The organism is Streptomyces sp. B3I8 (assembly GCF_030816915.1).
GTDB lineage: Bacteria > Actinomycetota > Actinomycetes > Streptomycetales > Streptomycetaceae > Streptomyces.
Genome location: NZ_JAUSYN010000002.1, coordinates 1082843 through 1139350, shown reverse-complemented (window position 1 = coordinate 1139350; position 56508 = coordinate 1082843). Strand labels below are relative to the sequence as shown.

At 72.7% G+C, this 56508-nt stretch carries 50 protein-coding genes, 7 tRNA genes and 3 pseudogenes (2 of these 60 only partly in view); 42 read left to right on the top strand and 18 right to left on the bottom strand.

Going from position 1 to position 56508, the window contains the following annotated elements; genetic code table 11:
• Positions 1-616, top strand: partial view of an argininosuccinate lyase gene (gene argH, locus QFZ64_RS07340; RefSeq protein ID WP_307063537.1) — the final stretch only. 821 nt of this gene lie to the left of the window's left edge; 616 of the gene's 1437 nt are visible here — the last part of the coding sequence; the start codon falls outside the window, past its left edge; it ends in the stop codon at positions 614-616.
• 78 nt (positions 617-694) lie between these two features.
• Positions 695-1666, top strand: a complete 972-nt coding sequence (locus QFZ64_RS07335; RefSeq protein ID WP_307063535.1) for an aldo/keto reductase — start codon at positions 695-697, stop codon at positions 1664-1666.
• A 133-nt stretch (positions 1667-1799) separates the two neighbouring features.
• On the opposite strand, the pseudogene QFZ64_RS07330 reads toward QFZ64_RS07335, so the two are convergent.
• Positions 1800-2535 (bottom strand): annotated as a pseudogene (locus QFZ64_RS07330) (lysophospholipid acyltransferase family protein).
• Between the two features lie 314 nt (positions 2536-2849).
• Between QFZ64_RS07330 and QFZ64_RS07325 the strand changes: the two are divergent.
• From QFZ64_RS07325 to QFZ64_RS07315, 3 genes are all read left to right on the top strand, one after another.
• Positions 2850-4112: a glycerophosphodiester phosphodiesterase gene (locus QFZ64_RS07325; protein WP_307063533.1), complete on the top strand. Its 1263-nt coding sequence runs from the start codon at positions 2850-2852 to the stop codon at positions 4110-4112.
• A 178-nt stretch (positions 4113-4290) separates the two neighbouring features.
• Positions 4291-4806 carry an RNA polymerase sigma factor gene (locus tag QFZ64_RS07320; protein WP_307063531.1) on the top strand — a complete coding sequence of 172 codons (516 nt, stop codon included), beginning with the start codon at positions 4291-4293 and terminating at the stop codon, positions 4804-4806.
• Positions 4807-4851: 45 nt separating this feature from the next.
• The gene (locus QFZ64_RS07315) at positions 4852-5355 is read left to right on the top strand and encodes a GNAT family N-acetyltransferase (RefSeq protein ID WP_307063529.1); all 504 of its coding nucleotides are present in this window, start codon (positions 4852-4854) and stop codon (positions 5353-5355) included.
• Between the two features lie 73 nt (positions 5356-5428).
• Here the strand turns inward: QFZ64_RS07315 and QFZ64_RS07310 are convergent, their stop codons facing one another.
• Both QFZ64_RS07310 and QFZ64_RS07305 read right to left on the bottom strand, forming a co-directional pair.
• Entirely contained in the window at positions 5429-5890 is a 462-nt protein-coding gene (locus tag QFZ64_RS07310; protein WP_307063526.1) for a hypothetical protein, read from the bottom strand.
• Between the two features lies 1 nt (position 5891).
• Positions 5892-6251, bottom strand: coding sequence for a hypothetical protein (locus tag QFZ64_RS07305; protein ID WP_307063524.1), 360 nt, complete (start codon positions 6249-6251; stop codon positions 5892-5894).
• Between the two features lie 661 nt (positions 6252-6912).
• Here QFZ64_RS07305 and QFZ64_RS07300 point away from each other — a divergent pair.
• From QFZ64_RS07300 to QFZ64_RS07265, 8 genes are all read left to right on the top strand, one after another.
• Positions 6913-8028 (top strand): methionine ABC transporter ATP-binding protein, encoded by a 1116-nt coding sequence (locus QFZ64_RS07300; protein WP_307063522.1) that lies wholly within the window; start codon positions 6913-6915, stop codon positions 8026-8028.
• Positions 8025-8780: a methionine ABC transporter permease gene (locus QFZ64_RS07295; RefSeq protein ID WP_307063521.1), complete on the top strand. Its 756-nt coding sequence runs from the start codon at positions 8025-8027 to the stop codon at positions 8778-8780. Before QFZ64_RS07300 ends, QFZ64_RS07295 begins: the two co-directional genes overlap by 4 nt.
• A 99-nt stretch (positions 8781-8879) precedes the next feature.
• The gene (locus QFZ64_RS07290; protein ID WP_307063519.1) at positions 8880-9719 is read left to right on the top strand and encodes a MetQ/NlpA family ABC transporter substrate-binding protein; all 840 of its coding nucleotides are present in this window, start codon (positions 8880-8882) and stop codon (positions 9717-9719) included.
• 190 nt (positions 9720-9909) lie between these two features.
• Positions 9910-10548 (top strand): GNAT family N-acetyltransferase, encoded by a 639-nt coding sequence (locus tag QFZ64_RS07285; RefSeq protein ID WP_307063517.1) that lies wholly within the window; start codon positions 9910-9912, stop codon positions 10546-10548.
• A gap of 182 nt (positions 10549-10730) precedes the next feature.
• A complete protein-coding gene (gene cbiE / locus QFZ64_RS07280) occupies positions 10731-11948 on the top strand; it encodes a precorrin-6y C5,15-methyltransferase (decarboxylating) subunit CbiE (RefSeq protein ID WP_307071606.1) in 1218 nt (405 codons plus the stop codon).
• Between the two features lie 394 nt (positions 11949-12342).
• Positions 12343-16290 (top strand): nicotinate-nucleotide--dimethylbenzimidazole phosphoribosyltransferase, encoded by a 3948-nt coding sequence (gene cobT / locus QFZ64_RS07275; RefSeq protein ID WP_307063515.1) that lies wholly within the window; start codon positions 12343-12345, stop codon positions 16288-16290.
• A gap of 408 nt (positions 16291-16698) precedes the next feature.
• Positions 16699-17931, top strand: a complete 1233-nt coding sequence (cobA, locus tag QFZ64_RS07270) for a uroporphyrinogen-III C-methyltransferase (protein ID WP_307063513.1) — start codon at positions 16699-16701, stop codon at positions 17929-17931.
• Between the two features lie 4 nt (positions 17932-17935).
• On the top strand, positions 17936-18754 hold the full coding sequence (locus QFZ64_RS07265; RefSeq protein WP_307063512.1) for an RNA methyltransferase: 819 nt from the start codon (positions 17936-17938) through the stop codon (positions 18752-18754).
• 89 nt (positions 18755-18843) lie between these two features.
• On the opposite strand, the gene QFZ64_RS07260 is transcribed toward QFZ64_RS07265, so the two are convergent.
• Positions 18844-20289, bottom strand: a complete 1446-nt coding sequence (locus tag QFZ64_RS07260; RefSeq protein ID WP_307063510.1) for a serine/threonine-protein kinase — start codon at positions 20287-20289, stop codon at positions 18844-18846.
• Between the two features lie 646 nt (positions 20290-20935).
• On the opposite strand from QFZ64_RS07260, the gene QFZ64_RS07255 reads away from it, so the two are divergent.
• The 3 genes from QFZ64_RS07255 (at position 20936) to QFZ64_RS07245 (ending at position 22755) form a co-directional block, all read left to right on the top strand.
• Positions 20936-21145 carry a hypothetical protein gene (locus tag QFZ64_RS07255; protein ID WP_307063508.1) on the top strand — a complete coding sequence of 70 codons (210 nt, stop codon included), beginning with the start codon at positions 20936-20938 and terminating at the stop codon, positions 21143-21145.
• 276 nt (positions 21146-21421) lie between these two features.
• Positions 21422-22396 carry a phosphotransferase gene (locus QFZ64_RS07250; protein ID WP_307063506.1) on the top strand — a complete coding sequence of 325 codons (975 nt, stop codon included), beginning with the start codon at positions 21422-21424 and terminating at the stop codon, positions 22394-22396.
• Between the two features lie 74 nt (positions 22397-22470).
• The gene (locus QFZ64_RS07245) at positions 22471-22755 is read left to right on the top strand and encodes a zf-TFIIB domain-containing protein (RefSeq protein WP_307063505.1); all 285 of its coding nucleotides are present in this window, start codon (positions 22471-22473) and stop codon (positions 22753-22755) included.
• A gap of 61 nt (positions 22756-22816) precedes the next feature.
• Here QFZ64_RS07245 and QFZ64_RS07240 read toward each other — a convergent pair.
• The 5 genes from QFZ64_RS07240 to QFZ64_RS07220 form a co-directional block, all read right to left on the bottom strand.
• Positions 22817-22888, bottom strand: a tRNA-Val gene (locus QFZ64_RS07240).
• A 68-nt stretch (positions 22889-22956) separates the two neighbouring features.
• Positions 22957-23028: transfer RNA gene (locus QFZ64_RS07235), tRNA-Val, on the bottom strand.
• 36 nt (positions 23029-23064) lie between these two features.
• A tRNA-Val gene (locus tag QFZ64_RS07230) sits at positions 23065-23136 on the bottom strand.
• Position 23137: 1 nt separating this feature from the next.
• Positions 23138-23211: transfer RNA gene (locus QFZ64_RS07225), tRNA-Cys, on the bottom strand.
• Positions 23212-23252: 41 nt separating this feature from the next.
• Positions 23253-23325: transfer RNA gene (locus QFZ64_RS07220), tRNA-Gly, on the bottom strand.
• 155 nt (positions 23326-23480) lie between these two features.
• Here QFZ64_RS07220 and QFZ64_RS07215 point away from each other — a divergent pair.
• The 3 genes from QFZ64_RS07215 to QFZ64_RS07205 all read left to right on the top strand — a co-directional run bounded on the left by QFZ64_RS07215 (position 23481) and on the right by QFZ64_RS07205 (position 26307).
• Entirely contained in the window at positions 23481-24554 is a 1074-nt protein-coding gene (locus QFZ64_RS07215) for a chorismate-binding protein (RefSeq protein ID WP_307063503.1), read from the top strand.
• Positions 24551-25372: an aminotransferase class IV gene (locus tag QFZ64_RS07210; protein ID WP_307063501.1), complete on the top strand. Its 822-nt coding sequence runs from the start codon at positions 24551-24553 to the stop codon at positions 25370-25372. Before QFZ64_RS07215 ends, QFZ64_RS07210 begins: the two co-directional genes overlap by 4 nt.
• A 110-nt stretch (positions 25373-25482) precedes the next feature.
• Positions 25483-26307, top strand: a complete 825-nt coding sequence (locus tag QFZ64_RS07205; protein WP_307063499.1) for a GNAT family N-acetyltransferase — start codon at positions 25483-25485, stop codon at positions 26305-26307.
• A gap of 114 nt (positions 26308-26421) precedes the next feature.
• On the opposite strand, the gene QFZ64_RS07200 is transcribed toward QFZ64_RS07205, so the two are convergent.
• Positions 26422-26949: a DsbA family protein gene (locus QFZ64_RS07200; protein WP_307063497.1), complete on the bottom strand. Its 528-nt coding sequence runs from the start codon at positions 26947-26949 to the stop codon at positions 26422-26424.
• A gap of 327 nt (positions 26950-27276) precedes the next feature.
• On the opposite strand from QFZ64_RS07200, the gene QFZ64_RS07195 reads away from it, so the two are divergent.
• Both QFZ64_RS07195 and QFZ64_RS07190 read left to right on the top strand, forming a co-directional pair.
• The gene (locus QFZ64_RS07195; protein WP_307063495.1) at positions 27277-27726 is read left to right on the top strand and encodes a hypothetical protein; all 450 of its coding nucleotides are present in this window, start codon (positions 27277-27279) and stop codon (positions 27724-27726) included.
• A 158-nt stretch (positions 27727-27884) separates the two neighbouring features.
• On the top strand, positions 27885-28037 hold the full coding sequence (locus QFZ64_RS07190) for a hypothetical protein (RefSeq protein ID WP_307063494.1): 153 nt from the start codon (positions 27885-27887) through the stop codon (positions 28035-28037).
• A 101-nt stretch (positions 28038-28138) separates the two neighbouring features.
• On the opposite strand, the gene QFZ64_RS07185 is transcribed toward QFZ64_RS07190, so the two are convergent.
• Together QFZ64_RS07185 and QFZ64_RS07180 are read right to left on the bottom strand one after the other, a co-directional pair.
• Positions 28139-28699, bottom strand: a complete 561-nt coding sequence (locus QFZ64_RS07185; RefSeq protein WP_307063491.1) for a CGNR zinc finger domain-containing protein — start codon at positions 28697-28699, stop codon at positions 28139-28141.
• Positions 28700-28982: 283 nt separating this feature from the next.
• Complete coding sequence (locus tag QFZ64_RS07180) at positions 28983-29396, bottom strand: SsgA family sporulation/cell division regulator (protein WP_004002642.1); 414 nt, start codon at positions 29394-29396, stop codon at positions 28983-28985.
• Positions 29397-29587: 191 nt separating this feature from the next.
• Here QFZ64_RS07180 and QFZ64_RS07175 point away from each other — a divergent pair, with 191 nt between their 5' ends.
• The 4 genes from QFZ64_RS07175 (at position 29588) to QFZ64_RS07160 (ending at position 31191) form a co-directional block, all read left to right on the top strand.
• Entirely contained in the window at positions 29588-30022 is a 435-nt protein-coding gene (locus QFZ64_RS07175) for a TIGR02611 family protein (protein ID WP_307063489.1), read from the top strand.
• A 94-nt stretch (positions 30023-30116) separates the two neighbouring features.
• A tRNA-Val gene (locus tag QFZ64_RS07170) sits at positions 30117-30188 on the top strand.
• 421 nt (positions 30189-30609) lie between these two features.
• Entirely contained in the window at positions 30610-31080 is a 471-nt protein-coding gene (locus QFZ64_RS07165) for an SRPBCC family protein (protein ID WP_307063488.1), read from the top strand.
• A 39-nt stretch (positions 31081-31119) separates the two neighbouring features.
• A tRNA-Val gene (locus tag QFZ64_RS07160) sits at positions 31120-31191 on the top strand.
• A gap of 105 nt (positions 31192-31296) precedes the next feature.
• Here QFZ64_RS07160 and QFZ64_RS07155 read toward each other — a convergent pair.
• The gene (locus tag QFZ64_RS07155) at positions 31297-32025 is read right to left on the bottom strand and encodes an exonuclease domain-containing protein (protein ID WP_307071605.1); all 729 of its coding nucleotides are present in this window, start codon (positions 32023-32025) and stop codon (positions 31297-31299) included.
• A gap of 467 nt (positions 32026-32492) precedes the next feature.
• A pseudogene (locus tag QFZ64_RS35310) lies at positions 32493-32573 on the bottom strand (two pore domain potassium channel family protein); the annotation flags it as partial.
• Positions 32574-32711: 138 nt separating this feature from the next.
• Here QFZ64_RS35310 and QFZ64_RS07150 point away from each other — a divergent pair.
• A complete protein-coding gene (locus tag QFZ64_RS07150) occupies positions 32712-33272 on the top strand; it encodes an HIT domain-containing protein (protein ID WP_307063487.1) in 561 nt (186 codons plus the stop codon).
• 105 nt (positions 33273-33377) lie between these two features.
• On the opposite strand, the gene QFZ64_RS07145 is transcribed toward QFZ64_RS07150, so the two are convergent.
• Complete coding sequence (locus QFZ64_RS07145; protein WP_307063485.1) at positions 33378-35033, bottom strand: hypothetical protein; 1656 nt, start codon at positions 35031-35033, stop codon at positions 33378-33380.
• Between the two features lie 167 nt (positions 35034-35200).
• The gene (locus QFZ64_RS07140) at positions 35201-37399 is read right to left on the bottom strand and encodes an elongation factor G-like protein EF-G2 (protein ID WP_307063483.1); all 2199 of its coding nucleotides are present in this window, start codon (positions 37397-37399) and stop codon (positions 35201-35203) included.
• 403 nt (positions 37400-37802) lie between these two features.
• Here QFZ64_RS07140 and pgsA point away from each other — a divergent pair, with 403 nt between their 5' ends.
• The 15 genes and pseudogenes from pgsA to QFZ64_RS07065 all read left to right on the top strand — a co-directional run bounded on the left by pgsA (position 37803) and on the right by QFZ64_RS07065 (position 53518).
• Complete coding sequence (pgsA, locus tag QFZ64_RS07135; RefSeq protein ID WP_373430563.1) at positions 37803-38489, top strand: phosphatidylinositol phosphate synthase; 687 nt, start codon at positions 37803-37805, stop codon at positions 38487-38489.
• Positions 38486-39559 (top strand): phosphatidylinositol mannoside acyltransferase, encoded by a 1074-nt coding sequence (locus QFZ64_RS07130; protein WP_307063481.1) that lies wholly within the window; start codon positions 38486-38488, stop codon positions 39557-39559. The genes pgsA and QFZ64_RS07130 overlap by 4 nt, the downstream gene beginning before the upstream one ends.
• Positions 39556-40725 (top strand): glycosyltransferase family 4 protein, encoded by a 1170-nt coding sequence (locus tag QFZ64_RS07125; protein ID WP_307063479.1) that lies wholly within the window; start codon positions 39556-39558, stop codon positions 40723-40725. The genes QFZ64_RS07130 and QFZ64_RS07125 overlap by 4 nt, the downstream gene beginning before the upstream one ends.
• A gap of 88 nt (positions 40726-40813) precedes the next feature.
• On the top strand, positions 40814-41359 hold the full coding sequence (locus tag QFZ64_RS07120) for a hypothetical protein (RefSeq protein WP_307071604.1): 546 nt from the start codon (positions 40814-40816) through the stop codon (positions 41357-41359).
• Positions 41360-41553: 194 nt separating this feature from the next.
• On the top strand, positions 41554-42462 hold the full coding sequence (gene pdxS / locus QFZ64_RS07115) for a pyridoxal 5'-phosphate synthase lyase subunit PdxS (protein WP_307063477.1): 909 nt from the start codon (positions 41554-41556) through the stop codon (positions 42460-42462).
• A gap of 12 nt (positions 42463-42474) precedes the next feature.
• Positions 42475-43084: pseudogene (gene pdxT / locus QFZ64_RS07110) on the top strand (pyridoxal 5'-phosphate synthase glutaminase subunit PdxT).
• Between the two features lie 49 nt (positions 43085-43133).
• Positions 43134-43886, top strand: coding sequence for a YebC/PmpR family DNA-binding transcriptional regulator (locus QFZ64_RS07105; RefSeq protein WP_307063474.1), 753 nt, complete (start codon positions 43134-43136; stop codon positions 43884-43886).
• Positions 43887-44069: 183 nt separating this feature from the next.
• The gene (gene ruvC, locus QFZ64_RS07100) at positions 44070-44645 is read left to right on the top strand and encodes a crossover junction endodeoxyribonuclease RuvC (protein ID WP_307063472.1); all 576 of its coding nucleotides are present in this window, start codon (positions 44070-44072) and stop codon (positions 44643-44645) included.
• On the top strand, positions 44642-45247 hold the full coding sequence (ruvA, locus tag QFZ64_RS07095; protein WP_307063470.1) for a Holliday junction branch migration protein RuvA: 606 nt from the start codon (positions 44642-44644) through the stop codon (positions 45245-45247). Before ruvC ends, ruvA begins: the two co-directional genes overlap by 4 nt.
• Before the next feature lie 95 nt (positions 45248-45342).
• On the top strand, positions 45343-46416 hold the full coding sequence (gene ruvB, locus QFZ64_RS07090) for a Holliday junction branch migration DNA helicase RuvB (RefSeq protein WP_307063468.1): 1074 nt from the start codon (positions 45343-45345) through the stop codon (positions 46414-46416).
• Positions 46417-46681: 265 nt separating this feature from the next.
• Complete coding sequence (gene yajC, locus QFZ64_RS07085) at positions 46682-47200, top strand: preprotein translocase subunit YajC (protein WP_307063466.1); 519 nt, start codon at positions 46682-46684, stop codon at positions 47198-47200.
• Between the two features lie 136 nt (positions 47201-47336).
• Positions 47337-49115 (top strand): protein translocase subunit SecD, encoded by a 1779-nt coding sequence (secD, locus tag QFZ64_RS07080; RefSeq protein WP_307063464.1) that lies wholly within the window; start codon positions 47337-47339, stop codon positions 49113-49115.
• Positions 49116-49118: 3 nt separating this feature from the next.
• On the top strand, positions 49119-50261 hold the full coding sequence (gene secF, locus QFZ64_RS07075; protein ID WP_307063463.1) for a protein translocase subunit SecF: 1143 nt from the start codon (positions 49119-49121) through the stop codon (positions 50259-50261).
• Positions 50258-50806, top strand: a complete 549-nt coding sequence (locus QFZ64_RS07070) for an adenine phosphoribosyltransferase (protein ID WP_307063461.1) — start codon at positions 50258-50260, stop codon at positions 50804-50806. Before secF ends, QFZ64_RS07070 begins: the two co-directional genes overlap by 4 nt.
• Before the next feature lie 180 nt (positions 50807-50986).
• Complete coding sequence (locus QFZ64_RS07065; RefSeq protein WP_307063460.1) at positions 50987-53518, top strand: bifunctional (p)ppGpp synthetase/guanosine-3',5'-bis(diphosphate) 3'-pyrophosphohydrolase; 2532 nt, start codon at positions 50987-50989, stop codon at positions 53516-53518.
• A gap of 59 nt (positions 53519-53577) precedes the next feature.
• Here the strand turns inward: QFZ64_RS07065 and QFZ64_RS07060 are convergent, their stop codons facing one another.
• Together QFZ64_RS07060 and QFZ64_RS07055 are read right to left on the bottom strand one after the other, a co-directional pair.
• A complete protein-coding gene (locus QFZ64_RS07060; protein ID WP_307063459.1) occupies positions 53578-54807 on the bottom strand; it encodes a DUF349 domain-containing protein in 1230 nt (409 codons plus the stop codon).
• A gap of 135 nt (positions 54808-54942) precedes the next feature.
• Entirely contained in the window at positions 54943-55764 is an 822-nt protein-coding gene (locus QFZ64_RS07055) for a peptidylprolyl isomerase (protein ID WP_307063457.1), read from the bottom strand.
• A gap of 222 nt (positions 55765-55986) precedes the next feature.
• On the opposite strand from QFZ64_RS07055, the gene QFZ64_RS07050 reads away from it, so the two are divergent.
• Positions 55987-56508 carry the 5' portion of an MBL fold metallo-hydrolase gene (locus tag QFZ64_RS07050; RefSeq protein ID WP_307063455.1) on the top strand. 195 nt of this gene lie beyond the right edge of the window, so the window shows 522 of its 717 coding nt (coding positions 1-522); it begins with the start codon at positions 55987-55989; its stop codon lies beyond the right edge, outside the window.

The window sequence follows — 56508 nt, the reverse complement described above, 5'->3', positions numbered from 1 at the left end:
CGTGACCCTGCACGACGCCTTCTCGACCGGCTCGTCGATCATGCCGCAGAAGAAGAACCCCGACATCGCCGAGCTGGCCCGCGGCAAGTCCGGCCGGCTCATCGGCAACCTCACCGGCCTGATGGCCACGCTCAAGGCCCTCCCGCTCGCGTACAACCGCGACCTCCAGGAGGACAAGGAGCCGGTCTTCGACTCCATCGACCAGCTCGAGGTCCTGCTCCCCGCCTTCACCGGCATGATGGCCACGCTCACCGTGCACCGCGAGCGGATGGCGGAGCTGGCCCCGGCCGGGTTCTCCCTCGCCACCGACATCGCCGAGTGGCTGGTCAAGCAGGGCGTCCCGTTCCGCGTCGCGCACGAGGTGGCCGGTGAGTGCGTCAAGGCCGCCGAGGCGGAGGGCAAGGAGCTGGACGAGCTCACCGACGAGCAGTTCGCGAAGATCTCCGCCCACCTCACCCCCGAGGTCCGCTCGGTGCTCAACGTCTCCGGCGCCCTCGCCTCCCGCAACGGCCGCGGCGGCACCGCACCGGAGGCGGTCGCCGTCCAGCTCGTCGAGGTCAAGGAGAACGTGGCCGCGCAGCACGCCTGGGCCGACGCGGGCGGTCCCGGGAAGTAGCAGGTCGCCGGGGGGAGCGACGGCATCGCGGGATACCTTGGTCGGCGACCGGACGGAGCCGACGAAACGGAGCCCGCGGTGCCCTTCGCGCGCCTTGCCGCAGCCACCACGCCCACCAGCCACCTCGGCCTCGGGCTCGCCGCCGTGGGCCGCCCCGGCTACATCAACCTCGGCCGCGACCGGGACCTCCCGGCCGAGCGCACCGTCGACGCGCTGCGCGCCCGCACCCACGAACTCCTCGACGCCGCCTACGCGCAGGGCGTGCGCTACGTCGACGCCGCCCGCTCCTACGGCCGCTCCGAGGAGTTCCTCGCCGACTGGCTGCGGGCCCGCCCGGACGCCGTCGACGTCGTCGTCGGCAGCAAGTGGGGCTACACCTACACCGCCGACTGGACCACCGACGCGGACGAGCACGAGGTCAAGGACCACGGCACGGCCACCTACGAGCGCCAGCGCGCCGAGACCGGCGAACTGCTCGGCGAACGGCTCGACCTCTACCAGATCCACTCGGTGACGCCCGACAGCCCCGCGCTGACCGACCGCGCACTGCACACCCGGCTCGCCGAGGCGGCCGCCCAGGGCCTCACGATCGGCTTCTCGACCAGCGGCCCCGCCCAGGCCGACGCGATCCGCGCCGCCCTCGCCGTGACGGTCGACGGCGCCCCCCTCTTCCGCACCGTCCAGTCCACGTTCAACGTCCTGGAGACCTCGGCCGGGCCCGCCCTCGCCGAGGCGCACGACGCCGGGCTCGCGGTGCTCGTCAAGGAGGGCATGGCCAACGGCCGTCTGGCGGCCCCGGACGCCCCGGCGCCGCTCCGGGCGGTCGCCGAGGAGACGGGCGCGGGCCCCGACGCGGTCGCCCTTGCCTTCGTCCTGCGACAGCCCTGGGCGGACGTGGTCCTCTCGGGCGCGGCCACCACGGCCCAGCTCACGTCGAACCTGAGGGCCACCTCCGTCGACCTCACGGAGGAGCACGCGGCCCGCCTGACCGCGCTGACGGAGGAGCCGGCCGCCTACTGGAGCCACAGGTCGCGGCTGCCCTGGCACTGAGCCCCGGGAACACCGGAGCCCGACCGGGCGCATGTCACGGGCGAAGGCGCGGTGACGAGTGAAGGTCCAGCCACGCACGAAGGCGCCGTCACGGCCGACGGCGCCTTGGTGTGCGGGTGCCCGGTGCCCGGGCTCAGGCCGCCTTCGCCTTGGTCGCGTACACGTCCACGTACTCCTGGCCGGACAGCTCCATGACCTCGGTCATCACGGAGTCCGTCACCGCGCGCAGCACGTACCGGTCGCGGTCCATGCCCTCGTAGCGGGAGAACTCCATCGGCTCGCCGAAGCGGACCGTGACCTTCCCCGGCTTGGGCAGGCCCGAGCCGCCCGGCTGGAGCTTGTCGGTGCCGATCATGGCGAACGGGACGACCGGCGCCCCGGTCATCAGGGTGAGCCGGGCGATGCCCGTGCGCCCCCGGTACAGACGCCCGTCGGGCGAACGCGTGCCCTCCGGGTAGATGCCGAAGACGCGGCCGTCCTCCAGCACCCGGCGGCCGGTCATCAGCGCGGCCACACCGCCCCGCCCGCCGTCGCGGTCGACCGGGATCATGCCGACGCCGGTGAAGAACCAGGCCATCAGGCGGCCCTTGAGGCTCTTGCCGGTGACGTACTCGTCCTTGCCGATGAAGAACACCTGGCGGTCACAGACCAGCGGAAGGATCATCGAGTCGATGAAGGTGAGGTGGTTGCCGGCCAGGATGACCGGGCCGTCGGCCGGGATGCGCTCCGCGCCCTCCACCTGGAGGCGGAACATCAGACGCATGATCGGTCCGAGCACTGCCTTGATGAGTGCGAAGCGGGACAACGGGCCCTCCGGTGTCGGGGAACGTCCATGGATGCGGTATGAAGTTCGTGCAGGTGAGGACGATACTCGCGCCCCACCGCCGTGCGCACCTCGGGTGCGGACAGCACACACCCTATTGACGCACGTTCACCTGCGACAGTGTGTGACGCGCGGCCCGTGCCCGCGCGGAAACGGTGTGAGGTACGCCGCTCCCGTTCGGGCGGCCGTTACGACGACATCCGCATTCCTCGCGGGCACGACGGTCCGTCATCTTCCGTACCCCGTACGACATCCGGTCTCACCCGCCTGTTCCCCCCTGTGTCTCCCCACCGTCACCTCCCGCCACCTACGATCGTCCCGCGTTGGCAGGTGCAGGCCATCACGGCAGGAGGAGTGCTCATGGAGTCTGGACAGACGGGCCGGCCGGTGGATCCGCGGGAGCCGGCAGGTCCGCGGGAGCCGGGCGAGCCGGGGGAGTCGTACGGGCCGGGCCGGGGGACCGGGCGGCGGGCGCTCCTCGGCGCCGCGGTGCTCGGCGCGGGCGGCGCCGTCCTCGGACTGTCCGGCACGGCGTCAGCCGCCGACGCCCGAAGGACCGCCGGGGCCGCCGGGGTGAAGGGCGCCGCACACGGCGGCGGACTCAAGGACCTGCCCGTGCCGACGATCATCGGGCACCGCGGGGCCGCCGGCTACCGGCCGGAGCACACCTTCGGCTCCTACGAACTGGCCCTGGACCTCGGCGCCGACATCGTCGAGGCCGGCGACCTCGTCCCCACCAAGGACGGCCACCTCGTCTGCCGGCACGAGCCGGAGATCGGCGGCACCACCGACGTCGCCGACCACCCCGAGTTCGCCGGCCGCCGCACCACCAAGGTGCTGGACGGGGTCTCCACCACCGGCTGGTTCACCGAGGACTTCACCCTCGCCGAGCTGAAGACCCTGCGCGCGGTGGAGCGGATCCCCGCCAACCGCCCGCACAACACCCTCTACAACGGGCGCTTCGAGATCCCCACCTTCGAAGAGGTCCTCGCCTGGCAGGACGAGCAGACCCGCCGACGCGGCAAGCAGGTCTGGATCTACCCCGAGCTCAAGCACCCCACCTACTTCCGCAAGCTCGGCCTCGGCACCGAGGAACGGCTGGCCCGGCTGCTGCGCCGGCACGGCAAGCACCGGCGGACCTCGCCCGTCCTCATCCAGTCCTTCGAGCCCACCAGCATCCAGCGGATGAACAAGCTCGTCGACAACCCGCTCGCCGTGCTGCTCTCCGGCGCCGACTCCCGCCCCTGGGACTTCGTCGAGACCGGCGACCCGCGCACGGTGGCCGACCTCGTCACCCCTGAGGGCCTCAAGGAGATCGCCGGCTACGCCCAGGGCATCGGCCCCACCCTGGACCTGATCATCCCCAAGGACTCCGCCGGCCGGCTCACCCGCCCCACCACCCTGGTCGCCGACGCGCACCGGGCGGGCCTGATCCTGCACCCGTACACCATGCGTAACGAGAACCCCTTCCTGCCCGCCGAGTTCCGCAAGGGCACCGACGCGGACGGCTACGGCGACGCCTTCGGCGCGTTCAAGGCCTACTTCGCCACCGGCATCGACGGCGTCTTCACCGACAACGCGGACACCGGCGTCCTCGCCCGCGAGGACTTCTGGAACGACTAGAGGACTTCCGGAACGACCAGGGGCATGGGGCGACGACGACTTCTGAAACGACCAGGACCGTCCTGAACCTTCCTGAACCGTCCCCCTCGGCCTGACGGTCCGTCACCGTCGGGCCCTCGATCGGGTGACGTGCGGCCGCTCCGGCAACCACTGCCGGGGCGGCCGCGTCACGCCGCACATGACCCACGACTTGTTGACCTCCCTCCGCCCCCTGCTCGCCGCGGAGGCCTCCGCGGAAGGCCGCGCCTGCGGCGCCGAACCGGGCGATCTGGAGCAGGCGGTCTGGCTGCGCCTCCTGGAACGGCTGGAGTCGGACGCCCCGCCCGCCGACCCGCCCGACTGGCTGCGCCGGGCCGTCCGCTCCGAGGCGCGCCGCAGCCGCCGTACCGCCCGGCGTGAGAGCCCCTACGCGACGGGCGCCGGCGAACCGGCCGACGACCGTCGGCCCGGCCCCGAACAGCGGGCCGTCACCGCCGCCCGCCGCCGCGCGCTGCACGCGGCCGTACGCCGGCTGCCCGGACGCTGCCCCCGGCTGATGGCCGCCCTGCTGTCCCCCGAAGACCTGACCTACCGGGAGATCGCGGGGAAGTTGGGTATCTCACAGGGCAGTCTCGGACCGGAACGTTCCAGATGTCTGGCTTGTCTGCGCCGATTGCTGACGGCGGAGGTTGCGGGCCACGAAGGGCGGGGATAGGAGTGGGGGACTACCGGTGATCAGGTGAGCGGGAGGCGTGCGCACATGGGCATGAGCGTGACCATCTCGGTGGCGTCCGACCAGGATGTCGAGCAGATCTTCAGATTGCAGTACCTCTGCTTCCAGAGCGAAGCGGCGCTGTACGGGAACTACCGACTGCCCCCGCTGGTCCAGCCGCTGGACTCGGTGCGCGAGGAGGTCGGCGCCGACTGCGTCTTCGTCGCGCGCCTCGGCGACGAGGTCGTGGGCTCGGTGCACGGCACGGTGACGGAGGACGGTGCCGCCGCCATCGGCAAGCTGTGCGTCCACCCCCGGCTCCAGGGCCACGGCATCGGCGCCCGGCTGCTGGGCGCGGCCGAGGCGGCGCTGGTCCGGGAGCGGGGAGCGAAGCGGTTCCGCCTCAGCACCGGTCACCGCAGCGAGAACAACCTGCGGCTGTACCGAAAGGTGGGGTACGAGAAGGTCGGCACCGCCGAGGGGCCTGACGGGGTCCGCATGATCGTCCTGGAGAAGCCGGCACCGGAGGCTTCGTACGCGGCGACGGCGTAACCCGCCACCCGCCACCCGCCGCGGCGTCGCGACAGCGGCGGGGGATCGGGCGCGACCGGCACCGGGACCGGGACTACGCCGCGGAGGTGCCGGGGCCGGCGTCGGCCGCGCCCGCACGGCGCAGCCAGCGGATGGCGGACAGCGGGAGCAGTACGGGGATGAAGAGGTAGCCCATCCCGAAGTCCGACCACACCGTCGAGTCCGGGAACGCGGACGGTTCAACGAGCGTCCAGGTGCCCACCGCCAGCACGCCCGCCAGCTCCGCCACGCAGCACGCCAGTGCCGCGCGGCGGGCGGTCTCCCCGCCGCGGACCAGCGAGTACGTGATGAAGCCGTACACCACGCCCGCGACCGCGGACAGCGAGTAGGCGAGCGGGGCGTGGTCGAAGTCGGTGGAGATCTGCACGGCCGAGCGCGACACCGCGCCGACGACCATCACGCCGTACAGCCATACCAGCAGCATGCCGGGCCCACTGATCAGCCGGGTCCGTCGGGGGCCCCGCCCCTGATCGGTGTCCGCTCGCGCTGCCGCCATCTCAGCCTCCCCAGATGTCGTAGAGCCGCACTTCGAGGACGGCGAGGACGACGCCGCCGGCCGCGACGGTCACCGAACCCCAGCGGGTGCGTTCCGCCAGCGACATGAAGCCTGCCACGGGAACGCACGCGAGTGCGCCGAGGAGGTAGGCGACGAAGATCGTGGTGCCCTGTTCCGGCTTCTCACCGCGGACCAGCTGCACGATGCCGACGACGAGCTGCGCGAGGGCTAGCACGGTGACGACCGCCATGCCGACGAAGTGCGGGTCCTTCGTCGGCTGGTCCCGGGAGGCGGACCAGCCGCACCATGCGGCGAGCAGCAGCGCGGCGACCGCGGTCACCCACGTCAGGACATCAAGCATGCGGCGACCCTATTACGAGGCCGAAGCACGAGGCCGAGGGCCCCCGACCCGCCGGGTTCCGTTCCCGCGCCGGTGGCCGGCGACCCTGGGAGGAGGCGGGGCGGCGGGGGTGGCGAACGCCCTCACTGTGGCGTTCGCCACAGCGAAGTCCCCGCCCGTCCCCGGTTGCCGCAGGCCGCACGCGACGCCCCCGTACGTCCCTGTCCGTCCGCGTCCGTCCCTGTCCATCCTTGTCCGGCATACGGACACCCGTGTCCGTCCATGGTCGGCCGTCTGCTTTACTTGCCTTCATGAGCACCACGAGCGACCGCACCCTTGCGACCGAGGCGACGACCACGCCCGGTGCTCGTTGTATGTGTTCCCCCTGCCGCACGGGCCGAATGCGCGCCTTCTAGAGGGCCCCCGCATCACCCCCGCTCGCGCCCCGAAGCGAGCAAGCCCCGGCAGCCCCGTACGCGTTGCTCCGCGGATCAGTACGCCCGCTCCCGCCCCCGCACCGCACACGCCACCCGTGTGCATCCGCACAGGGGCCCCGCGACCGCGCCGCACTCCGCACCGCCTGCGCGACCGCCGACCGCCCCTTCCCGCCACCACACCGGCGGGAATCCACCGCGTGCCGGGCATACCCGCGCCCGCGCACTCGACAGCGACGGAAACCCACGTGATCACCACCTCGGGTCTGACGAAGATCTACCACCCGCACGGAGTCCGCGGCGGCGGCCGAGGCGCCCCCCGCGGCATCGTCGCCCTCGACCGCGTCGACCTCCACGTCCGCGAGGGCGAGGTCCACGGCGTCATCGGACAGTCCGGCGCCGGCAAGTCCTCGCTCATCCGCTGCGTCAACCTGCTGGAACGCCCCACCTCCGGCACGGTCACCGTCGACGGGCAGGACCTCACCGCGCTCGCCGGCCGCGGCAGCCGCGCCGGCCGTGAACTGCGCCGGGCCCGCAGCCGGATCGGCATGGTCTTCCAGCACTTCAACCTGCTGTCCTCGCGCACCGTCCAGGCCAACGTCGAACTGCCGCTGGAGATCCTCGGCGTCTCCGGGAAGGCACGTTCCCGCAAGGCGCTGGAGCTGCTCGACCTGGTCGGTCTGACAGACAAGGCGAAGGCGTACCCCGCACAGCTCTCCGGTGGCCAGAAGCAGCGCGTCGGCATCGCCCGCGCCCTGGCGGGCGACCCCAAGGTGCTCCTCTCCGACGAGGCGACCAGCGCCCTGGACCCCGAGACCACCCGCTCCATCCTCCGACTGCTGCGCGACCTCAACCGGCAACTCGGCCTGACCGTCCTGCTCATCACCCACGAGATGGACGTCGTGAAGTCGATCTGCGACTCGGCCGCGCTCATGGAGCGGGGCCGCATCGTGGAGTCCGGCACCGTGAGCGAACTGCTCGCCACCCCCGGCTCCCGGCTGGCCCCGGCCCTCTTCCCGGTCGGCGGCCGGGCCACCGGCGAGGACCGGACCGTCGTCGACGTCACCTTCCACGGCGACGCCGCCACCCGGCCCGTCATCTCCCAGCTCTCGCGCACCTACAACATCGACATCTCGATCCTGGGCGCCGCGATGGACACCGTCGCCGGCCACCAGGTCGGCCGGATGCGCATCGAACTGCCCGGCCGCTACGAGGACAACGTGGTCCCGGTCGGCTTCCTGCGCGAACAGGGCCTGGGCGTGGACGTGGTCGGAGCCGCCGGTGCCGCTGCCGCCGTAGAAGCCGCCGGTGGCGCCGACGCCGTCGGCCGGACGTCCCCGCTCGCCAAGGAAGGTGCCAAGTGACCTGGTCGGAGATGCGGCCCCTGTTGTCCCAGGCCTGTTGGGACACGCTCTACATGGTCGGCTGGTCCACCGTCGTCGCGGTCGTCGCCGGCCTGCCGCTCGGCGTGCTCCTGGTCCTCACCGACCGCGGCGGACTGCTGCGCAACGTCGTCGCCAACAAGGTCATCGGGCAGGTCGTGAACATCGCCCGCTCGATGCCGTTCATCATCCTCATGGTCGCGCTGATGACCTTCACCCGCTGGGTCACCGGCACCACCATCGGCCGCGAGGCCGCCATCGTGCCGCTCGCCATCGGCGCCATCCCCTTCTACGCGCGCCTGGTGGAGATGTCGGTCCGCGAGGTGGACGGCGGACTCGTCGAGGCGGTGCAGTCGATGGGCGGCAGCACCTGGAGGACCGTCCGCAGCGTCCTGGTGCCCGAGGCGCTCCCGTCGCTCATCTCGGGCGCCACCACCACCGTCGTCGCCCTCATCGGCTACTCGGCCATGGCGGGCACCGTCGGCGCCGGCGGACTCGGCGACATCGCCATCCGCTACGGCTACCAGCGCTTCGAGACCGACATCATGTGGATCACTGTCGCCATTCTGGCCGTCGTCATCTCCCTGCTGCAGTTCGCCGGCGACTTCGCCGCGCGCTCCCTGCACCGCCGGGGCGCCGGTTCCGGGCGGCTGCTCCTCTTCCGGCCACTGGGCGGACCTCGCACGGTCCCGGCCACCGCCGTCGACGCGGCCGAGACCCCGGTCGAGGGCTGACACCGACCCGTCCGCCCCGTCCACAGACCGCCCCGTCCACAGACCGCCCCGTCCACCCGACACGGGGATGCCGCACCACCGCAAGGAAAGGCACTTTTCGTGCGTAACACCGCCAGGATCACCACCGCCGCACTGGCCGTCACCGCCCTCACCCTCGGGCTCGGCGCCTGCGGCTCGGGCTCCGACGACTCCGGCAAGGCCGACCCGAACGCCACCCTCACGGTCGCCGCGACCCCCACCCCCCAGGGCGAGATCCTCACCTACGTCAAGGACCACCTGGCGAAGAAGGCCGGACTGAAGCTGGAGGTGAAGGAGTTCACCGACTACGTCACTCCCAACACGGCCGTCCAGCAGGGCGAGGTCGACGCCAACTACTTCCAGCACAAGCCGTACCTGGACGACTTCAACAAGAAGAACGGCACCGACATCGTCCCGGTCCCCGGCGGCACCGTGCACCTGGAACCGCTGGGCATCTACTCCAAGAGCCTCAAGAAGCTCGACGGGCTGACGCAGGGCGCCACCGTCGCCCTGCCCAACGACACCACCAACGAGGCCCGCGCTCTGAAGCTGCTCGAGGCCAACGGCGTGCTGAAGCTGAAGCAGGACGCCGGCTACGACGCCACCCCCAAGGACGTCACGTCCAACCCCAAGGGCCTGAAGTTCAAGGAGCTGGAGGCGGCGCAGCTCCCGCGCTCCCTCGGTGACGTCGACGCCGCGGTGATCAACGGCAACTACGCCCTGGAGGCCCACCTCAGCCCGGCCAAGGACGCCCTGGCCGCCGAGTCCGCGAAGAACAACCCGTACGCCAACTTCCTCGCCGTGAAGAAGGGCGACGAGACCGACCCCCGGGTGAAGAAGCTGGCCACGCTGCTCACCTCGCCCGAGGTGAAGAAGTACATAGAGGACAAGTACCAGGGCGCCGTCGTCCCGGCCTTCTGATCGCCCGGGGCCCCGGCCCCCCGCCACCGCCCCTCGCGGCACGCCCGCCGCCACGCACGGGGTCCGTTCCCTCACAGCCCGGAGCGGACCCCGTGGTGCGGTGCGGTGGCTTCATGCTGCATGCTGGGCAGTTCAGCAGGTCGCATGACGGCTGATCAGCTTTGACGGTCCACAGGTTACGGAGCGGCGCATGACGAGCACCTTCCCCAACATCTCCATCAGCACGGAGCGGTTGGTCCTGCGCGCCCTCGACGAGGACGACGTCACCGCCCTGTCCGAGATGATGAACGACGAGCAGATCGCCGCCTGGACCGACGTCCCCCAGCCCTTCACCGAGGAGGGCGCGCGGGTCTGGATCGACGAGTACGCGCCCGCCGAGCGCGCCGCCGGCCGCGGCCTCGACCTGGCCGTCACCGAGTTCCTCACCCAGCGCCTGGTCGGCATCATCCAGCTCAGCCGCACCAACTGGCACGTGCGGTCCACCGAACTGTCGTACATCGTCGCCCCCTGGGCGCGCGGCGAGGGCTACGCCTCCGAGGCCGCGCTCGCCACCGCCCGCTGGCTCTTCCGCGAGCAGAAGTTCGAACGCATCGAGCTGCGCACGGCCGCCGACAACACCGCCTCGCAGCAGGTCGCGCAGAAGATCGGCTGCATCAGCGAGGGTGTCCTGCGCAACGCCTGCATAGCCCACGCGCGCGCGGAGGACGGCACCTGGACCGACGTGCGCACCGACTTCATCGTGTGGAGCCTGCTGCCGGAGGATCTGGAGGGCGGCGCCGGAGAACTCGCCGACCGCACCGGGTTCACCTCGTTCTCCGACTGGAACTGACACCGGGAGTGGCACCGGGCCGGCCGCCGCCCGGGCGAACGCGCCGCGTACACGCGGTAGTCTCACATGGTTCCGCCCGGCCCCCGGCGTCCCGCTCGCGGGCACACCCTCCCACCTGCGTGAACACCCGCGTAAACAGCCGCGTGAACACCCGCGCGCAGAAACCCTGGAGAAACACGACGATGGCCGACCGGGTCACGGTGATCGGCTGGGACGGCTCCCCGCTGACCGACGCGGCGCGCTCCGCCCTCGGCGCCGCCACGCTCGTCGCCGGTGCCGCCCACCACCTCGCGCTCCCCGAAGTACCGGCCGGAGCCGAACGCGTCCGCCTCGGCAGCATCGCCCTCGCGGCCCGCCGCATCGCCGGCCATCGCGGCACCGCCGTCGTCCTCGCCGACGGCGACCCGGGCCTCTTCGGCGTCGTACGCACCCTGCGCGCCCCCGAGTTCGGCCTCGAGGTCGAGGTCGTCCCCGCCGTCTCCGCGGTGGCCGCCGCCTTCGCCCGCGCCGGGATGCCCTGGGACGACGCCCAGGTGGTCGTCGCCCACCGGCGCACCCTGCGCCGCGCGGTGAACGTGTGCCGCGCCCACACCAAGGTGGCGGTCCTCACCTCGCCCGGCGCCGGCCCCGCCGAACTCGGCCTGCTCCTGGAGGGGGTGCACCGCACCTTCGTCATCTGCGAGGAACTGGGCACCACCCGCGAACAGGTCACCGTCGTCACCTCCGACAAGGCCGCGGACCACACCTGGCGCGACCCCAACGTCGTGATCGTCCTCGGCGGCCCCGTCGCCGCCGCCGAGGACGGCGGCTGGCTCGCGGGCCGTGCCCCCGCCCCCGGACCGCGCGGCTGGACCCTGCCCGCCGGGGCGTACGAGGGCACCCTCGGCGAGGGCGAGACGCAGCCGCTGCGCGCCGCCCAACTCGCCCGGATCGGCCCGCGCGTGGGCGACCTCGTCTGGGACATCGGCTGCGGCGGCGGCGCCTTCGCCGTCGAGGCCGCCCGCTCCGGCGCCGCCGTCATCGCGGTCGACGAGGACCCCGGCGCCTGCGCCCGCATCGAGGCCGCCGCGCGCCGCCTCGGCGTCCAGCCGCAGATCGTCCTCGGCACCGCCCCGCACATCCTGGAGGACCTCCCCGAACCCGACGTCGTGCGCGTCGGGGGCGGGGGAGCCGCGGTCGTCTCGGCCGTCGCCGACCGCCGTCCGCAGCGCATCGTCACCCATGCCGCCACCCGGGACGCCGCCGAGCTCGTCGGCCGGGACCTCAGCGAACACGGGTACGACGTCGAGTGCGCGCTGCTGCAGTCCGTCGAACTCGACACCCGGGCCTGGACGGAGAAGGAACGGAGCGTCGTCTTCCTCCTCTCCGGGGAACTGGTCAGGCGCGAAAACACCCGCTGAGCGGCCACGGAAGCGCGCGCCGGGCGCGCGGTCGGCCGAACGCGCCCCGTGATCCGGTTGTCGTACCGGCGAGGTAGGCTGGCCGATCGTTGTACCGCTTCCGGGTGATCAGGTCTTTCATCGGCCAATGTCCGGAAAGCACACCTCTTTTGAGGAGTGTGTGGTACGGCAGGACCGGAGGACGCGCAACGTGGCGCAGTCCACAGCGGACCCTCGCGGATCACGCTGTCGCAACGGCGGGACGACCGAGACAATGCCAGTGCATGGCTTTGTCGACTTGATGGCGAGTCGTTCGTGCCGCTCGGCGCGCACGCTCGTTCTTCACACGGGGCGGTCGGTGCGCCGTTCCGGGCCAGTGGGTTGAGGAGCACGAACCGATGGGCGAGGGGTACGCATGACCGACACCGGCCAGATCCCGGGCGAGGGACTGCCGGAGAACGCAGGCATGGTGCAGCAGCCGGGCGTCACCGCGCCGGCCGCGTACACCTACCTCGAACCCTCCGACACCTCCGACGCCTCCGAGACCGCCGTCGAGGACGAGGACCAGCTGCTGATGCCCGGCCAGCAGGGCGCGTGGGGCAACGAGATGGCCCCGCCCGCCCCGGCCCACCACGAGCCGGGGGCGCACGAGACGGGCGGCCGGGACAGCGGTTCCGTCGACCTGAGCGCCGTCCGCACGCCCTCCGCGCCCGGCGCCCACGCCGGACCGGGCCGCCGGCCGCTGCACCTCGGCCCGCCGATCCCCACGCCCACCGCGAGCCCGGTCCGCTCCCTCGCCGACCGGGGCCCCGCCGCCGCGCCCCTGCGGCCCACGGGCGGCCCGGCGACGATCGGCCCCGAGTACCTCGACGTCACCCAGGAACAGGAGTCCGCCCCGCAGGGCGCCGCGCCGTGGGGCGCCACCCCGCAGGCCGGCCCGGGCGCGGTGCCCGCGGAAGCGGCCACCGCTCCGCATGCCGCGGCGACCGGCCTCGGCACGGCCGTGGCGGAACCCGGCACCGGGTACGGGGCTCTTCCGGAGCCCCCGCAGAGCCCGCGGACCCCGGCGACCCCCGAGACCCCGCCGCCCTCGGCGGTCGTCGCCGAGGGCGCGTACGGACAGTTCCCGCAGGCGGCCGGCGCCGACGGATCGCCGCAGCTCCAGGAGCCGGTGGCCGCCACCGGGCAGCCCGCGGGACACGGACCGGAGAGCCCGGCGGCCGCGGTGCCCGAGGCCGCGGCAGCGCAGGCGGGCCCGGCCGCCGAGGTCGTCACGGCACAGGGCGGTCCGGTCGAGGGACCGCAGGTGCCCGCGCCCGAGGGACAGCCCCAGGCCCCGGAGCCCTCGGCACCGGTCGCGGTCCCGGTTCCGGACGCTCCCGGACTTCCGCAGGCGGCGGTTCCCGCTCCCGAGGCCGGCGCTCCGGACGCTCCCGGCTCCCCCGCACCGCAGAGGGCCGTACCGGCGGACGGCACCGCCGGCCCGGTCGCCGACGGCGCCCTGACGCCGCAGGGTGAGGCACACGTCGTACCGGCGGACCCGAACTCGTACGAGCAGCCCGTGACGGCGCCGGGTGCGCCCGAGGCGGGGCAGCCGGCACCCGAGGCCGCGACCGTCGAGCCGCCGGTCGCCGTCGCCGACGACGCGCGGAGGAGCGGTACCGACGCGGCCCCGGCGCCCGAGCCGGTCCCGTACGCCGCCGACCAGCCGCAGCCGGTGCACCCGGGTGTGCCCGACGCCTCCGTCGCCGCACCCGAGCCGCAGGCCCCGGCCGTCGCGCCGGTGGGCCCGCAGACCCCCGTCGCGCCCGAGGAGGCGTACGCCGTCGCCGTGCCGGAAGCCCCGGAGGCCGCCGTCGCCCCCGCGCAGCCCGACCCGGCCGCCCGGTTCGCCGGACCCGGCGACGCGACCGGCCTGCCCGAGAACGCGGACGCCCACGCCGCCGCTGCCCCGCAGACCGCCGTGGACGCCGGGGCGGCGTCGGTGACGGAGGACGTCGTGACCGCGGAGCCGGGCGTGCCCGTCGTCGCCACGGAGGCCCCCACGGCCGACGCGCCGAACGACCCGGAGCCCGGGGCGGCCGACGAGGTGCCCGCTGCCGACGTGCCGGCCACCCCCCCGACGGAGCCCGCCGACGCCGTGGCCGAGCCCGGTACCGCCGCACCGGCGGCACCTCTCGTCGCCGCCCCCCTCGCTCCCGTGGACCCGGCCGCAGGGCCGGAGGCGCCCGGCGTCGCCGACGGGCCGGTCGACCCCCACACGGAAGGGTCCGCCGATCAGCCCGCCGGCGAGGCGCCCGACCGACCGTTCCCCCAGGTGACCGAGCCCCCGGCCGAGCCTTCCGTACCGGCCGAGGACCTCGCCCCCCTCACCCCTCACCCCTCGCCGGTCCCGGCACAGGGGAGCGCCGACCGGACCCCGGACGCCACGCCCGAGCCCCCGACCGCCGCCGGCGCCGTACCCGCGCCGTCCGGTCCGCAGGACCCGCAGGCGGCCGAGGCCCCGGCGCCCGTGACCGTCCCGGCCCCCCGCGAGGGAGGCGCGCCCACCGCGGCCGGTGCTCCGGCGCAGCCGGAGTCCGCCGAGGGCCCGGAGGCGACCGGGACCCCGGAACCCGTCGAGCCCGCCGGCCCCGCGGCCCCCGGTTACGACGAGGCCGAGCGCGAGGCCGTGCTCCGCGTGATGCGCGAACGCCGCGACATCCGCAACGGCTTCCGCAGCGACCCCATCCCGCACGAGGTGCTGCGCCGCGTCCTGGAGGCGGCCCACACCGCCCCCTCCGTGGGCCACTCGCAGCCGTGGGACTTCGTCGTCATCCGCTCCGAGGACACCCGGCGCGCGATGCACGAACTGGCCATGCGCCAGCGCGACGCGTACGCCAAGTCGCTGCCCAAGGGCCGGGCCAAGCAGTTCAAGGAACTGAAGATCGAGGCCATCCTCGAGACCCCGGTCAACATCGTCGTCACCGCCGACCCCACGCGCGGCGGCCGGCACACCCTGGGACGCCACACCCAGCCGCAGATGGCCCCGTACTCCTCCGCGCTCGCCGTCGAGAACCTCTGGCTCGCGGCCCGCGCCGAGGGCCTCGGCGTCGGCTGGGTCAGCTTCTTCGACGAGCGCGAGATGGTCCGCGCCCTCGGCCTCCCCGACCACCTGGAGGTCGTGGCGTACCTGTGCGTCGGCTATGTCGACGAGTTCCCGCCCGAGCCCGAGCTGCTCCAGGCCGGCTGGTCCAAGCGCCGCCCGCTCTCCTGGGTGGTGCACGAGGAGACGTACGGCAGGCGCGCCCTGCCCGGCGAGGAACCGCACGACCTGCTCGCCGAGACGATGGCCGGAATCCGCCCGCTGGACGCCAAGGCGCTCGGCGAGGCGTGGGACCGGCAGAAGCGGATGACCAAGCCGTCGGGCGCGCTCGGCATGCTGGAGATCATCTCCGCCCAGCTCTCCGGACTGTCCCGCAAGTGCCCGCCGCCGATCCCGGAGCCCGCCGCCGTCGCGATCTTCGCCGGGGACCACGGCGTGCACGCCCAGGGCGTGACCCCCTGGCCGCAGGAGGTCACCGCCCAGATGGTGGCCAACTTCCTCGGCGGGGGAGCGGTCTGCAACGCCTTCGCCGCCCAGGTCGGCGCCGAGGTGTGCGTGATCGACGTAGGCGTCGCCTCCGACCTCCCGGCCACGCCGGGGCTGCTGCCGCGCAAGGTCCGCCCCGGCACCGCGGACATGACGGCCGGCCCCGCGCTCACCCGCGAGGAGGTCAAGCAGGCCATCGAGATCGGCATCGAGACCGCCCGCGACCTGGTGGCCGCCGGCAACAAGGCGCTGCTCACCGGCGAGATGGGTATCGCCAACACCACTGCGTCGGCGGCCCTGATCTCCGTGTTCACCGGCGCCGACCCGGCCGAGGTCACCGGCCGCGGCACGGGCATCAACGACGAGACGCTGGCCCGCAAGACCGAGGTCGTCCGGCGGGCCATCGAACTGCACCAGCCCGACCCGGCCGATCCGATCGGCGTCCTCGCCGCGTTCGGCGGTCTGGAGCACGCGGCCATGGTCGGCCTGCTCCTCGGCGGTGCCTCGCTGCGGACGCCGGTGATCCTGGACGGCGTCAGCGCCGGTGCCGCCGCGCTGGTGGCCCGCGCGATCGCCCCCGAGGTCCTCGCCGCCTGCATCGCGGGCCACCGCAGCGCCGAGCCGGGCCACGTCGCCGCCCTGAACAAGCTGGGCCTGCGCCCGCTGGTCGACCTCGACCTCCGCCTCGGCGAGGGCACCGGCGCGTTGCTCGCCCTGCCGCTGGTGCAGAGCGCGGCCCGGGCGATGCATGAGGTCGCCACGTTCGACTCGGCGGGCGTGACCGAGAAATAACGGACCGAAGCGATGGACCGAAGCGCCGGACCGAAGCACTGGTCCGGCGCAGCGGCTCGGAGCGCCGGACCGCTGTACCGGGACCGAAGCAGCGGCCCGCCGCAGCGGCGCGGGACGACGGACCGAAGCGGCAGGCCGCAACAGCGGCCCGAAGCACCGGGCCGCCGCACCGGCCCGGCGTCCTTCTCACAGTTCCCCGGGAGGACGCTCGGCCCGGATTCCCGGGCCGGGAAGGGGCGGCGAGACGCACCGCACTTTGCCCCGGTCCCCACTCCCCGCAGCCCGCCGCATAAAATCGCACGTCAGCCCGCTCCGACGCCGCAGCGCGCGCCCGGTGCCCGGCGCCCGTACCCGTGCGCCCCCGCCGCCCCGCCTCTCCCTCTCCGCCGTACGAGGAGCCGTACCGCCATGGCCGAACACCCCGCCTACCCCGTGGGCCTGCGCCTCACCGGCCGCCGCGTCGTCGTCCTCGGCGGCGGCCAGGTCGCCCAGCGCCGGCTCCCCGCGCTGATCGCGGCCGGCGCCGACGTCCACCTGATCTCGCCCTCCGCCACCCCCTCCGTCGAGGCGATGGCCGACACCGGCGAGATCACCTGGACCCGCCGCCCGTACCGCGACGGCGACCTCGCCGACGCCTGGTACGCGCTGCTCGCCACCGGCGACCACGCCGCCAACACCGCCGCCTCCGCCGAGGCGGAGCGCCGACGCGTGTGGTGCGTGCGCTCCGACGACGCCGACGCCGCCACCGCCTGGACACCGGCCACCGGGCACAGCGAGGGCGTCACCGTCGCCGTGCTCACCACCAGCGCCCGCGGCCGCGACCCCCGCCACACCGCCGCCGTCCGCGACGCGGTCGTCGAGGGGCTGCGCGACGGCACCCTCGTCGCCCCGCACCACCGCACCCGCACCCCCGGCGTCGCCCTGGTCGGCGGCGGCCCGGGCGACCCCGACCTGATCACCGTGCGCGGCCGCCGGCTGCTCGCCGAGGCCGACGTCGTCATCGCCGACCGCCTCGGCCCCCGCGACCTGCTCGCCGAACTCCCGCCGCACGTCGAGGTGATCGACGCGGCGAAGATCCCGTACGGCCGTTTCATGGCACAGGAGGCCATCAACAACGCGCTGATCGAACACGCCAGGCAGGGCAAGTCGGTGGTCCGGCTCAAGGGCGGCGACCCCTACGTCTTCGGCCGGGGCATGGAGGAGGTGCGGGCGCTCGCCGAAGCGGGCATCGCCTGCACCGTCGTCCCCGGCATCTCCAGCTCCATCTCGGTGCCGGGCGCGGCCGGCGTCCCCGTCACCCACCGCGGGGTCGCCCACGAGTTCACCGTCGTCAGCGGCCATGTCGCCCCCGACGACGCGCGCTCCCTGGTCGACTGGCCGGCCCTCGCCCGGCTCACCGGCACGCTCGTGATCCTCATGGGTGTCGACAAGATCGGCCGCATCGCCGAGACACTGGTCGCCCACGGCAAGGCCCCCGAAACCCCGGTGGCCCTGATCCAGGAGGGCACGACGGCCGCCCAGCGCCGGGTGGACGCCACGCTGGCCACGGTCGCCGAGACGGTACGGACCGAGGACGTCAAGCCGCCCGCGGTCATCGTGATCGGCCCCGTCGTGCACGTGGGCCCGGAGAAGGGCGAGTGACGCCGTGGCAGAGATCCTGAACATCGAGGACCCCGAGGATCCTCGTCTGCACGACTACACGGACCTGACCGACGTGGAGCTGCGCCGCCGGCGCGAACCCGCCGAGGGCCTGTTCATCGCCGAGGGCGAGAAGGTCATCACAAGGGCCGGCGAGGCGGGCTACGAGATGCGGTCGATGCTGCTGTCCGCCAAGTGGGTCGAGCCGATGCGCGAGGTGATCGACGCGTCCGCGGTTTCCGTCTACGTGGTGAGCCCCGAACTCGCCGAGCGCGTCACCGGCTACCACGTGCACCGCGGCGCGCTCGCCTCCATGCGGCGCAAGCCGCTGCCGACCGCCGCCGAACTGCTGGGCCCCGCACGCCGGGTCGCGGTGATGGAGGCGGTCAACGACCACACCAACATCGGCGCCATCTTCCGCTCGGCCGCCGCCCTCGGCATGGACGCCGTCCTGCTCTCCCCGGACTGCGCCGACCCGCTCTACCGCCGCAGCGTCAAGGTCTCCATGGGCGCGGTCTTCTCGGTGCCCTACGCCCGCCTCGACCAGTGGCCGGGCAGCCTGGCGGCGGTGCGCGAGGCCGGCTTCGACCTGCTCGCGCTCACCCCCGACCCCGGGGCCCGCAGCCTCGACGAGGCCGCCCCGCACCGGCGGGACCGGGTCGCGCTGATGCTCGGCGCGGAGGGCGACGGACTGTCACGCCGGGCACTGGCCGCCGCGGACGAGAAGGTGCGCATTCCCATGGCCCACGGCGTCGACTCCCTCAACGTCGGCGCCGCCGCGGCGGTCGCCTTCTACGCCGTCACGACAGGCCGCCCGCAGGCCTGACCCGGCAGTCGGTCCCGACCCCGCAGACCCCAGCCCTCTGGCCTGCGGGCGCTTCCTCCCGGTCGTGCCCGCCGGCCGGCCTTGCCCCGTCAGGCTCGCTTCCCGGGCCCGCCACCGTGTCCGGGCCCGGTGTCGTACGACCGGGCGTACGGCTGTCGGTCCGGCTGCCGGTGGAGCTGTTCGTGTCGTACGCCCGTGCCGCCGCGGTCGCCGTCGCGCAGGCCGTTGGCCGGTCCCTGGCAGCCCTGTGCCGCGGCGATGCCGAGCGCGACCAGCAGCGTGACCACCACGAACACGAAGAGCCGCTGGCGCAGCAGCCGCGGATTGGCGGGTCGCCGCCCGGTGCCCGTCGTGCGCGGCGGCGTGCGACGGCCGTCGCGGGACGCGGGCCGACGCCCCGGGCCCCGGCCGGGACGAGCGCCGTTCCGCTGCCCGGACGGCTGCTGCCGCGCGCCGGAGCGCGCACCGCCGGTCGGCCGGGAGCCCCCGGTGGGCCGCGAACCGCCGGTGGGCCGGGCGTCGCCCCCGGTCCGCGGCCCGCCGGCCGGGCGCGCGTCGCCGCCGGAGCGGGGCGGGGGAGTGGTGGACGGGTCCTGCGGGCGCCGCTGGGTGCGCTGTTCCGCGTACAGTTCCGCGAGCCGCCCCGAGGGACGGTCGGGCAGATCGGGGGAGCCGCGCTGGGCCGGCGGCCGGGCGTCCGTCAGGCCCTGTGCCTCACGGGCGGCGATCTCCTTCAGCCGCAGCGACAACTGCAGCGTGCTCGGCCGCTCCTCCGGGTCCTTGGCGAGACAGGCCCGCACCAGCGGGGCCAGCGCGTCCGGCACCCCGCGCAGCTGCGCCTCCTCGTGCACCACGCGGTACAGCATCACCTCGGAACTGCCGTGCCCGAAGGGCGAGTCGCCGGTCGCCGCGTAGGCGAGCGTGGCACCGAGGGAGAACACGTCCGTGGCCGGCGTGACGGCGGCACCGCGCACCTGTTCGGGCGCGAGGAAGCCGGGCGAGCCGACCGCGGTGCCGACGTGCGTGAGCGTCGAGGCGCCGGTGGCCCACGCGATGCCGAAGTCGATGATCCGGGGCCCCTTGGGGGACAGCAGGATGTTCGAGGGCTTCAGATCGCGGTGGACGACCCCCGCCTCGTGCACCGCCACCAGCCCCTCGGAGAGGGCGGCGCCCACGGCGGCCACGTCGGCGGCCGGCAGCGCGCCCTCGTCGGCCACCTTGTCGTGCAGCGAGGGACCGGGCACGTACTGCGTGGCGAACCACGGCCGGTCCGCCTCCAGGTCCGCCGCCACCAGCCGTGCCGTACAGCCGCCCCGGATCCGCCGGGCCGCCGAGACCTCGCGTGCGAATCGCGACCGGAACTCCTGGTCCTCCGCGAGGTCCGGCCGGATCACCTTCAGCGCGACCCGCTGGCCGCGCCGGTCGGAACCCAGGTAGACCACACCCATGCCGCCCGCGCCGAGCCGCCGGTGAAGCCTGAACGAGCCGACGACACGCGGGTCCTCGCGCCTCAGGCGCATCATCGCCATGTTCATCCCCGCTGCCCGCTCCGTCTGACGAGCACAGCTTACGTATCGGGGGCCGGGTGCGCGCAGAGGCCGCGCCCTCTCCTTCCCGTCGATTGTCAGGACCCCGTACGACACTTGAAGGACGGTCAGCACGGACGCGCACGGCCGGACCGCGCCACGTCCAAGATCCCAACCCCCGTCGCGGCACGGTGCATTGGGTACGCGCCGGCCGGCCGCGCGAGCGCCCCGGCCCCACCGGACAGTGCGGCACGAGCCGGGGAGACGGGGCGATTCGAGAGCCGCCCGTGAGCAGCCGGTCGCGGACGGCGAGCCCCCACGGACCCTTTGGGAGTGAGCGAAGTCACCCGGCGGCGCCCCGGAGTCCCGCCCACGAAGGAGGGAACACCCCCAGCGCCCCCGCCCCGCACCGCGGACCGGACAGATCGGACGCCCCCTCGGGGAACACCCTGAGACCCGCGGTCCCGTCTCCACCCAGGGGAGTACACCGCAGGTCGCCGCTCATCCTCCGGGAGGCCCGGCAATCGGTACGAGGGCATGACGCCCACGACGCCCCGCCCGCCTAGATTTGTCGTCAAGCGGCGGGTGCAGCACTCGTCCCCCGAGGTCAGACACCCGCCGCTGTCACTTCATTTCATTCGGTCAGGAGAGGACCATGGCCCACACGGCACCGCGGACAGTGCTCCGCACGCGAGGACGCAAGGTGTACGGCACCACGTTCCGCACCCGCCGTACGGGCCGCCGTCACCCGCTGGTGGCGACGGCGATGGCCCTTCCCCTGGCGGTCCTGCTCCTGCTCGTCTTCGACGGCTGGGAGACAGTGGCCACACAAGCGTCGTCCGTGGGCGTGATGCTGGGGCGCTGAGCGGCGCCCCAGGCCCGGAAGAGCGGTCCGGGCGGGGACATCCGGCCAGAGAAACCCCGTGGGGACGGGGGTGCGGCGGACGGCAAAAAACGCCCGCGCAGCTGGGGAGCTGCGCGGGCGTTGCCTTTTCCCGGCCGCCCTCCGCGTCGCAGGACCCCGTACCCTCACAGCCGCACCCCGCTCCGCCCCTCTCGCCGCACCCCGCTCCGCGCCGCCCCGCTCCGCTCCGCCCCTCTCCGCCGCACCCCGCTCCGCGCCGCCTCGTCCGAGGAACCCGTGACCGTACTCCCCGCCCTCCTCGCCGCCGCCCGCACGGCAGCGCACCCGCGCCCGCACGACCCCTGCGACTGCGCCCCGCGCACCCTCGCCGACCGCCCCGACGGCACCGTCGTCCGCCATGCCGGGACCGTCGCCAAGGCCCACGCCGCCGGCACCGACCCCACCGACCTCACCCTCCGCCTCGCCACCGCCGCCGCCCTCCCCGGCATCCTCCTTGCCCCGCTCCGCCCCGACCCCGTCCCCGTCCACGACCGCCTCGTCACCTTCTGGCCGTACGGCACCCCCGTGGACCCCGACCTCCCGGACGAGGCCCCCTGGGAAGCCGCCGCCGCGCTCCTCGCCCGGCTGCACAACAGCCACGTCCCCGCCCCGGCCCCGCTGCCCCCCATGCGCGGCCCCGCCAAGGCCGCCCGCGCCCTCGCCCGCCTGCGCGCCGCCGGCCCGCACCCGGCCCGTACCCCCGTCGAACGCGCCTGGTCCACCCTCCCGGCCTGGGCCCGCGCGGAGGCCCCCATGCCGCCGTCCACCACCGTGTGCCACGGCGACCTGCACCTGGGCCAGCTCGTACGCCGCCCGACCGGCCCGGCCACCCCGGACGCCGCCCCCGACCCCTGGCGGCTCATCGACGTCGACGACCTCGGCACCGGAGTCCCCGCCTGGGACCTCGCCCGCCCCGCCGCCTGGTACGCCTGCGGCCTGCTGCCGCCGGACGAATGGTCCCGGTTCCTCACCGCCTACCGGACGGTCGGCGGCCCCGCCGTGCCCGCCCACGGCGACCCGTGGCCCGCCCTGGAGACCGCCGCCCGTGCCCTGACCGTGCAGACCGCCGCGCTCACCGTCGTCAAGGCGCTCGCCGCCGACCGCGGCCTGGACGAGGTCGAACAGGCGGTCGTGGACGCCTGTGCCCGCATGGGTCCGCTGGACCCGACAGGTCCGACACCGGCCGGTCCCCTCCGGGAACGAGGGACGTAGGCTGCAACCGACGACCGCCGGGCAGTGTCTCTACCTGGCGAAGCACCACCGACCGGCGAGGAGTTGAGCCGAGCATGCAGTGTCCGAAGTGCCATGCGCCGATGCACACCTACAACCGCAACGGCGTCCAGATCGAGCAGTGCAGCGGCTGCCGGGGGATCTTCCTCGACTACGGCGAGCTGGAGTCGCTGACCCGCCTGGAGTCCCAGTGGACGCAGCCCGCGCCGCCTCCCCCCTCCGCGCCGCAGGCCTACCCCGCCGCCCCGGCCTGGGGCGCGCCGCACGGCGGCGGGCACTACGGGGGCCACGGCGGTCACCACCGCCACAAGAGCTTCGGCCACATGCTGTTCTCCAGCTGAGCGGAGACCTGCTGAGCGGACACGGAGAAGCCCCCGGTCGAGGACCGGGGGCTTCGAGGTGTGGACGATACTGGGATTGAACCAGTGACCTCTTCCGTGTCAGGGAAGCGCTCTCCCGCTGAGCTAATCGTCCTCGGGACCGCGACCGCACGGACTCCAGCGAGCCGTCGTCACGGGTACTGCGCGTACTGCGGTACCACGTGCGCGATACTGGGATTGAACCAGTGACCTCTTCCGTGTCAGGGAAGCGCTCTCCCGCTGAGCTAATCGCGCGGGTCCGAATCCTGCCGAGGCTTCCGGCGGATCCAGTGGACGATACTGGGATTGAACCAGTGACCTCTTCCGTGTCAGGGAAGCGCTCTCCCGCTGAGCTAATCGTCCTTGGAGGTGGAGACGGGATTTGAACCCGTGTAGACGGCTTTGCAGGCCGTTGCCTCGCCTCTCGGCCACTCCACCAGGAACGGGCGGAACCCCTGAGGGTTCCCCCGCTGCCTTCGAGCGGACGACGAGGCTCGAACTCGCGACCTCAACCTTGGCAAGGTTGCGCTCTACCAACTGAGCTACGTCCGCATGTCCTTCCGGCCCGCTCGCGCGGCCCGGCGACGTGTTGAACTCTAGCGGATTCCGGTGCCAGCACAAAAACGCGTTTGCGCAGCGTGGTGCCCCGCGCCTGCTCAGGGGGCACGGCCGGACCGCCCCCGGCGGGCCCGCCTAGACTCGTCCACGTGCTGGACCTGCCCCCGCTCGCCCGCTTCGGTGGTCTCCTCGCCACCGGGCTCCTCGACGTCACCGGCGATCCGGCCGCGCTGGACTCCACCGGTTTCTGGGCCGTGTGCGCCGACTTCGAGGGCCGCGCGGTCTGCGCCCGCTTCCGCGACGTACGCCCCGATCCGGCGCCCGCCCCCGTGCCGGGCGCCTGGCGCGGCCCGGCCCCGGGCGCCTGGACGTCCTCCCTCGACCGGGCCGCGTACACCGCGGGCGTACGGCGGATCCGCGACCACATCGCGGCGGGCGAGGTCTACCAGGCCAACCTCTGCCGCGTGCTGTCCGCTCCGCTGGCGCCGGACGCCGACATCGACGCGCTGACCGCCCTGCTGGCCGCCGGCAACCCGGCGCCGTACGCGGGAACGATCCGGCTGCCCGGGCACGGCGTCGAGATCGCCACCGCCTCGCCCGAGCTGTTCCTGCGCCGCACCGGGAACGCCGTCGAGTCCGGGCCCATCAAGGGCACCGGGCGGACCGAGGCCGACCTCCTGGACAAGGATCACGCCGAGAACGTGATGATCGTGGACCTCGTCCGCAACGATCTCGGACGCGTGTGCGTCCCGGGCAGTGTGACCGTTCCCGACCTGTGCGTCCTCGAGAAGCACCCGGGCCTGGTGCACCTGGTCTCCACGGTCCGCGGCGAACTGCGCGCGGACACCGGCTGGCCCGGGCTGCTCGCCGCCGCGTTCCCGCCCGGCTCGGTCACCGGCGCCCCCAAAGCCAGCGCCCTGCGGATCATCGAGGAACTGGAGACGGCCGTCCGAGGCCCCTACTGCGGCGGCATCGGCTGGGTCGACGCGGACCGCGGGACGGGTGAACTGGCGGTCGGTATCCGTACCTTCTGGGCCGACCGCGACGCCGGAGCCCTGCGCTTCGGCACCGGCGCCGGGATCACCTGGGGTTCGGACCCGGAACGGGAGTGGCGGGAGACCGAACTCAAGGCGTCCCGGCTGCTGGCGATAGCGTCGGGCACGTTCGGCAACTACGGCGCCGCCCCCGGCACGTACGACGACGAGTGTGGAGGAACCGCGTGAAGATCTGGCTGGACGGCGGGCTGCAGGACATCGACTCCGCCCGCGTCTCCGTCCTCGACCACGGACTGACCGTCGGGGACGGCATCTTCGAGACGGTGAAGACGGCCGACGGCAGGCCGTTCGCGCTGACCCGGCACCTGGACCGGCTGACCCGTTCGGCCCGCGGGCTCGGCCTGCCGGACCCCGACCACGACGAGATCCGCCGCGCCTGTGCCGCCGTTCTGGAGGCCAACCCCATGCCGCTGGGCCGGCTGCGCCTCACCTGCACCGGCGGCCAGGGACCCCTCGGTTCGGACCGCGGCGACCGGGGCACCACCCTCGTCGTCGCCCTGGGCGAGACCACCCGGCGGCCCGATTCCACCGCCGTGATCACCGTCCCCTGGACCCGCAACGAGCGCGGCGCGCTCACCGGACTCAAGACGACGTCCTACGCCGAGAACGTCGTCGCCCTGGCCCGCGCCCGCGGGTACGGCGCCTCCGAGGCGCTGTTCGCCAACACGGTGGGGCAGTTGTGCGAGGGCACCGGGTCCAACGTCTTCGTCGTCCTGGACGGCGAGATCCACACCCCGCCCCTCGCCTCAGGCTGCCTCTCGGGCATCACGCGCGCGCTGACCGTGGAGTGGACGGGTGCGAAGGAGACGGAACTGCCGCTGGACGTGCTGGAGCGGGCGGAGGAGGTCTTCCTCACCTCGACGCTGCGCGACGTCCAGGCCGTGCACCGGATCGACGACTGTGAACTGCCGGGCGCCCCGGGGCCGGTGACCTCCAAGGCCATGCGGGTCTTCGCCGAGCGGGCGGCGGACGACCTCGATCCGTGAGCCGGCGGCTGCGGGCCCGTGGTGACAGGCCGGCGGGCGTCCGGCGGCCGCGGGAGGCGGCGGAGGAAACCGCGCTGACGCCGGGCCGGTCACCCGGTAGAAAGGAACCGATGACCACCACCCTGCGGCCGACCGAGCCGCTCCACCGGTCCCCGGACGGCACCCGGCGACGCCACTACCAGGTGTGCGACAACAGCCGTCCGATCGGCGAGATAACCCTGTCGACCGACCCGCGCCACGGCCCCAGCGCCGCCCTCGTCGACGGACTGCGCATCGAGGAGCCGGACCGGAGGCGCGGCCGCGCCACGGTCGCGGTGCTGGCCGCGGAGGAGGTGGCCCGAGGCTGGGGCTGCGAGCGGATCGAGGCGGACGTCCCGGGCGACGCCGAGGCCGCCCTCCGGCTGGCCACCGCACTCGGGTACGAGCCGCGCAGCCGGATCATGAGCAAACGCCTCGGCGACACCCCGCCCGAACTGCCCCCGGGCAGCCGGGTACGGACGATGACCACGCCGGAGTTCGAGGTCTGGCGCGGCCAGGCGGTGCAGCGCTACGTGGAGGCCGGCGCGGCCCGCGGCCTCCCCGCGACGCGGTCCAGGGAACTGGCGGAGCGGGACCAGGCACAGATGTTTCCCCAGGGGCCCGCGACCCCAGGAGTGCGGCTGAGCGTGCTGGAGCACGAGGGCACCGTGGTCGGATACCTGTGGCTGAGCCCCCGGGACGGCACTGCGTACGTCTGGGACGTCGGGGTGGACGCCGCCCACCGGGGCCGGGGGCACGGCCGCTCCCTGATGCTGGCGGCGGAGGCGTACGCCGTCGACTCGGGCAGCCCCGAGATCGGGCTGAACGTCTTCGCGGGCAACACCCCCGCCGAGCGCCTGTACGAGTCGCTCGGCTACCGGACGGTCACGTACCGGGTGCACAAGAGTCTGAGGTGAGCGTGACGGGGCGGCCGGGGGGCGGACGAGGGGCGGGCCAGGTCCCGGCGGGGCGGACGGCTCCGGTGGGAATCCCCGCTCCTCGCGGGGCCGTGCGCCCGCCTCGGTCTCGGCTCAGCTCCCGGACGCGGCGAGCAGCCGGTCGGTGATCTCCTCGACGCGGGCGCGCAGTCCTTCCTGGCTCTGGCCGCCGTCGAGGCGTTCGCCCCCGATGACGTACGTCGGCGTGCCGGTCACGCCGATGGCCTTGCCCTCGGCCTGGTCGGCGTCGACGATCAGGATGTGCCGGCCGTCGATCAGCGCCGTGTCGAACTCCTCGGCGTCCAGGCCCAGTTCCCGTGCCACATCGACGAGGAACGGTTCGCCCGTCCGCTCCAGCTCCTGCACGCGGGCGAGGACGGCCTCGACGTACGGCCAGCCCTGTCCCTGCGCCGCGGCCTCCTCGGCGGCCTGCGCGGCGGCGAAGGCGTGCTTGTGCTTCTCCAGCGGGAAATGCCGCAGCCGCAGCTCCAGCCGGTCGCCGTAGCGGGCGCGCAGCGCGTGCAGGTCCTCCAGGGACCGACGGCAGTCGGGGCACTGGAGTTCGCACCAGACGTCCAGGACGACGGGCGCGGTCGGGGGGACGGGGGAGGAGTCGCTCATGGTCACAGTCTCCCAGGGCCGGCGGACCGGCCCAAACGGAGCCCCGGACTGCGGGGCCCCTGGCCCGCAGGCGGAGCGGGACTGCGGGCCGCCCCGCCCCCCGGGAGGAGCCGACCCCGAGACGACCCTGAGGTTGTCCCTGAGGTTCGGGCCGGACCATGGCACTTCGGACGGTGAACGGTGCAGGATGGAAGGGACGAACCGGCCGACTGCCGACTGCCGACTGCCGACTGCCGACTGCCGACGGCTGACGGCTGACTGCCGGCCGCTGACTTTCGACCGCTCTGCCGTACCGCCCGCCCTGTCGAGCCTCGCCTGGAGGACCGGATGCTTGCCGAGACCGTATGTTCCGCCGTCTCCGCGGCCGGCCTGGGCGTCGCCGCGGTCACCGCCTACCGCAAGCGTTTCCTTTCCGCGTTCCGCCTCGCCGCCTACTCGCTCGTCCCGGTCGGGCTGGTGATGACCGGGGTGGTCGGCTGGGTGGCCGACACGGCCTTCAGCCTCACGGCCTGGGCCGGATTCGGCGTGCTGGGACTCGCCTGGGTGCTGTTCGTGGCGACCCGGGCGGTGGAGCGGCGCGGCGGCGGCACCCGCAAGGAGCGCCGGGCCGCACGGGCCGCGGCACGGCGGGAGGCGGTGGCGCCCGCGGTCTCCGAACCCTCACCGGGCCGCGCTTCCACCCCGGCCGGTCGGCCGCGGTCCACGACGCCGCGCTCCGGCGGTTCGGGGGACGACTTCAGCGACATCGAGGCGATCCTCAAGAAGCACGGGATATGACCGCCCCCGTGGCGACCTGCTGAAACGACACGGGGGATCACCGCTGCGCACCCAAACGATCACGTTCGTTCCGCCGCGCACGGATAATGGCGAACTCACGGTCACTACGGGCGTGTTGATCGCGTAGGGGGGCGGTGCTGCGTCATCATCGCCCCGAGATGCTGGATACACCCCAGAGCGACCCCGTCGTTCCCCCCGAGGAGCGGCGAGGCTGTCTCTTCGCACTCTCCCAGCCACCGCTGATGATCTTCCTTGCGGTGATCGGCTGTCTGTTGCTCATGGCATCACTGCACGACCTGCTGCTGCTCTGAGCCGTACGCGGAGCCCCTGGCGCCACCCGCCGAGGGCTCCGTCGCCCCGACCCGTCGGCGCCCCGACGAGCCTCGGCCGGTCGTTCGCTCGCTGGGACGCGTCAGCCGGCCGCCTCCTTGCGGCGCGCCCGGTACGCCGCCACGTGCAGACGGTTGCCGCAGGTACGGCTGTCGCAGTAGCGGCGCGAACGGTTGCGGGACAGATCGACGAAGGCACGCCGGCAGTCGGGCGCCTCGCAGCGACGCAGCCGCTCCTGCTCCCCGGCGACCACGAAGAAGGCCAGCGCCATCCCGCAGTCGGCCGCCAGGTGGTCGGCGACGGAGGCGCCGGGCGCGAAGTAGTGCACATGCCAGTCGTGGCCGTCGTGGTCGGTCAGCCGGGGCGTCGTCCCGGCGGCGGCGACCAGCTCGTTGATCAGCCCGGCCGCGGCCCGGGCGTCGGGCGCGGCGAAGATCTGCGCGAACCGGCCGCGCACCTTCCGCACGGCGGACAGATCGAACTCCGAGAGCGACTGGACGTCGCTCATCCGGTGGCGTCGCACGAACGCGTCGAGGGAGGTGAGGTCCGCCAGTCCGTCGACCGTGCCGTCGTCCTCCGGCGCGGTGTTCACCAGTTCCACCGCGGCGTCCAGCGACCGCCGGGTGTCGTGGGTGATCAGCACGTCTCGCTCCCTGGCCCCGGGAGACGGGCGGGCGCCCGCCTCGATGCTGGCCGAGCCTAGCGGCTCGGGATCCGGACGGGACCTCCCTGTCGCTCCCGGGGCGTCCATGGCCTTCCGCCCGCGCCGCGGAACGTGCCGTCGTGCTCACGCCACGCACACACGTCGGCGCCGTCCCCGCCCAGCTGGGCGGGGACGGCGCCGGTGCGCCGGACAGGGCTCGTCAAGGCCCGAGCCGTCTCCCCGAGTGGACGGCATCGGGCGGATCAGTGGGGGCTTCGGTCGTCTAGCTCTCCGCCAGGATGTGGGACAGCTCCTGATCGAGGTCGAAGTGCCGGTGTTCCGTGCCCGGGGGCACGGCGGCGTCCGTCCGCTTCAGGAAGGACTCCAGGGCCCGCGCCGGGGCCTCGAGCAGGGCCTCGCCCTCCGGGGAGCTCAGCGCGATGCAGACGACCCCCTGACCGTGGCTCCGGGACGGCCAGACACGGACGTCGCCCGTGCCGGTCGGCCGGTGCAGGCCTTCGGCGAGGAGGTCGCGGGCGAACACCCACTCGACGGTCTCCTCGGCTCCGGTGTGGAAGGTGGCGTGCACGGCGTAGGGGTCGGCCGTGTCATACCGCAGTCCCGCGGGAACAGGCAGTGAGGACTCGCTCGACACAACGAGGCGCAGGTGCAGCTCGCAGCTGACCGTGGTGTTCATAAGCGCCAGGGCCTTTCGCTCAGTGTGCGCTCGGGGATTCGCACGTCGGCGAAATCGACATGCCACCTACGATGCCGTTGTAAACCCCTCTGAGTGTTTTGCCTGCCTTTACGTAACTCTTCCGGCGGAGGGTGTCTTGGCACGGTACGGCCATTCCGGTGACCGGATTCCCTCGGGTAAGGTTTGGTTGTATGAATACGGGGAGTGACGAGCCGGCCGAGAGCACCGTGGCCACCGGCGAGGCGGACGGCGGACAGGGGCTGGGGTCCCGCGCGCCGGAATTCATCAAGCGCCGCCGGGTGCTGCATCTGAGCTGGCAGGTGGGCGTCTTCGTGGTGGGGCTGGCCGTGGTCGCGGCCGGCGTGGTGATGCTGCCCTTGCCCGGCCCCGGCTGGCTGGTGATCTTCGCGGGCATGGCGATCTGGGCGACCGAGTTCGTCTGGGCCCAGCTCGTGCTGCGCTGGACGAAGCGCAAGGTGACCGAGGCGACGCAGGCCGCGCTCGATCCCAGGGTGCGCCGCCGCAACATCGTCCTGACCTCGATCGGTCTGGTGCTGATCGCCGCGTTGGTGAGCGTGTACGTGTGGAAGTTCGGCTTCGAGATGCCCTGGAACATCAAGCAGTGAGGCGCCCGGCGACTCCCGGCCGCCGGCCCGTGGGCGTCCGTCGGCCGGCCGTCGGGGGCACCCCCTGACATGGGGTAATGTTCTCCGTGCGCCCGGGCGATTAGCTCAGCGGGAGAGCGCTTCGTTCACACCGAAGAGGTCACTGGTTCGATCCCAGTATCGCCCACAGCACACGAGCGGCCCCGGCACGGACACCGTGCCGGGGCCGCTTTCGTCTGCCCGGAATCCGTCCGGTGACGATCTGTCACTCGCGTGGCGGGGCGCCCGAGAGCGGTCGAAGAAGCCCACGTGTCGTCGAGTTCTTCGAGAAGAAGTTTCCGGGGGTGAGGGACGACCGACTTCGAGGGCCGCGGGATTTCTCGGGGGAGTGGCGGACACGGGCGCTCGACGAAAATGCGGCGGACGTTTTCCGAAAGGCCGTCATATTCCCTCGGAAGTACGACAAGCGGAGCGTTCCACTCTGTCGGCCGAGCCGATCCCCGACGTAGCGCTTTGCCCTTCTGGTGGAGGTGGAGGCGGAGACCGCCACGCGGACATCTCACGGCGAATGCCCGGTGCCCCGTCGCGGGCAGGCTTCCCTCATGGACATGGACTGGAACCGATACCGCTTCCGCAGCCTGTGGACCCTGCCCTTGCCGCCGGACGCCGTGTACGAGGCGTTGGAGCGCGTCGAGGACTACCCCCGTTGGTGGCCCCAGGTCCGCCAGGTCGTCCGCCGCGACGACACCTCCGGCGTCCTGCGCGTCCGCTCCCTGCTGCCCTACGACCTCACCTTCACCGTGCACGCCGTGCGCCGCGATCACGCGGCCGGCGTGCTGCGGAGCCGCGTCGACGGTGACATCGACGGCTGGGCCGGCTGGACGGTGACCGCCGTCGGCCCGGGCACCCAGGCCCGCTACGACCAGGTCGTCGAGGTGCGCAAGGCGCTGCTCAGGCGGTTCGCCGTGCCCGGGCGCCCACTGTTCGTCGCCAACCACCGGCTGATGATGCGGGCCGGCCGGCGCGGCCTTCTGGCACACCTGGGCGGCGGCCGGCCCGGCGACCGCCCAGCGGTTTGAAGGAACCGCGCGGGGCCCTGTATTGTTCAGTGCGTTCCCGGGCGATTAGCTCAGTGGGAGAGCGCTTCGTTCACACCGAAGAGGTCACTGGTTCGAACCCAGTATCGCCCACCCGGGAGAGGCCGGTCCGCCAGCGCGGACCGGCCTTTCGCATGCCGGGGGGACGTTGCGCACGTCCCGCCCCGAGGGAGGACGACGCCGCTTTCGCGCGGCGCGCTAAGCGGCCGTCGGCAGCTCCCGTCGCACCGGCCACTCCGGGTCCACCCACTCCTCGGATCCCGTCCGGGTGAACCACGCCTGCGGCCCCCGCGCCTGGGCCGCGTGCCAGCCGCCCTGCAGGGTGTGCAGCTCCGCCGGGGTGAGTCGCTCCAGCCGCGTGGAAAACCGGCGGCCCAGCGCCCGGACCACCTCCAGGGCGGCGAGTGCGTCGGCCGCCGCGTCGTGCGCCCCCTCCAACGCCACCCCGTAGTGGGCGCACAGATCCGTCAGCGTGCGGCGGCCCTTGCGGTAGCGGTCCAGATGCCTGTCCAGGACCCGCGGATCGAGGACGCGCAGCGGTGCCGAGGCGGCGAGCCACCGGTCCAGCGACGAGGCGCGGTGCCGGCGCAGTTCCCGGTCCAGCAGCGTCAGGTCGAACGGCGCGTTCATCACCACCAGTGGCCGCCCGGCCACTGCCAGGTACTGAAGCTCGTCGGCTATCTCCTGGATCACGGGCGCGGGCCACCGCCCGTTGTGCCGCAGATGTTCCTCGGCCAGCCCGTGCACCGCCGTGGCCGCCGCGGGTACCGGTACGCCCGGGTTCACCAGCCAGCGCCGCAGCCGTGGGCGGGCGCCCGAGGCCTCCTGCACCACGACGGCGGCCGACACGATCCGGTCGCTCTCGACGTCCACGCCCGTCGTCTCCGTGTCGAAGGCCGCCAGCGGCCCCTCGTACCAGCTCGCCATCCGCACCAACTCCTCGCTCACCCACGGCAGCTGATGTCCCGTTCACTGCCGGTTCGGTGATACCCGGGCTGTTTGCGGCGTACGCCCGAAGAGGGCAAGACGGGGGAAGACCCTGGCACTTCGGTGAACGGTGACGGGAAGTCGTCCGCTCCGCACGGCCGTCGGCCGAGGCCCGCCCGCATCAGCTCTTCGTCGTCCTCCTCCTGGAGCACACGTTGGGCGCGGACGCGAGGAAGAGGGGGCTGCGGGCCGTGGTCGACCAGTCGTCGGGACCGTACGGGCGTCGGACGGAGCGCTGTGGACGGGGTGGGGGGACCGCATGCGGCGGAAGATCGGCAAAGACCAGAAGCAGAAGCCCGTTCGACGAGGCCATTGCCGAGATCGCCGAGATCGCGCCGAACCTGTCGAGGACCGCGTACAGGTTTGCTCCAGTCATCCCCCGAGAGTTCGGCTCGGCCCTCCGAAGGGTCCTCGTGGGTGAACGCCGCGACGAGCCACGAAGAGAACGACCCGGTCACCGCCCCCAGCAGGGCGAGCCCGCACCCCATCGCAGGGACGCGACACCGAGCGGCACCTCGCTGCGTCCCTCCCACACCCTCGTACGACCGTCGTCCCGCACGGCCCCGGCTTCGCCCGGGACCGGCTTCCCGTCGCCCCGGGGACACGCCGCCGACGGGTGACGCCATATGCTGCTCGGCATGACGAGTGAGCCGGAGCAGCAGATCGGAGTGGGTACCCCGGACGCCTTCCAGCGGCTGTGGACACCCCACCGGATGGCCTACATCCAGGGCGAGAACAAGCCGACCGGTCCCGGGTCCGGCGACGGCTGTCCCTTCTGCTCGATCCCGGCGCAGTCCGACGAGGACGGTCTCGTCGTCAGGCGCGGCGAGCAGGTCTACGCGGTGCTCAACCTGTACCCGTACAACGGTGGTCACCTGATGGCCGTCCCGTACCGCCACGTGGCCGACTACACCGACCTCAGCTCCGCCGAGACGGCCGAACTGGGGGAGCTCACCAAACAGGCGATGACGGCCCTGCGTACCGCCTCCGGCGCCCAGGGCTTCAACATCGGCATGAACCAGGGCAGTGTCGCCGGCGCGGGCATTGCCGCCCATCTGCACCAGCACATCGTCCCGCGCTGGGGCGGCGACACCAATTTCATGCCGGTGGTCGGCCACACCATGGTCCTGCCCCAACTCCTGGCGGACACCCGCAAGATGCTGGCGGACGCCTGGCCGACGGCGTAGCGACGCCGCGCGGGGCCCGGGGCGGTGCGCCGGAAGGGAGGGGGCGGGCGGTCCAGGACCGCCCTGGGACGGGCGTCCGGGACGCACGCCCCCTCCGGCTCAGAACTACGCGTCGTACAGGTCCGCCTTCCGCGGCGACGCATCCTGCACCTGCCCGCTGAGGGCCGACGACCGTGCCCCGAACCGCTCCGTGTCCACGCCGTTCTCCGCGAGGACCTTCAGCGCGGCCGAGTGCACCACCCGCAGCACCGGCGTAGCCGCCCGCAACGCGTCGTCGGCCATGAAACGGTGCCGCCACGGCTGATCGGCCCACGCGTGCCGCAGTCCGAACGGCTCCGGCAGCGTCAGCGTGCCGCCCAGCCAGTTCAGCAGCGGCGGGTACCAGGTCAGCGGCGCCCGCGCCGCCAGCCGTACCACCTCGTCCGCGTCGACCAGCGGCAGCTTCACCGAACGCGTCTCCCAGAACTTGACGGATTTCTGCACCGTCTTCGTCTTGGCCGCCGGCTTGCTGGTGAACAGCGAGTGCACCGGCCCGAGCGCGTGCCCGGTCACCTCGATCCGCAGCGTCTCGTGCAGCACCGTCACCGTGATCATCATGGTGAGCACCAGCTGCCCGTCCCACAGCGTCCACTGCACGCCGAGGTAGTGCCGGTCGCCCGCCCCGAACTGCTGCTTGTTGCAGATGTCCTGTATCGCGTGCGACTTGACCTGGTACGCGTCCACGTCCGTACCGCTGGGCCGGGACACCGCCCCCGCGTTCTCCCCGACCGGTGTGACGATCCAGTGCTTCACCGAGGGCGCCGGGAAACCGCCCGTGTTCAGCGGCCCGCGCTCCAGCAGCTTCAGCTGGTCGTGGATCGCGCGCACCACGTCCCAGCTGCGGAACGGGTTGATCTCCTTGCCCGGTTCGCGCGAGACCAGATCCTCCGCGAGCTGCCAGCTTCCCCACCGGGTCCCCATCCCGAGGATGCCCTTCGGGCCGGCGTAGAAGACGGAGTTGGAACGCTGCTCGGCGCTGAGCCGGACCAGTTCCTTGCGCAACTGCTCCGCGGCGGACTCCCCGGGGCTGCCGGGTACCGCCTCGGGGATCTTCGCCCCGAGACCGCCACCGGCCAGCAGGCTGGACCACCGCTCCCGCAGGTCCACCGCCGTCCGTTCGCAGATGCGCTTGGCCCACAGCCAGCCGACGACCGGCATGACGACCGTCGCCCGCGCGTACCATCCCCAGAAGCCGGCGAACGGCATCATGATCAGGAACAGCACGGCAAGTGCCCCGAAGGCGAACAGCAGACCCGTGCCGAGCGCGGAGGCCCGCTTGTCCGTGGCCTTGGCGACATTGGCCCGCAGGATGAAGATCAGCAGCCAGACCAGGAACCCCGGCAGGAAGAGCAGCCCGCACAGCACCGTCACCGCGGTGAGCCAGTTGTCCCGCTCACGGCGTATGCGGTGCGCGGCCAGACAGTGCTCCACGACGACCTGGGGCTCGGTGCCGAAGGACTGGATGAGCGGTGCCCGGCCGGCACCCAGCATGCGGTCGATCACGGCGCGGGAGAACGCCTCGCCGAGCCGGGGCCGCAGCATCTTGATGCGCGGTTCCGAGACCTTCGACTTGTGCCATTCGTTGTCGGCCTCGAGGATCTTGGTGACCTCGTCGTCGCGGTACGCCGCGGACGCCAGCGCATAGGTCGCCGCCGTCTGGCCCGCGGCACCCGCGAGGGGCACCTGTGCCCCCGGGGTGAAATCGAATCCGTCGTCCGCCACTGCCGCCCCCACTCGCCGCCGTACCCCGCTGCTTGCGGCCTTTCCCGACTTCCTTGCTCCGCACACCTGTTGAACGGGCCGTGCGTCCCGATCACGCCATCAAGCGATCACGTGATCAGCGTAACGGCCCGCACCGACATCGTGGGAGGAAAGCCCGGCCGCGACCCTCAGGACGCCTCCCGCTCCTGTGCCCGCAACCGGTCCGCCACCTGCGCGGGCATCGGTTCGTGGCGCGCGTACACCCGGTCGAAGCGGGCCGTGCCGTGCGAGAGGGACCGCAGGTCGACGGCGTACCGCCTGATCTCGATCTCGGGCACCTCCGCCCGCACGACCGTCCGCCCGCCCGGCGTCTGTTCGGTGCCCAGCACCCGTCCCCGCCGCCCGGACAGGTCGCTCATCACGGCGCCCACGAAGTCGTCGCCGACCAGCACCGACACCTCCGCCACCGGCTCCAGCAGATGGATCCTCGCCCCGGCCGCCGCCTCGCGCAGCGCGAGGGCGCCCGCGGTCTGGAACGCGGCGTCGGAGGAGTCCACCGAGTGCGCCTTGCCGTCGAGCAGGGTCACCCGCACGTCGACCAGCGGATACCCGGCGACGATCCCCCGGGCGGCCTGCGCGCGCACCCCCTTCTCGACCGACGGGACGAACTGCCGCGGCACCGCGCCGCCGACGACCTTGTCGACGAACTCGATGCCGGAACCCGCCGGCAACGGATCGACCTCGATCTCGCAGATCGCGAACTGCCCGTGCCCGCCGGACTGCTTGACGTGCCGGCCGCGCCCCGCCGCCCGCTCCGCGAACGTCTCCCTGAGGGAGACCCGGTGCGGCTCGGTGTCGACCTGCACGCCGTACCGGCTGCGCAGCCGTTCCAGGGCCACGTCCGCGTGCGCCTCGCCGAGGCACCACAGGACGACCTGATGGGTGTGCTGGTTCTGCTCCAGCCGCATCGTGGGATCCTCGGCGACCAGCCGGGCCAGTCCCTGGGAGAGCTTGTCCTCGTCCGCCTTGCTGTGGGCCCGGATGGCCAGAGGGAGCAGCGGCTCCGGCATCCGCCAGGCCTCCATGAGCAGCGGATCGTCCTTCGCGGACAAGGTGTCGCCGGTCTCGGCCCGGTTCAGCTTCGCCACACAGGCGAGGTCGCCGGCGACGCAGTGCGCGACCGGGCGCTGCTGCTTGCCGAACGGCGTGGACAGCGCGCCGATCCGCTCGTCGACATCGTGATCCTCGTGGCCGCGGTCGGTCAGTCCGTGCCCGGACACGTGGACGGTCTCGTCGGGTCGCAGCGTCCCGGAGAATACCCGTACGAGCGAGACGCGCCCCACATAGGGGTCGGAGGCCGTCTTGACGACCTCCGCGACCAGCGGCCCCTCCGGATCGCACGTCTTGATCGCCCGCTCCCGCCCGTCCGGGGTGGTGACCGCCGGTGCCACGCGCTCGGGCGGGGTGGGAAAGCCGCCGGTGATCAGTTCCAGGAGTTCCACCGTGCCCAGCCCGTGCCGCGCCCCGTCGGCCGCCGGGGCGGCGGCCAGCACGGGGAAGAAGGAACCGCGCGCCACGGCCCGCTCCAGGTCCCCGATCAGTGTCTTGACGTCGATCCGCTCGCCGCCCAGATAGCGGTCCATGAGCGTCTCGTCCTCGCTCTCGGCGATGATCCCCTCGATCAGCCGGTCGCGGGCCTCCTCGATCAGCGGCAACCGCTCGGGGCCCGGCTCGGACTCCTCGCGCCGCCCGGAGGCATAGTCGAACAGGCGTTGGGTGAGGAGCCCGATCAGCCCGGTGACGGGCGCGTGCCCGTCGGGCCCCTGCGGGCCGCGCAGCGGCAGGTACAGGGGGAGCACGGCGTCGGGGTCGTCGGCGCCGAAGGCCTCGGCGCACAGCCGGGTCGTCTCCTCGAAGTCGGCGCGCGCCGCCTCCAGGTGCGTGATGACGAGGGCGCGCGGCATGCCGACCGCCGCACACTCCTCCCACACCATCCGGGTCGAGCCGTCCACGCCGTCGGCGGCGGAGACGACGAAGAGGGCCGCGTCCGCGGCGCGCAGACCGGCCCTGAGCTCCCCGACGAAGTCGGCGTATCCGGGGGTGTCCAGCAGATTGATCTTGAACCCGTCCCATTCGACGGGGACGAGGGAGAGCTGTACGGAGCGTTGCTGGCGGTGCTCGATGTCGTCGTAGTCGGAGACGGTGCCGCCGTCCTGCACGCGGCCCGCCCGGTTCACCGCTCCCGCCGTCAGCGCGAGCGCCTCCACCAGCGTCGTCTTGCCCGATCCGCTGTGGCCGACCAGCACCACGTTCCGCACGGACGCGGGACGGTCGGCCGTCGGCGCCCTGCCGGCGGCCCCGGGGTGGGTGTGCGTCTTGTCGCCCATGGTCCTGCCTCCCGTACACGGTGAGGTCACTGGTCGCTGTGGGCGCGGACACGCGGCACCGCGTGCACTGGCGGCTGCGGCGACGCCCGCGGTCCTTCGAGCTTGGCACTGGTGTCACGGTGCGTCCATACGAACGACATCCTCGTCCCGGAACGTCGTCCGCCGTTCCCGCCTCTGCCGTCCCCACCGCTCGCGCCCCCGCCCTCCCCGCCACCCTGCTCCCGCCGTCCCCGCCGTCCCACCTCAGCCGTCACCGCTGTCCGCGACCGGGCCGTGACCGGGGCGCCGCCAGGCCGTGACCACGGGCCGCGGGTGCCCGGCCGTCGCCGCCGCGCCCGCGTGGCTACGATGGGCCAGCCGGCGGCCAGCAGGGGCCGCGGCCACACCGACCGTCGGGAAGGCCATGCTGAACAAGTACGCGCGTGCATTCTTCACGCGTGTTCTCACACCGTTCGCCTCGTTCCTCATCCGCCGCGGGGTCAGCCCCGACACGGTCACGCTCCTGGGTACCGCCGGTGTGGTCGCCGGGGCATTGGTGTTCTACCCCCGGGGTGAGCTGTTCTGGGGCACGGTCGTCATCACCCTGTTCGTCTTCTCGGACCTCGTCGACGGCAACATGGCCCGCCAGCTCGGCCGCTCCAGCCGCTGGGGCGCCTTCCTGGACTCCACCCTCGACCGGGTGGCCGACGGCGCGATCTTCGGCGGCCTCGCCCTGTGGTACGCGGGCCGGGGCGACGACAACCTGCTCTGCGCGGTGGCAATCTTCTGCCTGGCCAGCGGCCAGGTGGTGTCGTACACCAAGGCGCGCGGCGAGTCGATCGGCCTGCCGGTCGCCGTCAACGGCCTGGTGGAGCGCGCCGAGCGGCTGGTGATCTCGCTGGTCGCCGCCGGGTTCGCCGGACTGCACAAGTTCGGGGTGCCGGGCATCCAGTACCTCCTGCCCGTGGCCCTGTGGATCGTCGCCGTGGGCAGCCTCGTCACGCTGGTCCAGCGCGTCGTCACGGTCCGCCGCGAATCCGCCGAGGCCGAGGCCGAGGCCGCGGCCGCCGGCGGGAGCGGCGCCGAGCACGGCAGCGGAGCCCGGCAGTGAGCGGTGCCCGCGAGCGGCTGACGGACGCCCTCTACGGGCTCGGCTGGAGCACGGTCAAGAAGCTCCCCGAGCCCGCCGCCGTCCGCCTCGGCCGGACCGTCGCCGACCTCGCCTGGAGGCAACGCGGCAACGGCGTGCTGCGCCTGGAGGCCAACTACGCGCGCGTGGTGCCCGACGCGGGCCCCGAGCGGCTCGCCGCGCTCTCCCGCGCCGGGATGCGCTCGTACCTGCGCTACTGGATGGAGTCCTTCCGGCTGCCCGCGTGGAGCGCCGACCGGGTACGCGGCGGATTCGCCCCCCAGGACGTGCACCACCTCACCGACGGGCTCGCCGCGGGCAACGGCGTCATCCTCGCCCTGCCGCACCTGGCCAACTGGGACCTCGCCGGCGCCTGGGTCACCACCGCGCTCGAGACCCCGTTCACCACCGTCGCCGAACGCCTCAAGCCCGAGACGCTGTACGACCGCTTCGTCGCCTACCGCGAGGGCCTCGGCATGGAGGTGCTCCCGCACAGCGGCGGCGCCGCCTTCGGCACCCTCGCCCGGCGGCTGCGGGCCGGTGGCCTGGTCTGCCTGGTCGCCGACCGTGACCTGTCGTCCTCCGGCGTGGCCGTCGACTTCTTCGGCGAGACCGCCCGGATGCCGGCCGGCCCCGCGCTGCTCGCCCAGCAGACCGGCGCCCTGCTGCTCCCGGTCACCCTCTGGTACGACGATTCGCCCGTCATGCGGGGTCGGGTCCACCCCCCGGTCGAGGTACCCGCGTCAGGTACGCGCACCGAGAAGACGTCTGTCATGACACAGGCGCTGGCCGATGCCTTCGCCTCGGGGATCGCCGACCACCCGGAGGACTGGCACATGCTGCAGCGACTGTGGCTCGCCGACCTGGAACCGCGCCGCGCACCGGCCGACGGGGAAGGAGCCGGCGCCGACGGGACCGCGCCCACCGGTCCGCGCCGACCGGTGCCGAACGGTACCGACGGGGGTGCCGGGACCGGAACCGATGGAGGTGCCGCGGGCGCCGCACCGACCGGCACCGACGGGGCCGTTCCGGCCGCCGGGGAGCCGTCGTGAGGATCGGCATCGTCTGCCCGTACTCCTGGGACGTGCCGGGCGGCGTCCAGTTCCACATCCGCGACCTCGCCGACTACTTCCTCCGCCAGGGCCACGAGGTCTCCGTCCTCGCCCCCGCCGACGACGACACCCCCCTGCCCCCGTACGTCGTCTCCGCGGGCCGCGCGGTCCCGGTGCCGTACAACGGCTCGGTGGCCCGCCTGAACTTCGGCTTCCTCTCCGCGGCCCGGGTCCGGCGCTGGCTGCACGACGGCGCGTTCGACGTCATCCACATCCACGAGCCGACCTCGCCCTCACTCGGCCTCCTGGCCTGCTGGGCGGCGCAGGGCCCGATCGTCGCCACCTTCCACACCTCCAACCCGCGCTCGAGGGCGATGATCGCCGCGTACGCCATCCTCCAGGCGGCGCTGGAGAAGATCAGCGCACGGATCGCGGTGAGCGAGTACGCCCGCCGCACCCTCGTCGAACACCTGGGCGGGGACGCGGTGGTCATCCCCAACGGCGTCGACGTCGGCTTCTTCGCGCGGGCCGAGCCGAAGCCGGAGTGGCAGGGCGGCACGCTCGGCTTCATGGGCCGCATCGACGAGCCCCGCAAGGGCCTGCCCGTGCTCATGAAGGCGCTGCCGAGGATCCTCGCCGCCCACCCGGAGGCCCGGCTCCTGGTCGCCGGGCGCGGCGACGAGAGAGAGGCCGTCGCCGGCCTGCCGAAGGAACTGCGCGCCCGCGTGGAGTTCCTCGGCATGATCAGCGACGAGGACAAGGCACGCTTCCTGCGCAGCGTCGACCTGTACGTGGCGCCCAACACCGGCGGCGAGAGCTTCGGCATCATCCTGGTCGAGGCGATGTCGGCGGGCGCCCCGGTGCTCGCCTCCGACCTCGACGCCTTCGCCCAGGTGCTCGACCACGGCTCCGCGGGCGAGCTCTTCGCCAACGAGGACGCCGACGCCCTCGCCGACTCGGCGATACGGCTGCTCGGCGACCCCGGGCGCCGCGCCGGACTGCGGGAGCGGGGGAGCGCCCATGTCCGGCGCTTCGACTGGTCGACGGTCGGCGCGGACATCATGTCGGTCTACGAGACGGTGACGGCCGGCGCGGCGGCGGTGGCCGCGGCCGACGACGACCGTTCGCCGGGGCTGCGGGCCCGCCTGGGACTGGCCCGGGACTGACCGGCGCCCGGGACCGGGCCACGCCCGGGACCGACCGGTGCCGGACCGACCGGCGCCCGGGACCGGCCCGCGGGGCGTGCCGGTAGCCTTGCCGCCCGTGACCGCAACGCTGATCTGGATCCTCGTCGCCCTCGTCGCCGTCGGCCTCTACCTGAGCTGGACGGCCGGGCGGCTGGACCGGCTGCACGCCCGGATCGACGCGGCCCGTGCCGCCCTGGACGCGACCCTGCTGCGCCGCGCCTCGGTCGCCCAGGAACTGGCCACCTCGGGGGTGCTGGACCCCGCCGCCTCCATCGTGCTGTACGAGGCGGCGCACGCCGCCCGGCAGGCCGAGGAGGAGCAGCGGGAGGTCGCGGAGAGCGAGCTGAGCCAGGCGCTGCGGGCCGTCTTCGCCGAGGCCCAGCAGGTCGAGGAGGTCCGCAGGGTGCCCGGCGGCCAGGACGCGGCCCGGGAACTCACCGAGGCGGTCCGCAGGGTGCCGATGGCCCGTCGCTTCCACAACGACGCGGTACGCGCGGCCAGGGCACTGCGCCTGCACCGCAAGGTCCGCTGGTTCCGCCTGGCGGGCCACGCCCCGTTCCCGATGGCGTTCGAGATGGACGACGAGGCGCCCCCGGCCCTGACGGACAGGTGAACGAGCGCCCCGCAAGGCGCGGGGAACCGCGCGAGGGCGTCGGGGGCGACGCCCCGGGTCGGGAGGGGAAGGGGCGGCGGGGGCGAAAACGATCCACCGCCCGCTCATTGGCCCTTGCCGTGGACCGCCTGGCTGCCGTTTTCTCGAACCGGCAGAAAGCCGAGCGAACCCCTTCCCCCGAGCGAGGTCACCTCATGTCCGTCACGTCCTCCGCCCCCACCCCCGAAACCGGCACCGCCCGCGTCAAGCGCGGCATGGCGGAGCAGCTCAAGGGCGGCGTGATCATGGACGTCGTCACCCCCGAGCAGGCCAAGATCGCCGAGGACGCGGGTGCCGTCGCCGTCATGGCACTGGAGCGCGTCCCGGCCGACATCCGCAAGGACGGCGGCGTGGCCCGGATGTCCGACCCGGACATGATCGAGGGCATCATCGGCGCGGTCTCCATCCCCGTGATGGCCAAGTCCCGCATCGGCCACTTCGTCGAGGCCCAGGTCCTGCAGTCGCTCGGCGTCGACTACATCGACGAGTCCGAGGTCCTCACCCCGGCCGACGAGGTCAACCACTCCGACAAGTGGGCCTTCACCACCCCCTTCGTGTGCGGTGCCACCAACCTCGGCGAGGCCCTTCGCCGCATCGCCGAGGGCGCGGCCATGATCCGCTCCAAGGGCGAGGCCGGCACCGGCAACGTCGTCGAGGCGGTCCGCCACCTGCGCCAGATCAAGGGCGAGATCGCGAAGCTGCGCGGCTGCGACAACAACGAGCTGTACGCCGCCGCCAAGGAGCTGCGCGCCCCCTACGAGCTGGTCAAGGAGGTCGCCGAGCTGGGGAAGCTCCCGGTGGTGCTGTTCTCCGCGGGCGGCGTGGCCACCCCGGCCGACGCCGCGCTGATGCGGCAGCTCGGTGCCGAGGGCGTCTTCGTCGGCTCCGGCATCTTCAAGTCCGGCGACCCGGCCAAGCGCGCCGCCGCCATCGTCAAGGCGACCACCTTCTACGACGACCCGAAGATCATCGCGGACGCGTCCCGCGACCTCGGCGAGGCCATGGTCGGCATCAACTGCGACACCCTCCCCGAGACCGAGCGCTACGCCAACCGCGGCTGGTAAGGCACCCCTTCCATGAGCGACACCCCCGTCATAGGCGTCCTGGCCCTCCAGGGCGACGTACGGGAGCACCTCACCGCCCTGGCCACGGCCGACGCCGTGGCCAGGCCGGTTCGGCGCCCCGACGAACTCGCCGAGGTGGACGGCCTGGTCATCCCCGGCGGCGAGTCCACCACCATCTCCAAGCTCGCCGTCCTCTTCGACGTGATGGAACCCCTGCGCGCGCGCGTGCGCGACGGCATGCCTGTCTACGGCACCTGCGCGGGCATGATCATGCTCGCCGACAAGATCCTCGACCCCCGCTCGGGCCAGGAGACCGTCGGCGGCATCGACATGATCGTGCGTCGCAACGCCTTCGGCCGGCAGAACGAGTCCTTCGAGGCCGCCCGTCGACGTCAAGGGCGTGGACGGCCCCCCTGTGGAGGGCGTCTTCATCCGCGCCCCCTGGGTGGAGTCCGTCGGCGCCGGCACCGAGGTGCTCGCCGAGCACGCCGGTCACATCGTCGCCGTGCGCCAGGGCAACGCGCTGGCGACCTCGTTCCACCCGGAGCTGACCGGCGACCACCGCATGCACGCGCTCTTCGTCGACATGGTGCGCGCCGAGCGGTCGGCCGAGTCCTTGTAGGATTCCTGCGTTCGTTGCAGTGATGGGGTTACGCGAAGGAGACAGGCAGATGTCCGGCCACTCTAAATGGGCTACGACGAAGCACAAGAAGGCCGTGATCGACGCCAAGCGCGGCAAGCTCTTCGCGAAGCTGATCAAGAACATCGAGGTCGCGGCGCGCATGGGCGGCGTCGACCTCGAGGGCAACCCGACGCTCTACGACGCCGTGCAGAAGGCCAAGAAGCAGTCGGTGCCGAACAAGAACATCGACTCCGCCGTCAAGCGCGGCGGCGGTCTCGAGGCCGGCGGCGCCGACTACGAGACGATCATGTACGAGGGCTACGGTCCGAACGGCGTCGCGGTGCTCATCGAGTGCCTCACCGACAACCGCAACCGTGCCGCCTCCGACGTCCGGGTCGCCATGACCCGCAACGGCGGCTCCATGGCCGACCCGGGCTCGGTGTCGTACCTGTTCAACCGCAAGGGCGTCGTCATCGTCCCCAAGGGCGACCTCGGTGAGGACGACGTCCTGGCCGCCGTTCTGGACGCGGGCGCGGAGGAGGTCAACGACCTCGGCGAGAACTTCGAGGTGCTCAGCGAGGCCACCGACCTGGTCGCGGTGCGCACCGCTCTCCAGGAGGCGGGCATCGACTACGACTCCGCCGAGGCCAACTTCGTCCCGACCATGCAGGTCGAGCTGGACGAGGAGGGCGCCAGGAAGATCTTCAAGCTGATCGACGCGCTGGAGGACAGCGACGACGTGCAGAACGTCTTCGCCAACTTCGACGTCAGCGACGAGGTCATGGAGAAGGTCGACGCGTAACGCGTCAACTTCCAGTTCCATTTCCAGTTCCGGCGGGCCGGCGGGAGACACCCCGTCGGCCCGTCGCTCTGTCAGTGGTACCCGATAGCCTGCACAAACAGGTGACCGGGAGTCCGCACGGACGGGTGATCGGGGAAGCCCGCACGGGCAGGCGATCGAGGTGGTCGGCGAAAGGGGCGGCAGGTGCGCGTACTGGGGGTGGACCCGGGGCTGACCCGCTGCGGCGTCGGCGTCGTGGAGGGGGTCCCGGGGCGGCCGCTCACCATGCTCGGCGTCGGCGTCGTCCGCACACCCGCCGACGCGGAGCTGGGCCACCGCCTCGTCGCCGTCGAACAGGGCATCGAGCAGTGGCTCGACGAGCACCGGCCCGAGTACGTGGCGGTGGAGCGCGTCTTCAGCCAGCACAACGTCCGCACGGTCATGGGCACCGCCCAGGCCAGCGCCGTCGCCATGCTGTGCGCCGCCCGCCGCGGCATCCCGGTCGCCCTGCACACCCCCAGCGAGGTCAAGGCCGCCGTCACCGGTTCGGGGCGCGCCGACAAGGCCCAGGTCGGCGCCATGGTCACCCGGCTGCTCCGGCTCGCCGCACCGCCGAAACCCGCCGACGCGGCCGACGCGCTCGCCCTCGCCATCTGCCACATCTGGCGCGCCCCCGCCCAGAACCGGCTCCAGCGCGCCGTCGCCCAGCACGCCGCGGCCCCGCACACCGCCCGGGCGCCCCTCGCGCCGAACTCCGCATCGAAAGGCCGTACGGCATGATCGCCTTCGTCAGCGGCACGGTCGCCGCCCTCGCCCCGGACACCGCGGTGGTCGAGGTGGGCGGCGTCGGCATGGCCGTCCACTGCACCCCGAACACCCTGTCGACACTCCGGCCCGGCCGTCCGGCCAAGCTCGCCACCTCGCTCGTCGTCCGCGAGGACTCGCTGACCCTGTACGGCTTCGCCGACGACGACGAGCGCCAGGTCTTCGAACTGCTCCAGACCGCCAGCGGCGTCGGCCCCCGTCTGGCCCAGGCGATGCTCGCCGTGCACTCCCCGGACGCCCTGCGCCGAGCCGTCTCCACCGGCGACGAGAAGGCCCTCACCGCCGTCCCCGGCATCGGCAGGAAGGGCGCCCAGAAGCTCCTCCTGGAGCTGAAGGACCGGCTCGGCGAACCCCTCGGCGCCCCCGCGGTCGGCGCCCCCGCCGCCCAGGGCTGGCGCGACCAGCTCCACGCGGCCCTGATCGGCCTCGGCTACGCCACGCGGGAGGCCGACGAGGCGGTCGCCGCCGTCACCCCCCAGGCCGAGGCCGCCGAGGGCACCCCCCAGGTGGGCCCGTTGCTCAGGGCCGCCCTGCAGACCCTCAACAGAGCTCGCTGAACCACCGGACAGCGCCCCTGTCCCACACCACCGCGCCGTGGCCCCGCACCCCGGACAGCCTGCCGCAGCCCCGACGAGACCCCGAGGCACACTCCATGAACTGGGACGACACCACCGACGCCGCCTCCGCCGAGGAGCGGCTGGTGGGCTCCGTCGCCGACCGCGAGGACCAGGCAGTCGAAGCCGCCCTGCGCCCCAAGGACCTGGGCGAGTTCATCGGCCAGGAGAAGGTCCGCGAACAGCTCGACCTCGTGCTGCGGGCCGCCCGCGCCCGTGGCGCCACCGCCGACCACGTGCTGCTCTCCGGCGCCCCCGGCCTCGGCAAGACCACCCTCTCCATGATCATCGCCGCCGAGATGGGCGCCCCGATCCGCATCACCTCCGGACCCGCCATCCAGCACGCGGGTGACCTCGCCGCGATCCTGTCCTCCCTCCAGGAGGGCGAGGTCCTCTTCCTCGACGAGATCCACCGCATGTCCCGGCCCGCCGAGGAGATGCTCTACATGGCGATGGAGGACTTCCGTGTCGACGTCATCGTCGGCAAGGGCCCCGGCGCCACCGCCATCCCGCTCGAACTGCCGCCGTTCACCCTGGTGGGCGCCACCACCCGGGCCGGACTGCTGCCGCCCCCGCTGCGCGACCGGTTCGGGTTCACCGCCCACATGGAGTTCTACGAACCCACCGAACTGGAGCGGGTCGTGCACCGTTCGGCGTCCCTGCTCGACGTCGAGATCGACACCGACGGCGCCGCCGAGATCGCCGGCCGCTCCCGCGGCACCCCCCGCATCGCCAACCGCCTGCTGCGCCGCGTACGGGACTACGCGCAGGTCAAGGCCGACGGCAGTATCGACCGGGACATCGCCGCCGCGGCCCTGAAGGTCTACGAGGTGGACGCGCGCGGCCTGGACCGGCTGGACCGAGCGGTGCTCCAGGCGCTGCTGAAACTGTTCGGCGGCGGCCCGGTCGGCCTGTCCACGCTGGCCGTCGCGGTGGGGGAGGAGCGCGAGACCGTCGAGGAGGTCGCCGAACCGTTCCTGGTCAGGGAGGGGCTGCTGGCCCGCACCCCGCGCGGCCGCGTCGCCACCCCCGCCGCCTGGGCCCACCTGGGTCTCACCCCGCCCCGGTCCACCGCCGCGGGCGGCGGCCAGCAGGACCTGTTCGGCGCCTGAAGACCCCGCCGGCCCTGCTGCCGGAGCCCCGCCACACTCCCGCCCGACCCGCTGCCGGACCCGGTCGGACCCTCCTCGGGCGGCTCCGGAGCGGAGTGTGACCAACCGGTGCTCGCCCCGACAGGAACCCCGGTGCCATGCTGGGCGTTGTTCCTGGCGTGCGGACTCCCTTAGACTCCGCCGATGCCGCCCTTGCGGGCAGCGCCGACCACCCCCATCCGACAGGCCGCCCTTCCGAGCGGTCGTGCGAAGGAAACTCCGTCCCGTGAATATCCTGACCCTTCTCCCGTTCATCGTGCTCATCGGAGCCATGCTCCTGATGACCCGATCGGCCAAGCGCAAGCAGCAGCAGGCCGCGCAGATGCGGAACGACATGCAGCCCGGCTCCGGCGTCCGCACGATCGGGGGCATGTACGCGACGGTCAAGGAGGTCAACGATGAGACGGTCCTCCTCGACGCGGGCCCGGGCGTGGACCTCGTCTTCGCGAGGAACGCGATCGGCGCCGTCCTCAGCGACGACGAGTACAACCGCATCGTGCACGGCATCGAGCACGACCTGAAGGCCGACAGCAGCATCGTGCCGGACGACGCCTCCTCCCTCACCGAGACCGACGAGCCCGCCGCCGACGGCGTGACCGACGCCTCCGACGACCGGCCCGTGGACCTCGGCAAGAAGGACGCCGAGCCCGCCGCGGACGCCGAGGAGATCCCGGCGGACGCCGGTGCCACCAAGGCCGACGATGCGGAGCCGAAGAAGACCGACGGCGAGGCCGACGCGAAGTAGCCGCCCCGGAGCGCGGCGCGACCGGCTCGGACCGCGCGGCGACCGGGGTGTGCGGCGACGCACGGAATCCCGACACCATGGCAGGCCGTCCTGCGCCGACCCCGCGCGCGGACGGCCCGAGAGGGAGTAACAGAAGGTGGCAGCACCGAAAAAGGGCCGGAGCGCGAGTGCCCAGAGCAAGCCGTGGCGCGCCCTGGCCCTGATCCTGATCGCCATCGTGGCGCTCACCGGGGGAATGTTCGCCTCGGGACACACGACTCCGCGTCTCGGCATCGACCTCGCCGGCGGCACCAGCATCACGCTGAAGGCGAAGGCCGACCAAGGGTCCGCGATCAACAAGGCCAACATGGACACCGCGGTCGACATCATGAACCGCCGTGTCAACGGTCTCGGCGTCTCCGAGGCGGAGGTGCAGACCCAGGGGAACGACAACATCATCGTCAACATCCCCAAGGGCACCAACTCCAAGGAGGCCCGCGAGCAGGTCGGTACCACCGCGAAGCTGTACTTCCGCCCGGTCCTCGCCACCGAGGCCAGCGGCCCCGCCGCCAACGCCTCGCCGAGCACGTCGTCGAGCAATTCCCCGGGCGCCTCGCCCAGCGGCTCCTCCTCGGCCAAGGCCGGGTCGTCGGACTCCTCCAAGGACTCGACGGGCTCGAAGGACAAGACCTCCTCCTCCCCGTCGTCCACCGCCACGTCGCAGGGCCGCGCGGTCACCGGCGCGCTGAAGGCGGACGCCACCCCGTCCTCCTCCTCCAGCCCCAAGGCCTCCTCCAGCTCCGGCGCCTCCGACGACACGAGCAAGCTGCAGGCGCAGTACGCGGCGCTCGACTGCACCAAGGCGGCCGACCGCGCCTCCGCCGGTGACAACGCCAAGCCCGGCGACACCACCGTCGGCTGCGGCAAGAACCAGGGCGCCTGGTTCAAGTACCTGCTCGGCCCGGCGGCCGTGGACGGCACCGAGGTCAAGAAGGCCCAGGCCGTCTTCGACACCCAGGGCGCCTCCGGCTGGCAGGTCCAGATGACCTTCACCGGCAGCGGCTCCAAGAAGTTCGCCGACATCACCGGTCAGCTGGCCCAGAAGCAGTCGCCGCAGAACGAGTTCGGCATCGTGCTCGACGGCGAGGTCGTCTCCAGCCCGTTCGTGCAGCAGTCCATCACCGGCGGCAACGCGGAGATCTCCGGCAGCTTCTCGCAGGAGGAGGCCCAGAGCCTCTCCAACATGCTGTCCTACGGTGCCCTGCCCCTGTCCTTCGAGGAGCAGAGCGTCACCACCGTCACCGCCGCGCTCGGCGGCGAGCAGCTGCACGCCGGCCTCATCGCCGGCGCGATCGGCCTGGCGCTGGTCATCATCTACCTGGTCGCGTACTACCGGGGTCTGTCGCTCATCGCCATCGCCTCACTGCTGGTCTCGGCGACCCTCACCTACGTGATCATGTCGCTGCTCGGCCCGACCATCGGCTTCGCGCTCAACCTGCCGGCGGTCTGCGGCGCCATCGTCGCCATCGGCATCACGGCGGACTCGTTCATCGTGTTCTTCGAACGCATCCGGGACGAGATCCGTGAGGGCCGCACGCTGCGCCCCGCCGTCGAGCGGGCCTGGCCCCGCGCCCGGCGCACCATCCTGGTCTCGGACTTCGTGTCGTTCCTCGCCGCCGCGGTGCTGTTCATCGTCACCGTCGGCAAGGTCCAGGGCTTCGCCTTCACCCTTGGCCTGACCACCCTGCTCGACGTGGTGGTCGTCTTCCTCTTCACCAAGCCGCTGATGACGCTCCTCGCCCGCCGCCGCTTCTTCCACGACGGCCACAGCTGGTCCGGCCTCGACCCCAAACGCCTCGGCGCCAAGCCGCCCCTGCGGCGCACCCGTCGTCCCTCCGGCCCTGCCGCGGGCCCCGTCGACCCGAAGGAGGCGTGAGACATGTCGAAGCTCGGCAACATCGGCGCCCGACTGCACCGTGGCGAGGTCGGTTACGACTTCATCGGCCACCGCAAGATCTGGTACAGCGTCTCGATCCTGATCACGATCACCGCCATCGTCGGTCTCGCGGTCCGCGGTCTGAACATGGGCATCGACTTCCAGGGCGGCGCGGTCTTCACCACCCCCAAGACCAGCGTCTCGGTCGCCCAGGCCGAGACGTACGCGGAGGACGCGGCCGGTCACGACGCCGTCGTGCAGAAGCTCGGCACGGGTGGCCTGCGCATCCAGGTCGCCGGCCTGGACACGTCGAAGTCCGACGAGATCAAGGCCGCCCTGTCCAAGGACATGAAGATCGGCGCGGAGGACATCAACGCCGATCTCGTCGGTCCCAGCTGGGGTGAGCAGATCGCCAACAAGGCCTGGGAGGGCCTGGCGATCTTCATGGTGCTGGTCGTGATCTACCTCGCGATCGCCTTCGAGTGGCGCATGGCCCTGGCCGCCCTCGTCGCCCTGATCCACGACATCACCATCACCACCGGCATCTACGCCCTCGTCGGCTTCGAGGTCACGCCCGGTACGGTCATCGGTCTGCTGACGATCCTCGGTTACTCGCTCTACGACACGGTCGTCGTCTTCGACAGCCTCAAGGAGCAGACGAAGGACCTCACCAAGCAGTCCCGCTGGACCTACAGCGATGTCGCCAACCGCTCGATCAACGGCACCCTGGTCCGCTCCATCAACACCACGGTGGTCGCGCTGCTCCCGGTGGCCGGCCTGCTCTTCATCGGCGGCGGCTTCCTCGGCGCGGGCACGCTCAACGACATCTCGCTGTCGCTGTTCGTGGGCCTCGCGGCCGGCGCGTACTCCTCGATCTTCATCGCCACCCCGCTCGTCGCCGACCTCAAGGAGCGCGAGCCGGGGATGAAGGCGCTCAGAAGGCGGGTCGGCGCCAAGCGGGCGCAGGCCGCGGACGACGGGCACGCGGAGAACCGCTCCGGCGACCACGAGCAGGAGCCCGAGGACGCCGCACCGGCCGTCGTCGGCCCGCGCCCGCGTACCGGCACCGGCGACACGTCCGGCACGCGCACCCAGCCCTCCTCGCGCAACCGCGGTCGCGGCCGGCCCTCGGGGAAGCGCCGATGACGGAGCCGACCGACATCCAAGCACTGCTGCTGAGCCGCATCCGGGACGTCGCGGACTACCCGGAGCCCGGCGTGATGTTCAAGGACATCACCCCGCTGCTCGCCGACCCGGCCGCGTTCGGCGCGCTCACCGACGCCCTCGCGGACGTGACCGTGCGGCACGGCGCCACGAAGATCGTCGGCCTGGAGGCCCGCGGCTTCATCCTGGGCGCCCCCGTCGCGGTCCGCGCCGGCATCGGCTTCATCCCCGTACGCAAGGCGGGCAAGCTCCCCGGGGCGACCCTGCGCCAGGCCTACGACCTGGAGTACGGCTCCGCCGAGATCGAGGTGCACGCCGAGGACCTGAGCGCCGGCGACCGTGTCATGGTCATCGACGACGTGCTCGCCACCGGCGGCACCGCCGAGGCCTCGCTGGCGCTGGTCCGGCGCGCGGGCGCCGAGATCGCCGGGGTAGCGGTGCTGATGGAGCTCGGTTTCCTGGGCGGCCGCGCCCGCCTGGAACCGGCCCTGGCCGGTGCCCCGCTGGAGGCCCTGCTGCAGGTCTGACCCGGCAGGACGCAGTCCGTGACACAACGGGGCGGGCCCGGAGGAATCCGGCGCCCGCCCCGTGTGTTCCGCTGGTAGCGTCCCGTCTCCGCCGCCTGACCGGGAGACCACGGCCCGGGATCGCTACCATGGGGTTTCCGGAGCCTGCCGGGGGACCCGGATCGCGCACGAGGAGTCCTCTTGCCAGACGAGGCCCAGCCACTGACCGCCGCCAAGCCCGGGGCGACCCCCAAGCCCGCGGCCACTCCCGCCGCGTCGGACGCGAGGAACGACACCCACGGGCCGGTGGACCGCGCCCCCGCGCCGGTCGACAAGCCCGCGTCCCAGACGCGCCCCAAGCCGCCCCCGCCCGAGCGCCCCACCGCCCCCGCGGCCCGCGCCAACACCGGCCAGACCTCGCGCTCCGGCTCCTCCAACCGCGTCCGCGCCCGCCTGGCCCGCCTGGGCGTCCAGCGCACCAACCCGTACAACCCGGTCCTGGAACCGCTGCTGCGCATAGTGCGCGGCAACGACCCCAAGATCGAGACGTCGACACTGCGCCAGATCGAGCGCGCCTACCAGGTCGCCGAGCGCTGGCACCGCGGCCAGAAGCGCAAGAGCGGCGACCCCTACATCACGCACCCGCTCGCGGTCACCACCATCCTCGCCGAGCTCGGCATGGACCCCGCCACGCTCATGGCCGGTCTGCTGCACGACACCGTCGAGGACACCGATTACGGCCTGGAGGACCTGCGCCGCGACTTCGGCGACGTGGTCACCCTGCTCGTCGACGGCGTCACCAAGCTGGACCGCGTCAAGTTCGGCGAGGCCGCCCAGGCCGAGACCGTGCGCAAGATGGTCGTCGCCATGGCCAAGGACCCCCGCGTTCTGGTGATCAAGCTCGCCGACCGGCTGCACAACATGCGCACCATGCGCTACCTCAAGCGTGAGAAGCAGGAGAAGAAGGCCCGCGAGACCCTCGAGATCTACGCGCCGCTCGCCCACCGGCTGGGTATGAACACCATCAAATGGGAGCTGGAGGACCTCGCCTTCGCGATCCTCTACCCCAAGATGTACGACGAGATCGTGCGTCTGGTCGCCGAACGGGCGCCCAAGCGGGACGAGTACCTCGCGATAGTGACCGACGAGGTCCAGCAGGACCTGCGCGCCGCCCGCATCAAGGCGACCGTCACCGGCCGCCCCAAGCACTACTACAGCGTCTACCAGAAGATGATCGTCCGCGGCCGGGACTTCGCGGAGATCTACGACCTGGTCGGCATCCGCGTCCTGGTGGACACCGTCCGCGACTGCTACGCGGCCCTGGGCACCGTCCACGCCCGCTGGAACCCGGTTCCGGGGCGGTTCAAGGACTACATCGCGATGCCCAAGTTCAACATGTACCAGTCGCTGCACACGACGGTCATCGGACCCAACGGCAAGCCCGTCGAGCTCCAGATCCGCACCTTCGACATGCACCGCCGCGCCGAGTACGGCATCGCCGCGCACTGGAAGTACAAGCAGGAGGCCGTGGCCGGCGCCTCCAAGGTCCGCACCGACGCCCCCAAGGCGGGCGGAAAGGCCGGCAAGGAAGCGGCCGCCATCAACGACATGGCGTGGCTGCGGCAGCTCCTGGACTGGCAGAAGGAGACCGAGGACCCCAGCGAGTTCCTGGAGTCGCTGCGCTTCGACCTCTCCCGCAACGAGGTCTTCGTCTTCACCCCCAAGGGCGACGTCATCGCGCTGCCGGCCGGTTCGACCCCGGTCGACTTCTCCTACGCCGTCCACACCGAGGTCGGCCACCGCACCATAGGGGCACGCGTCAACGGTCGTCTGGTCCCGCTGGAGTCCACGCTGGACAACGGCGACCTGGTGGAGGTCTTCACCTCCAAGGCGCCCGGCGCGGGCCCCTCCCGGGACTGGCTCGGCTTCGTCAAGTCACCGCGCGCCCGCAACAAGATCCGCGCCTGGTTCTCCAAGGAGCGCCGTGACGAGGCGATCGAACAGGGCAAGGACGCGATCGTCCGCGCGATGCGCAAGCAGAACCTGCCGATCCAGCGCATCCTCACCGGCGACTCCCTGGTCACCCTGGCGCACGAGATGCGCTACTCGGACATCTCCGCGCTGTACGCGGCGATCGGCGAGGGCCATGTCTCCGCGCAGAACATCGTGCAGAAGCTCGTCCAGGCGCTCGGCGGCGAGGAGGCCGCGACCGAGGAGATCGACGAGAGCGTCCCGCCGTCGCGCGGCCGGGGCCGCAAGCGGCGCTCCAGCGCCGACCCGGGCGTCGTCGTCAAGGGCGTCGAGGACGTGTGGGTCAAGCTGGCCCGCTGCTGCACACCCGTGCCGGGCGACCCGATCATCGGCTTCGTCACCCGCGGCAGCGGAGTCTCGGTCCACCGCAGCGACTGCGTCAACGTCGACTCGCTCTCGCGTGAGCCCGAGCGGATCCTGGAGGTCGAGTGGGCGCCGACCCAGTCCTCGGTCTTCCTGGTCGCCATCCAGGTCGAGGCCCTCGACCGCTCCCGCCTCCTGTCGGACGTGACCCGGGTCCTCTCGGACCAGCACGTCAACATCCTCTCGGCCGCCGTCCAGACCTCCCGCGACCGTGTGGCCACCTCCCGCTTCACCTTCGAGATGGGCGACCCGAAACACCTGGGCCACGTCCTGAAGGCGGTACGGGGCGTGGAGGGCGTCTACGACGTCTACCGGGTGACGTCGGCACGCCGGCCCTGAAGAGCAGGGCCGCCCCCGGCGCACCAGGCACCGGGGGCGGCACAGTCACCGCGGACGCCTCAGCCGCCGAACTCCTGCAGCCCCTTCAACGCCTGGTCCAGCAACGCCTGCCGCCCCTCGAGCTCACGCTCCAGCTTGGCAGCCTTCGCCGTGTTCCCCTGCGCCCGCGCCTGCTCGATCTGCCCGTTCAGCTTGTCGACCGCGGCCTGGAGCTGACCCGTCAGCCCCTCCGCCCGCGCCCGCGCCTCGGGGTTCGTCCGACGCCACTCGGTCTCCTCGGCCTCCTGCAGCGCCCGGTCGACCGCGTGCATCCGCCCCTCGATCCGCGGCCGGGCGTCCCTCGGCACGTGACCGAGGGCCTCCCACCGCTCGTTGATGGACCGGAAGGCCGCCCGCGCCGCCTTGAGGTCATCGATCGGCAGCAGCTTCTCCGCCTCCTCGGCCAGCTCCTCCTTGAGCTTGAGGTTCTCGGCCTGCTCGGCGTCCCGCTCGGCGAAGACCGAGCCGCGGGCGGCGAAGAAGACGTCCTGCGCCCCGCGGAAACGGTTCCACAGGTCGTCCTCGTGCTCGCGCTGCGCGCGGCCCGCCGCCTTCCACTCCGTCATCAGGTCGCGGTAGCGCGCGGCCGTCGGTCCCCAGTCCGTCGAGCCCGACAGCGCCTCGGCCTCCGCGACCAGCCGCTCCTTGACCCGGCGGGCCTCCTCGCGCTGGGCGTCCAGGTGCGCGAAGTGCGCCTTGCGGCGCTTGGAGAACGCCGAACGGGCGTGCGAGAAGCGGTGCCACAGTTCGTCGTCCGACTTGCGGTCGAGCCGCGGCAGCCCCTTCCAGGTGTCCACCAGCGCCCGCAGCCGCTCACCGGCCGACCGCCACTGGTCCGACCCGGCGAGCTCCTCGGCCTCGACGACCAGCGCCTCCTTGGCGTGCCGTGCCTCGCCGGACTGCTTCGCCCGCTGCGCCTTGCGCTCCTCGCGGCGCGACTCGACGGTCGCGACGAGCTTGTCCAGGCGCTCCCGGAGGGCCTGGAGGTCACCGACCGCGTGATGGGCGTCCACCTGCTCGCGCAGATGGCCGATCGCGGCCTGCGCGTCCTTCGCGGACAGGTCGGTCGTCCGCACCCGCCGTTCGAGGAGGCCGATCTCGACAACCAGGCCCTCGTACTTGCGCTCGAAATAGGCCAGCGCCTCCTCGGGGGAGCCGGCCTGCCAGGAACCGACGACCTGCTCACCGTCGGCCGTACGCACGTACACGGTCCCCGTCTCGTCGACGCGGCCCCACGGGTCGCTGCTCACAGCGCCTCCTCCACATGATGCGCGCGGGGGAGCGGTACACCCCCGGGCATCGTCCACAGTTTCGTCACGGCCAATCTAGGCGACCGGCGGGGCGGCTGTCCGCATCCCGCACGACCGAAGTTACGCAGTTGACGGTCAGGATTTCGTCACAGTGGCCTTGTTGATCACCACGGTCGCGTTCGGTGCGCCGTCACCCGCTCCGGTGTTCTCACCCGCACCGGCGATCTTCTTCAGCACCTTCATGCCGGCGGTGGAGATCGTGCCGAACGGGGTGTAACTGGGCGGCAGCGGGCTGTCCTTGTAGACGAGGAAGAACTGGCTCCCGCCGGTGTGCTTCTGGCCGGTGTTCGCCATCGCGACCGTGCCCGCCGGGTAGGTGCTCTTCTTGAGGCTCTTGTCCTTCAGGTTCTCGTCCGGGATCGTGTAGCCGGGACCGCCGCTGCCGCTGCCCGTCGGGTCGCCGCACTGCAGCACGTAGATGCTGTTGGTGGTGAGCCGGTGGCACTTGGTGTGGTCGAAGAACCCCTTGCCCGCGAGGAAGTCGAACGAGTTCACCGTGTGCGGGGCGGCCGCCGTCTTCAGCGCGATGTCTATGTCACCGCACGTCGTCGCCAGCTTCATGGTGTAGTCCGCCGACTTGTCGATGGTGAGCGTCGGCTCCTTCTTCCAGCTCTGCTGCTTCACCTTGCCCTCGGAGGCCTTCTCGCACGGATCCGGCGCCTTGGTGGTGGGGGAGGCGCTCGGCGTCACCTGCGCGCCCGCGTTCTCCTTCTTGTCGTCGTCCTTCATCACTCCGGTCGTGTACAGCGCCACGCTGCCCACCAGGACGACGCCGAGTACCGAGGCGATCACAGAGTTGCGCACCCTCGCGCGGCGGCGCGCGTCGGTGCGCCGCTGCTGCTGCCGCAAGAACTTCTCCCGGGCGAGCTGACGCCGCCGCTGTTCCTGGCTGACCACGGTGTTGTCTCCTCAAGCGTCTGGTATCAAGCGTCTCGTGCGTCGACCGGTACGCGTGCGTGATGTGGCCGACCGTCTGCGTGTAGCCCCGTACCGTATATGGGTTCGCTGAGGAAACGGCAGCGCCGGTAGGCTCTGACCGGTGCCCGCCCGTCCGAGTACGACGCCCATGTCCGGCCGTACGACGACAAGAGGCGGCAGAAGACGACACGAAGGACGAACGTGCTCATTGCCGGATTTCCCGCCGGTGCCTGGGGGACGAACTGCTACCTCGTCGCCCCCGCCGCCGGAGAGGAGTGCGTGATCATCGACCCGGGCCACGAGGCCGCCCAGGGAGTCGAGGACGCGCTGCGCAAGCATCGGCTCAAGCCCGTCGCCGTCGTCCTCACCCACGGCCACATCGACCACGTGGCCTCGGTCGTGCCCGTCTGCGGCGCCCACGACGTACCGGCGTGGATCCACCCGGACGACCGCTACATGATGAGTGATCCCGAGAAGGCGCTCGGCCGTTCCATCGGCGCGCAACTGATGGGCGAACTCGCCGTGGGCGAGCCGGACGACGTCAAGGAACTGGCCGACGGGACCACGCTGCCACTGGCCGGCCTGGAGTTCTCCGTCGCCCACGCGCCCGGCCATACCAAGGGGTCGGTGACCTTCGGGCTGCCCGAGGCGGCGGACATCCCGCCGGTCCTCTTCTCGGGCGACCTGCTGTTCGCCGGCTCCGTCGGACGCACCGACCTGCCC

Excerpts from the sequence above, each read along its gene's own strand:
- QFZ64_RS07255 (WP_307063508.1), top strand. The coding sequence starts at position 20,936 with ATGGCCCACACGGCACCGCGGACAGTGCTCCGCACGCGAGGACGCAAG.
- QFZ64_RS07140 (WP_307063483.1), bottom strand. The coding sequence starts at position 37,399 with ATGGGCGACAAGACGCACACCCACCCCGGGGCCGCCGGCAGGGCGCCG.
- QFZ64_RS07175 (WP_307063489.1), top strand. The coding sequence starts at position 29,588 with ATGAATACGGGGAGTGACGAGCCGGCCGAGAGCACCGTGGCCACCGGC.
- QFZ64_RS07150 (WP_307063487.1), top strand. The coding sequence starts at position 32,712 with ATGCTGCTCGGCATGACGAGTGAGCCGGAGCAGCAGATCGGAGTGGGT.
- QFZ64_RS07105 (WP_307063474.1), top strand. The coding sequence starts at position 43,134 with ATGTCCGGCCACTCTAAATGGGCTACGACGAAGCACAAGAAGGCCGTG.
- pgsA (WP_373430563.1), top strand. The coding sequence starts at position 37,803 with ATGCTGAACAAGTACGCGCGTGCATTCTTCACGCGTGTTCTCACACCG.
- QFZ64_RS07310 (WP_307063526.1), bottom strand. The coding sequence starts at position 5,890 with ATGGCGGCAGCGCGAGCGGACACCGATCAGGGGCGGGGCCCCCGACGG.
- QFZ64_RS07285 (WP_307063517.1), top strand. The coding sequence starts at position 9,910 with ATGACGAGCACCTTCCCCAACATCTCCATCAGCACGGAGCGGTTGGTC.
- QFZ64_RS07155 (WP_307071605.1), bottom strand. The coding sequence starts at position 32,025 with ATGGCGAGCTGGTACGAGGGGCCGCTGGCGGCCTTCGACACGGAGACG.
- cobT (WP_307063515.1), top strand. The coding sequence starts at position 12,343 with ATGACCGACACCGGCCAGATCCCGGGCGAGGGACTGCCGGAGAACGCA.
- QFZ64_RS07205 (WP_307063499.1), top strand. The coding sequence starts at position 25,483 with ATGACCACCACCCTGCGGCCGACCGAGCCGCTCCACCGGTCCCCGGAC.
- QFZ64_RS07180 (WP_004002642.1), bottom strand. The coding sequence starts at position 29,396 with ATGAACACCACGGTCAGCTGCGAGCTGCACCTGCGCCTCGTTGTGTCG.
- QFZ64_RS07195 (WP_307063495.1), top strand. The coding sequence starts at position 27,277 with ATGCTTGCCGAGACCGTATGTTCCGCCGTCTCCGCGGCCGGCCTGGGC.
- QFZ64_RS07245 (WP_307063505.1), top strand. The coding sequence starts at position 22,471 with ATGCAGTGTCCGAAGTGCCATGCGCCGATGCACACCTACAACCGCAAC.
- QFZ64_RS07315 (WP_307063529.1), top strand. The coding sequence starts at position 4,852 with ATGGGCATGAGCGTGACCATCTCGGTGGCGTCCGACCAGGATGTCGAG.
- cbiE (WP_307071606.1), top strand. The coding sequence starts at position 10,731 with ATGGCCGACCGGGTCACGGTGATCGGCTGGGACGGCTCCCCGCTGACC.
- QFZ64_RS07325 (WP_307063533.1), top strand. The coding sequence starts at position 2,850 with ATGGAGTCTGGACAGACGGGCCGGCCGGTGGATCCGCGGGAGCCGGCA.
- pdxS (WP_307063477.1), top strand. The coding sequence starts at position 41,554 with ATGTCCGTCACGTCCTCCGCCCCCACCCCCGAAACCGGCACCGCCCGC.
- ruvA (WP_307063470.1), top strand. The coding sequence starts at position 44,642 with ATGATCGCCTTCGTCAGCGGCACGGTCGCCGCCCTCGCCCCGGACACC.
- QFZ64_RS07070 (WP_307063461.1), top strand. The coding sequence starts at position 50,258 with ATGACGGAGCCGACCGACATCCAAGCACTGCTGCTGAGCCGCATCCGG.
- cobA (WP_307063513.1), top strand. The coding sequence starts at position 16,699 with ATGGCCGAACACCCCGCCTACCCCGTGGGCCTGCGCCTCACCGGCCGC.
- ruvB (WP_307063468.1), top strand. The coding sequence starts at position 45,343 with ATGAACTGGGACGACACCACCGACGCCGCCTCCGCCGAGGAGCGGCTG.
- QFZ64_RS07190 (WP_307063494.1), top strand. The coding sequence starts at position 27,885 with ATGCTGGATACACCCCAGAGCGACCCCGTCGTTCCCCCCGAGGAGCGG.
- QFZ64_RS07260 (WP_307063510.1), bottom strand. The coding sequence starts at position 20,289 with ATGAACATGGCGATGATGCGCCTGAGGCGCGAGGACCCGCGTGTCGTC.
- QFZ64_RS07200 (WP_307063497.1), bottom strand. The coding sequence starts at position 26,949 with ATGAGCGACTCCTCCCCCGTCCCCCCGACCGCGCCCGTCGTCCTGGAC.
- QFZ64_RS07305 (WP_307063524.1), bottom strand. The coding sequence starts at position 6,251 with ATGCTTGATGTCCTGACGTGGGTGACCGCGGTCGCCGCGCTGCTGCTC.
- QFZ64_RS07320 (WP_307063531.1), top strand. The coding sequence starts at position 4,291 with ATGACCCACGACTTGTTGACCTCCCTCCGCCCCCTGCTCGCCGCGGAG.
- QFZ64_RS07165 (WP_307063488.1), top strand. The coding sequence starts at position 30,610 with ATGGACTGGAACCGATACCGCTTCCGCAGCCTGTGGACCCTGCCCTTG.
- secF (WP_307063463.1), top strand. The coding sequence starts at position 49,119 with ATGTCGAAGCTCGGCAACATCGGCGCCCGACTGCACCGTGGCGAGGTC.